The sequence below is a fragment of the Phenylobacterium sp. genome (assembly GCF_036563285.1).
Classification (GTDB): domain Bacteria; phylum Pseudomonadota; class Alphaproteobacteria; order Caulobacterales; family Caulobacteraceae; genus Phenylobacterium.
The window spans coordinates 54,537-108,985 of sequence record NZ_DATCMR010000003.1 but is presented as its reverse complement, the minus strand read 5'-3'; the positions used below and the strand labels follow the sequence as shown (position 1 = coordinate 108,985).

At 69.6% G+C, this 54,449-nt stretch carries 55 protein-coding genes and 1 tRNA gene (2 of these 56 cut by a window edge); 24 read left to right on the top strand and 32 right to left on the bottom strand.

Annotated features, from left to right (window positions below):
* The 3 genes from VIL76_RS02645 to panC all read right to left on the bottom strand — a co-directional run.
* Positions 1-1,695: the 5' portion of a family 16 glycosylhydrolase gene (locus VIL76_RS02645; protein WP_332043438.1), read on the bottom strand. It extends 1,128 nt beyond the left edge of the window; the window shows 1,695 of its 2,823 coding nt (coding positions 1-1,695); it begins with the start codon at positions 1,693-1,695; the stop codon falls past the left edge of the window.
* A 455-nt stretch (positions 1,696-2,150) separates the two neighbouring features.
* The gene (locus VIL76_RS02640; protein ID WP_332043437.1) at positions 2,151-4,385 is read right to left on the bottom strand and encodes a family 16 glycosylhydrolase; all 2,235 of its coding nucleotides are present in this window, start codon (positions 4,383-4,385) and stop codon (positions 2,151-2,153) included.
* Between the two features lie 382 nt (positions 4,386-4,767).
* Entirely contained in the window at positions 4,768-5,622 is an 855-nt protein-coding gene (gene panC, locus VIL76_RS02635) for a pantoate--beta-alanine ligase (RefSeq protein ID WP_332043436.1), read from the bottom strand.
* A 149-nt stretch (positions 5,623-5,771) separates the two neighbouring features.
* On the opposite strand from panC, the gene VIL76_RS02630 reads away from it, so the two are divergent.
* Entirely contained in the window at positions 5,772-6,605 is an 834-nt protein-coding gene (locus tag VIL76_RS02630) for a division plane positioning ATPase MipZ (protein WP_332043435.1), read from the top strand.
* 4 nt (positions 6,606-6,609) lie between these two features.
* On the top strand, positions 6,610-7,041 hold the full coding sequence (locus tag VIL76_RS02625) for a J domain-containing protein (protein WP_332043434.1): 432 nt from the start codon (positions 6,610-6,612) through the stop codon (positions 7,039-7,041).
* Positions 7,042-7,099: 58 nt separating this feature from the next.
* On the opposite strand, the gene VIL76_RS02620 is transcribed toward VIL76_RS02625, so the two are convergent.
* The gene (locus VIL76_RS02620) at positions 7,100-8,371 is read right to left on the bottom strand and encodes a D-alanyl-D-alanine carboxypeptidase (protein WP_332043433.1); all 1,272 of its coding nucleotides are present in this window, start codon (positions 8,369-8,371) and stop codon (positions 7,100-7,102) included.
* A gap of 300 nt (positions 8,372-8,671) precedes the next feature.
* Between VIL76_RS02620 and VIL76_RS02615 the strand changes: the two genes are divergently transcribed.
* From VIL76_RS02615 to VIL76_RS02600, 4 genes are all read left to right on the top strand, one after another.
* Complete coding sequence (locus tag VIL76_RS02615; RefSeq protein WP_332043432.1) at positions 8,672-9,109, top strand: TIGR01841 family phasin; 438 nt, start codon at positions 8,672-8,674, stop codon at positions 9,107-9,109.
* A gap of 121 nt (positions 9,110-9,230) precedes the next feature.
* On the top strand, positions 9,231-9,692 hold the full coding sequence (locus VIL76_RS02610; protein ID WP_332043431.1) for a RidA family protein: 462 nt from the start codon (positions 9,231-9,233) through the stop codon (positions 9,690-9,692).
* Complete coding sequence (locus tag VIL76_RS02605; RefSeq protein ID WP_332043430.1) at positions 9,689-10,435, top strand: glycerophosphodiester phosphodiesterase family protein; 747 nt, start codon at positions 9,689-9,691, stop codon at positions 10,433-10,435. The genes VIL76_RS02610 and VIL76_RS02605 overlap by 4 nt, the downstream gene beginning before the upstream one ends.
* Positions 10,432-11,595: a GNAT family N-acetyltransferase gene (locus VIL76_RS02600; protein WP_332043429.1), complete on the top strand. Its 1,164-nt coding sequence runs from the start codon at positions 10,432-10,434 to the stop codon at positions 11,593-11,595. The genes VIL76_RS02605 and VIL76_RS02600 overlap by 4 nt, the downstream gene beginning before the upstream one ends.
* Here the strand turns inward: VIL76_RS02600 and VIL76_RS02595 are convergent.
* Positions 11,592-12,164: a DUF4287 domain-containing protein gene (locus VIL76_RS02595; RefSeq protein WP_332043428.1), complete on the bottom strand. Its 573-nt coding sequence runs from the start codon at positions 12,162-12,164 to the stop codon at positions 11,592-11,594. The two genes, VIL76_RS02600 and VIL76_RS02595, sit on opposite strands and share 4 nt — an antisense overlap.
* Positions 12,165-12,219: 55 nt before the next feature.
* On the opposite strand from VIL76_RS02595, the gene VIL76_RS02590 reads away from it, so the two are divergent.
* Positions 12,220-12,657: an HIT family protein gene (locus tag VIL76_RS02590; RefSeq protein WP_332043427.1), complete on the top strand. Its 438-nt coding sequence runs from the start codon at positions 12,220-12,222 to the stop codon at positions 12,655-12,657.
* Positions 12,658-12,836: 179 nt separating this feature from the next.
* Here VIL76_RS02590 and clpA read toward each other — a convergent pair whose 3' ends face one another.
* The 5 genes from clpA to VIL76_RS02565 all read right to left on the bottom strand — a co-directional run bounded on the left by clpA (position 12,837) and on the right by VIL76_RS02565 (position 18,468).
* Entirely contained in the window at positions 12,837-15,161 is a 2,325-nt protein-coding gene (gene clpA, locus VIL76_RS02585; RefSeq protein WP_332043426.1) for an ATP-dependent Clp protease ATP-binding subunit ClpA, read from the bottom strand.
* A gap of 6 nt (positions 15,162-15,167) precedes the next feature.
* Positions 15,168-15,497: an ATP-dependent Clp protease adapter ClpS gene (gene clpS, locus VIL76_RS02580; RefSeq protein ID WP_332043425.1), complete on the bottom strand. Its 330-nt coding sequence runs from the start codon at positions 15,495-15,497 to the stop codon at positions 15,168-15,170.
* A 149-nt stretch (positions 15,498-15,646) separates the two neighbouring features.
* The gene (locus VIL76_RS02575; protein WP_332043424.1) at positions 15,647-16,918 is read right to left on the bottom strand and encodes a DNA polymerase IV; all 1,272 of its coding nucleotides are present in this window, start codon (positions 16,916-16,918) and stop codon (positions 15,647-15,649) included.
* Complete coding sequence (locus VIL76_RS02570) at positions 16,915-17,775, bottom strand: ROK family protein (RefSeq protein ID WP_332043423.1); 861 nt, start codon at positions 17,773-17,775, stop codon at positions 16,915-16,917. Before VIL76_RS02570 ends, VIL76_RS02575 begins: the two co-directional genes overlap by 4 nt.
* Before the next feature lie 33 nt (positions 17,776-17,808).
* A complete protein-coding gene (locus VIL76_RS02565; RefSeq protein WP_332043422.1) occupies positions 17,809-18,468 on the bottom strand; it encodes a hypothetical protein in 660 nt (219 codons plus the stop codon).
* 113 nt (positions 18,469-18,581) lie between these two features.
* Here VIL76_RS02565 and VIL76_RS02560 point away from each other — a divergent pair, with 113 nt between their 5' ends.
* Both VIL76_RS02560 and VIL76_RS02555 read left to right on the top strand, forming a co-directional pair.
* Positions 18,582-18,947, top strand: coding sequence for a response regulator (locus tag VIL76_RS02560; protein WP_332043421.1), 366 nt, complete (start codon positions 18,582-18,584; stop codon positions 18,945-18,947).
* Between the two features lie 5 nt (positions 18,948-18,952).
* On the top strand, positions 18,953-20,317 hold the full coding sequence (locus tag VIL76_RS02555) for a PleD family two-component system response regulator (RefSeq protein ID WP_332043420.1): 1,365 nt from the start codon (positions 18,953-18,955) through the stop codon (positions 20,315-20,317).
* On the opposite strand, the gene VIL76_RS02550 is transcribed toward VIL76_RS02555, so the two are convergent.
* From VIL76_RS02550 to VIL76_RS02540, 3 genes are all read right to left on the bottom strand, one after another.
* Positions 20,314-21,114, bottom strand: a complete 801-nt coding sequence (locus tag VIL76_RS02550; RefSeq protein ID WP_332043419.1) for a phytanoyl-CoA dioxygenase family protein — start codon at positions 21,112-21,114, stop codon at positions 20,314-20,316. The two genes, VIL76_RS02555 and VIL76_RS02550, sit on opposite strands and share 4 nt — an antisense overlap.
* A 75-nt stretch (positions 21,115-21,189) precedes the next feature.
* On the bottom strand, positions 21,190-21,357 hold the full coding sequence (gene rpmG / locus VIL76_RS02545) for a 50S ribosomal protein L33 (protein ID WP_332043418.1): 168 nt from the start codon (positions 21,355-21,357) through the stop codon (positions 21,190-21,192).
* Positions 21,358-21,453: 96 nt separating this feature from the next.
* Positions 21,454-22,173 carry an NUDIX hydrolase gene (locus VIL76_RS02540; protein ID WP_332043417.1) on the bottom strand — a complete coding sequence of 240 codons (720 nt, stop codon included), beginning with the start codon at positions 22,171-22,173 and terminating at the stop codon, positions 21,454-21,456.
* A gap of 97 nt (positions 22,174-22,270) precedes the next feature.
* Here VIL76_RS02540 and VIL76_RS02535 point away from each other — a divergent pair, with 97 nt between their 5' ends.
* On the top strand, positions 22,271-22,909 hold the full coding sequence (locus tag VIL76_RS02535; protein ID WP_332043416.1) for a TMEM175 family protein: 639 nt from the start codon (positions 22,271-22,273) through the stop codon (positions 22,907-22,909).
* Here the strand turns inward: VIL76_RS02535 and rnr are convergent.
* From rnr to VIL76_RS02505, 6 genes are all read right to left on the bottom strand, one after another.
* Positions 22,906-25,242, bottom strand: coding sequence for a ribonuclease R (gene rnr, locus VIL76_RS02530; RefSeq protein ID WP_332043415.1), 2,337 nt, complete (start codon positions 25,240-25,242; stop codon positions 22,906-22,908). The genes VIL76_RS02535 and rnr overlap by 4 nt on opposite strands.
* A gap of 60 nt (positions 25,243-25,302) precedes the next feature.
* Positions 25,303-26,100, bottom strand: a complete 798-nt coding sequence (locus tag VIL76_RS02525; RefSeq protein WP_332043414.1) for an alpha/beta hydrolase — start codon at positions 26,098-26,100, stop codon at positions 25,303-25,305.
* The gene (gene topA / locus VIL76_RS02520; protein WP_332043413.1) at positions 26,090-28,747 is read right to left on the bottom strand and encodes a type I DNA topoisomerase; all 2,658 of its coding nucleotides are present in this window, start codon (positions 28,745-28,747) and stop codon (positions 26,090-26,092) included. Before topA ends, VIL76_RS02525 begins: the two co-directional genes overlap by 11 nt.
* A 291-nt stretch (positions 28,748-29,038) precedes the next feature.
* Positions 29,039-30,130, bottom strand: coding sequence for a DNA-processing protein DprA (gene dprA, locus VIL76_RS02515; RefSeq protein WP_332043412.1), 1,092 nt, complete (start codon positions 30,128-30,130; stop codon positions 29,039-29,041).
* Positions 30,130-30,780 (bottom strand): glycerol-3-phosphate 1-O-acyltransferase PlsY, encoded by a 651-nt coding sequence (gene plsY / locus VIL76_RS02510; RefSeq protein ID WP_332043411.1) that lies wholly within the window; start codon positions 30,778-30,780, stop codon positions 30,130-30,132. Before plsY ends, dprA begins: the two co-directional genes overlap by 1 nt.
* 63 nt (positions 30,781-30,843) lie before the next feature.
* The gene (locus VIL76_RS02505) at positions 30,844-31,176 is read right to left on the bottom strand and encodes a GFA family protein (protein WP_332043410.1); all 333 of its coding nucleotides are present in this window, start codon (positions 31,174-31,176) and stop codon (positions 30,844-30,846) included.
* Between the two features lie 78 nt (positions 31,177-31,254).
* Between VIL76_RS02505 and VIL76_RS02500 the strand changes: the two genes are divergently transcribed.
* Positions 31,255-31,626: a cupin domain-containing protein gene (locus VIL76_RS02500; RefSeq protein WP_332043409.1), complete on the top strand. Its 372-nt coding sequence runs from the start codon at positions 31,255-31,257 to the stop codon at positions 31,624-31,626.
* A gap of 147 nt (positions 31,627-31,773) precedes the next feature.
* Here the strand turns inward: VIL76_RS02500 and pyrC are convergent, their stop codons facing one another.
* Complete coding sequence (gene pyrC / locus VIL76_RS02495; protein ID WP_332043408.1) at positions 31,774-33,066, bottom strand: dihydroorotase; 1,293 nt, start codon at positions 33,064-33,066, stop codon at positions 31,774-31,776.
* Positions 33,063-34,040: an aspartate carbamoyltransferase catalytic subunit gene (locus VIL76_RS02490; protein WP_332043407.1), complete on the bottom strand. Its 978-nt coding sequence runs from the start codon at positions 34,038-34,040 to the stop codon at positions 33,063-33,065. Before VIL76_RS02490 ends, pyrC begins: the two co-directional genes overlap by 4 nt.
* A gap of 78 nt (positions 34,041-34,118) precedes the next feature.
* On the opposite strand from VIL76_RS02490, the gene VIL76_RS02485 reads away from it, so the two are divergent.
* The gene (locus VIL76_RS02485; RefSeq protein WP_332043406.1) at positions 34,119-34,625 is read left to right on the top strand and encodes a DUF1993 domain-containing protein; all 507 of its coding nucleotides are present in this window, start codon (positions 34,119-34,121) and stop codon (positions 34,623-34,625) included.
* Here the strand turns inward: VIL76_RS02485 and ruvX are convergent.
* Positions 34,622-35,080 (bottom strand): Holliday junction resolvase RuvX, encoded by a 459-nt coding sequence (gene ruvX / locus VIL76_RS02480; RefSeq protein WP_332043405.1) that lies wholly within the window; start codon positions 35,078-35,080, stop codon positions 34,622-34,624. The two genes, VIL76_RS02485 and ruvX, sit on opposite strands and share 4 nt — an antisense overlap.
* Positions 35,081-35,119: 39 nt before the next feature.
* Between ruvX and VIL76_RS02475 the strand changes: the two genes are divergently transcribed.
* The 4 genes from VIL76_RS02475 (at position 35,120) to gatA (ending at position 37,906) form a co-directional block, all read left to right on the top strand.
* Positions 35,120-35,575, top strand: a complete 456-nt coding sequence (locus tag VIL76_RS02475; protein ID WP_332043404.1) for a hypothetical protein — start codon at positions 35,120-35,122, stop codon at positions 35,573-35,575.
* Between the two features lies 1 nt (position 35,576).
* A complete protein-coding gene (locus tag VIL76_RS02470) occupies positions 35,577-36,083 on the top strand; it encodes a hypothetical protein (protein WP_332043403.1) in 507 nt (168 codons plus the stop codon).
* A gap of 63 nt (positions 36,084-36,146) precedes the next feature.
* Positions 36,147-36,434 (top strand): Asp-tRNA(Asn)/Glu-tRNA(Gln) amidotransferase subunit GatC, encoded by a 288-nt coding sequence (gene gatC, locus VIL76_RS02465; RefSeq protein WP_332043402.1) that lies wholly within the window; start codon positions 36,147-36,149, stop codon positions 36,432-36,434.
* A complete protein-coding gene (gatA, locus tag VIL76_RS02460) occupies positions 36,434-37,906 on the top strand; it encodes an Asp-tRNA(Asn)/Glu-tRNA(Gln) amidotransferase subunit GatA (RefSeq protein WP_332043401.1) in 1,473 nt (490 codons plus the stop codon). Before gatC ends, gatA begins: the two co-directional genes overlap by 1 nt.
* 63 nt (positions 37,907-37,969) lie before the next feature.
* Here the strand turns inward: gatA and VIL76_RS02455 are convergent, their stop codons facing one another.
* Entirely contained in the window at positions 37,970-38,275 is a 306-nt protein-coding gene (locus VIL76_RS02455) for a hypothetical protein (RefSeq protein ID WP_332043400.1), read from the bottom strand.
* Between the two features lie 129 nt (positions 38,276-38,404).
* Here VIL76_RS02455 and gatB point away from each other — a divergent pair, with 129 nt between their 5' ends.
* Positions 38,405-39,865 (top strand): Asp-tRNA(Asn)/Glu-tRNA(Gln) amidotransferase subunit GatB, encoded by a 1,461-nt coding sequence (gene gatB, locus VIL76_RS02450; RefSeq protein WP_332043399.1) that lies wholly within the window; start codon positions 38,405-38,407, stop codon positions 39,863-39,865.
* A gap of 18 nt (positions 39,866-39,883) precedes the next feature.
* On the opposite strand, the gene VIL76_RS02445 is transcribed toward gatB, so the two are convergent.
* Together VIL76_RS02445 and VIL76_RS02440 are read right to left on the bottom strand one after the other, a co-directional pair.
* Positions 39,884-40,342 (bottom strand): RcnB family protein, encoded by a 459-nt coding sequence (locus tag VIL76_RS02445; RefSeq protein ID WP_332043398.1) that lies wholly within the window; start codon positions 40,340-40,342, stop codon positions 39,884-39,886.
* An 89-nt stretch (positions 40,343-40,431) separates the two neighbouring features.
* Positions 40,432-40,785: an RcnB family protein gene (locus VIL76_RS02440; RefSeq protein WP_332043397.1), complete on the bottom strand. Its 354-nt coding sequence runs from the start codon at positions 40,783-40,785 to the stop codon at positions 40,432-40,434.
* Positions 40,786-40,908: 123 nt separating this feature from the next.
* On the opposite strand from VIL76_RS02440, the gene VIL76_RS02435 reads away from it, so the two are divergent.
* Positions 40,909-41,637, top strand: a complete 729-nt coding sequence (locus tag VIL76_RS02435) for a glutathione S-transferase N-terminal domain-containing protein (protein ID WP_332043396.1) — start codon at positions 40,909-40,911, stop codon at positions 41,635-41,637.
* 182 nt (positions 41,638-41,819) lie between these two features.
* Positions 41,820-42,092 (top strand): sel1 repeat family protein, encoded by a 273-nt coding sequence (locus VIL76_RS02430; protein ID WP_332043395.1) that lies wholly within the window; start codon positions 41,820-41,822, stop codon positions 42,090-42,092.
* A gap of 35 nt (positions 42,093-42,127) precedes the next feature.
* Here VIL76_RS02430 and VIL76_RS02425 read toward each other — a convergent pair whose 3' ends face one another.
* Positions 42,128-43,138 carry an AraC family transcriptional regulator gene (locus VIL76_RS02425; RefSeq protein ID WP_332043394.1) on the bottom strand — a complete coding sequence of 337 codons (1,011 nt, stop codon included), beginning with the start codon at positions 43,136-43,138 and terminating at the stop codon, positions 42,128-42,130.
* A gap of 183 nt (positions 43,139-43,321) precedes the next feature.
* Here VIL76_RS02425 and VIL76_RS02420 point away from each other — a divergent pair, with 183 nt between their 5' ends.
* Both VIL76_RS02420 and VIL76_RS02415 read left to right on the top strand, forming a co-directional pair.
* A complete protein-coding gene (locus VIL76_RS02420) occupies positions 43,322-43,924 on the top strand; it encodes a sigma-70 family RNA polymerase sigma factor (protein ID WP_332043393.1) in 603 nt (200 codons plus the stop codon).
* 347 nt (positions 43,925-44,271) lie between these two features.
* Positions 44,272-44,361 (top strand) — tRNA-Ser (locus VIL76_RS02415).
* Between the two features lie 50 nt (positions 44,362-44,411).
* Here the strand turns inward: VIL76_RS02415 and VIL76_RS02410 are convergent.
* From VIL76_RS02410 to kynU, 3 genes are all read right to left on the bottom strand, one after another.
* On the bottom strand, positions 44,412-44,624 hold the full coding sequence (locus tag VIL76_RS02410; RefSeq protein WP_332043392.1) for a hypothetical protein: 213 nt from the start codon (positions 44,622-44,624) through the stop codon (positions 44,412-44,414).
* A gap of 93 nt (positions 44,625-44,717) precedes the next feature.
* On the bottom strand, positions 44,718-46,859 hold the full coding sequence (locus VIL76_RS02405; protein ID WP_332043391.1) for a PQQ-dependent dehydrogenase, methanol/ethanol family: 2,142 nt from the start codon (positions 46,857-46,859) through the stop codon (positions 44,718-44,720).
* Between the two features lie 47 nt (positions 46,860-46,906).
* Positions 46,907-48,133, bottom strand: coding sequence for a kynureninase (kynU, locus tag VIL76_RS02400; RefSeq protein WP_332043390.1), 1,227 nt, complete (start codon positions 48,131-48,133; stop codon positions 46,907-46,909).
* A 116-nt stretch (positions 48,134-48,249) separates the two neighbouring features.
* Here kynU and VIL76_RS02395 point away from each other — a divergent pair, with 116 nt between their 5' ends.
* On the top strand, positions 48,250-49,959 hold the full coding sequence (locus tag VIL76_RS02395; protein WP_332043389.1) for a CocE/NonD family hydrolase: 1,710 nt from the start codon (positions 48,250-48,252) through the stop codon (positions 49,957-49,959).
* Positions 49,960-50,005: 46 nt separating this feature from the next.
* Here VIL76_RS02395 and VIL76_RS02390 read toward each other — a convergent pair whose 3' ends face one another.
* Positions 50,006-51,010, bottom strand: coding sequence for a hypothetical protein (locus tag VIL76_RS02390; protein WP_332043388.1), 1,005 nt, complete (start codon positions 51,008-51,010; stop codon positions 50,006-50,008).
* Positions 51,011-51,178: 168 nt separating this feature from the next.
* On the opposite strand from VIL76_RS02390, the gene VIL76_RS02385 reads away from it, so the two are divergent.
* On the top strand, positions 51,179-51,346 hold the full coding sequence (locus VIL76_RS02385) for a hypothetical protein (RefSeq protein ID WP_332043387.1): 168 nt from the start codon (positions 51,179-51,181) through the stop codon (positions 51,344-51,346).
* On the opposite strand, the gene VIL76_RS02380 is transcribed toward VIL76_RS02385, so the two are convergent.
* Positions 51,343-51,882: a sigma-70 family RNA polymerase sigma factor gene (locus tag VIL76_RS02380; RefSeq protein WP_332043386.1), complete on the bottom strand. Its 540-nt coding sequence runs from the start codon at positions 51,880-51,882 to the stop codon at positions 51,343-51,345. The two genes, VIL76_RS02385 and VIL76_RS02380, sit on opposite strands and share 4 nt — an antisense overlap.
* Positions 51,883-52,098: 216 nt before the next feature.
* Here VIL76_RS02380 and egtB point away from each other — a divergent pair, with 216 nt between their 5' ends.
* Positions 52,099-54,306 (top strand): ergothioneine biosynthesis protein EgtB, encoded by a 2,208-nt coding sequence (gene egtB / locus VIL76_RS02375; protein ID WP_332043385.1) that lies wholly within the window; start codon positions 52,099-52,101, stop codon positions 54,304-54,306.
* Here egtB and VIL76_RS02370 read toward each other — a convergent pair.
* Positions 54,303-54,449: the 3' portion of a general stress protein gene (locus tag VIL76_RS02370; RefSeq protein ID WP_332043384.1), read on the bottom strand. 66 nt of this gene lie beyond the right edge of the window; only the last 147 of its 213 coding nucleotides appear in the window; the start codon falls outside the window, past its right edge; its stop codon occupies positions 54,303-54,305. The genes egtB and VIL76_RS02370 overlap by 4 nt on opposite strands.

Here is a 54,449-nt window from a genome sequence, read left to right as displayed (position 1 = left end):
GACGAAGACATCCGCGCCCTCGCCGCCGGTGAGCACGTCGGCGCCCTGGCTGGCGGTCAGGGTGTCGCCGTAGGCGCCGCCGGTGAGCGTGTCGCCGTTGATCGCCGCGGTGAGCACCAGGCCGGTGGAGCCGGTCCCGCCGCCGCCCGTGCCGCCGCCGGTCGAACCACCGGTACCTCCGCCTGTCGAGCCGCCAGTGGAGCTGCCGGTGGAGCCGCCAGTGGAGCCGCCAGTGGAGCCGCCAGTGGAGCCGCCGGTGGAGCCGCCGGTGGAGCCGCCCGAGCCGGGCAGGGCGTAGGCGCGGATGTAGTCGATCTTGAACTCGGCCGGGAGCTGGCCGTTGGCGATCGCGCCGCCCCAGCCGCCCAGCGCCAGGTTGGCGATCATGAACATTGGCTTGTTCATGTCGGCCGGCGTCGCCATCCGGAAGACTTCGACCCCGTCGATGTACCAGGTGATGGTCTCAGGCGTCCAAAGCGCGCCGTAGGTGTGGAAGCCGTCGCCGCTGTCGGGAACATACGAGAGGCTGCCGTTGGAGAGGTGGTTGGCCTCCGTGCCGTGGTGCTCGGTGGTCCAGGTCGCGTTGTCGTCGACCGTCAACGTCTCCATGATGTCGAGCTCAGGCGGCCAGGAGCCGTCCGTCGGGATCAGCCAGAAGGCGGGCCAGGCGCCGGCCGAGTTCGGCAGGTCCGCCCGCATCTCGAAGTAGCCGTAGGTCTGGGAGTGGCTCTCCTTGGTGGTGATCATCCCCGAGGTGTAGCCGTAGCCGAAGATCTCGGGGTTCGTGGACGGCCGCGCCCAGATGGACAGGGTCCCGTCGGGGTTCACGATGAAGGGGCTCTCGGCGAAATCCCCGTTGTGCCCGCGGAAGTACGGCGAGGTGTAGATCTGCTTCTCGTTGTTGGACATCAGGGTGTAGCTGCCCGTGCCCTGCTCGCCCTGGTAGCCGAAGTCCGGGCGCCAGGTCCCGGTCGGGTTGGACTGGGCGTCCCAGATCGACAGCGGGCCCGAGAACTCGTCGCTGAAGGTGCGGGTCCCCAGGGTCGTGGTGTCGAGCTGCAGCTGGAAGTTCGTGGCCGTGAACTTGTCGACCGTGATGTTGCGGAACATCAGGCCGTGGCCGTCGCCCATGTCGAGCTTCACGTCCGCGCCGACCTGGCTCAGCCGCGCCTTGACCTGGTCGAAGCTGGTGAAGCCGGCTTTCAGGCGGACCTTATCCTCGGCGGCGTTGAAGTCCTGGACGACGTCGTTGCCCTCGCCCTTGTAGACGATGAACACGTCGGCCCCGGCGCCGCCGATCAGCACGTCCTGGCCGGCGCCGCCGTAGAGCTGCTGGGAGCCCGCGCCGCCCTGGATGATGTTGTCGAGGCCGTTGCCGGCGCCGTAGGTGCCGTTGTTCTCGACCCGCACGTTCTCGATGTTCGGGAAGTGCTCGAGGGACAGGGACTGCCAGCCGGCGATCGTGTCGACGCCTTCACCCGGGTTCTCGACGACGGTCAGCTGGTCGCGAAGGCCTTGCAGCCAGTAGATGTCGTTGCCCGACCCGCCGCGCAGCACGTCGCCCGCGCCGCCCCACAACGAATCCGCGCCCGTGCTGCCGGTGGTCGTCTCCGCCACCGCGTCGTTGTTGCCGAAGTAGCCGCTGTCCGGCCCCGTCTCGGCCGCAGGCGCGCCGTCGTACTTCGTGTAGGGCATCTTCGTTTCCCGTCCTGGAGTGGCGGCCCCGACGCCGCCTTCGATCGCTGCGGCCTCACCGCCGCGCGATTGGCCGGACGTTACCGATGCAGGCTGTACGAACCGCTGCCGTAAGATGTCGCACGCCTTGGCCGTACAAGCAGCTTGGCTGTAGCGTGAACCGCCTCGAAGTCGCGTTGAAGTTGCTTAACAAATTTATCGGTCTACAGCCGAGCTTGTCGGTCAAGCTGCTGATCTACTTCCGCGAACGGACCAACAAGCTGTGCCGTAGCGGAGCTTGACTGTAGGAACGACGTTCCGTCATTTCCACCATGCCGGTTGCGCCCGCAGAGCTCGGCTGTGGCGCCATGTCACGGTCAAGGTGTGGCGGGCTGCCGCAGAGCTGCGGACAAAAGAAAACGGCCGGTGCGGGCGCCCGCACCGGCCGTCGCCAACTGGCGTCTTCTAAGGTCGCCCTACGACCCGAAGATCCAGCCGGAACCGAGGCTCGAGAGCTGCGTGTTCTCGAGGATCAGCTGCGCGCCGCCGGTGACGTCGATCACCGTGTCGGCGCCCACCTGGGCGACCGAGTAGGTCGAACCCGGAAGGACAAAGACCTTGTCGCCTTCGGCGAAGTTGAAGTCGGTGACGCGGTCCACGCCCGCCTCGGCGAAGATGTGGAAGGTGTCCGCCCCAGCGCCGCCCGTGAGGGTGTCGGAGCCGCGGTCGCCGGAAAGCCAATCGTTGCCCCCTTGGCCCCAGACGGTGTCGTCGTTCTGGCCGCCGCGGACGATGTCGTCGCCAGCGCCGCCATCGACGAAGTCGTTGCCGATGTTGCCGAGCACCACGTCCGAGCCTTCGTCGCCCGACAGCAGGTCGTTGTCCTTGCCGCCGACCACCCAGTCGTCGCCCATGCCGCCCCAGAGGCGATCGTCGCCCTCGTTGCCGTGCATGTTGTCGAAGTTGTCGCCGCCCCAGATCTTGTCGGCGCCCGCGCCGCCCCACAGCTTGTCCTCGCCGGAGCCGCCGTAGAGCTCGTCGTTGCCCGACAGCCCGGTCAGGGTCTCGCCGCCGTTGCCGGCGCGCAGCACCACGTACGGGTCCGCGCCAACACTGCTGCCGCCGCCGCCGCCGCTGCTGCCGCCGCCGCCCGTCGAAGGGGCCGGGGGCGGGCTCACGACCGGGGGAGGCGGGGGAGTCACCACGGGGGGCGGGACCACGACCGGCGGCGGTGTCACGACCGGGGGTTCCACCGGCGGCGGAGTCACCGGCGGGGGAGTCACCGGCGGGGGGGCCACCGTCGCGCCCGGCAGGTCATAGGCGCGGATGTAGTCGATCTTGAATTCGGCCGGGAGCTGGCCGTTGGTGATCTCGCCGCCCCAGCCGCCAAGGGCCAGGTTGGCGATCATGAACATCGGCTTGTTCATGTCGGCCGGCGTGGCGGTGCGGAACACCTCGACGCCGTCGATGTACCAGATCAGGTTTTGCGGCGTCCAAAGCGCGCCGTAGGTGTGGAAGCCGTCGGACGTGTCCGGGATGTAGGACAGGTTGCCGTTGGAGCTGTGGCCGCCGACCGAGGAGTGCTGCGTCGTCCAGGCGCCGTTGTCGTCGCTGGTGAGCGCTTCCATGACGTCCAGTTCCGGCGGCCAGGAGCCGTCGGTCGGGATCAGCCAGAAGGCGGGCCAGGCGCCGGCGGCGTCTGGGATGTCCGCCCGCATCTCGAAGTAGCCGTAGGTCTGGGAGTGGCTCTCCTTGGTGGTGATCATCCCCGAGGTGTAGCCGTAGCCGAAGATCTCGCCGTTGGTGGACGGCCGCGCCCAGATGGACAGGGTCCCGTCGGCGTTGGTGACGAAGGGGCTCTCCGAGAAGTCGCCGTTGTGCCCGCGGAAGTAGGGCGAGGTGTAGATCTGCTTCTCGTTGTTGGACATCAGGGTGTAGCTGCCCGTGCCCTGCTCGCCCTGGTAACCGAAGTCCGGCCGCCACGTGCCCGTCGGGTTCGACTGGGGATCCCAGATCGACAGCGGGCCGCTGAACTCGTCGGTGAACGTCCGCGCGCCGAGGCTGGAGACGTCGAGCTGCAGCTGGAAGTTCGAAGCGGTGAACTTGTCGACGGTGATGTTGCGGAACATCAGGCCATGGCCGTCGCCCATGTCGAGCTTCACGTCGCCGCCCACCTGGGTGAGCTTGCCCTTCACCTGGTCGAAGCTGGTGAAGCCGGCCTTCAGGCGGACCTTGTCCTCGGCGGCGTTGAAGTCCTGGACGACGTCGTTGCCCTCGCCCTTGTAGACGATGAACACGTCCGCGCCGGCGCCGCCGATCAGGATGTCCTGGCCGCCGCCGCCGTAGAGCTGCTGCGAGCCCGCGCCGCCCTGGATGATGTTGTCGAGGCCGTTGCCGGCGCCATAGGTGCCGTTGTTCTCGACCCGCACGTTCTCGATGTTCGGGAAGTGCTCGAGGGACAGGGACTGCCAGCCGGCGATCGTGTCGACGCCTTCACCCGGGTTCTCGACGACGCCCAGCTGATGGCGGAGCGCCTGCAGCCAGTAGATGTCGTTGCCCGCGCCGCCCTTCAGGACGTCGCCTGCGCCGCCCCACAGGGAGTCTGCGCCGGCGCTGCCGGACACCGTCTCGGCGGCGTCGTTGTTGGAGATGAAGTTGGACTCTGGGCCGGTCTCGGCTGCCAGGGTCCCGTCGTATTTGATGTAGGGCATCAAACTCGTCCGGCTATGTGCGCCGCCCCGCCGCGGCATGGCTCCCGAAGTCGCTGTGTGTGTTGTTCTCAGCTCTTCAGGACGGACGATAAGTAAAACGGGGGTCTGGGAGACGCTCTCCACCAGAATGTCGCACGTTGCTGCGACATTCCGGCCATCTGCATTTACTTTTATGGTCAAGCTTTAGAATGTCGCAGCTGAGCCGTATCGACGCAGGTGCATGAATCTACGGGACTCGTAGCTTCACCATTCCTCCAAGTATAGGCGATTCTGTGTTAACAACCGGACAGGATGTCGCTGCGACAAGAGCTACACTGTGCGACACCCCGCCACGGTGAAGGTGTGACAACCCGCCCTAGCAAAGCTTGTTGGACGACGTTCTTCAGACCGCGAGGTTGTCGATCAGGCGCGTTCGGCCGATGTGCGCCGCGGCCAGGATGCGCGCCGGAGCCTCGATCGGGCCCGGTCCGAGGCGGGCCAGGTCGCCCGCTGCGCGGACCTCCACATAGTCCACCTTGCGGAAACCGGCCTCGGTGAGCGCCCGCACGGCGTCGGCCTCCACGGCGGCCACGGGCTCGCCGGACCGCAGCCGGCCCGCGGCCGTGCGCAGGATCGCGTTGAGCTGACCGGCGACGGGCCGCTCCTGCGCCGACAGGTACGCATTGCGGGAGGACAGCGCGAGGCCGTCCTGCGCGCGGGCGGTGGGGCCGCCCACGATCTCCACCGGGATGTCGAGGTCGCGGACCAGCCGGCGGATCACCTGGAGCTGCTGGTAGTCCTTCTCCCCGAACACCGCGACGTCTGGGCCGCACTGCAGGAGCAGCTTGGTGACGACGGTGGCGACGCCCGTGAAGTGGCCCGGCCGGGCGGCGCCGTCCAGCGGCTCGGTCACGCCGGCGACCGAGACCGTCGTCGAGAAGCCTTCGGGGTACATCTCGGCCGCGCCGGGCGCGAAGACGAGGTGGGCGCCCGCCTGCGCCAGCAGCTCCACGTCGCGCGCCTCCGCGCGGGGATAGGCGTCGAAGTCCTCGTTGGGTCCGAACTGGGTCGGGTTGACGAAGATGCTGACCACCACGCGCTGCGCGCGCTCCAGCGCCAGCCGCACCAGGGACAGGTGGCCCTCGTGCAGGGCGCCCATGGTGGGCACGAAGCCGACGCGCTCGCCGGCGCGCCGCCAGGCCGCGACCTGGGCGCGGAGCTCGGCGACGGTGCGCACGACGGGGAGGGGCGGCGGCATCGGCGGGGCTTATGGCGGAGCCTCGCGCGTGCGTCTATCTGCCTGGCGTCCATCCACAGGCCGCTGGGCGTCGCGCCGTTGACCCGAATCTCGCCGGCGGGCTCCTTATCGCCGGTTCACTGGCCGCACTGCGGCCGACGGAGTTCAGCATGTCGCAAGCCAGCGTCATCGTGATCGGCAACGAGAAGGGCGGGGCGGGCAAGTCCACCATCGCCATCCACATCGCCGTCGCCCTGCTGCACGGCGGGGCCAAGGTGGCGGTGCTGGACCTCGACCTGCGCCAGCAGACCATGGGCCACTTCTTCTCCAATCGCCGCCAGTGGCTCGCCGCCAACGGCGCCGAGGCGCCCATGCCCCTCGAGCATCCGATGAGCTCCCAGGGCGACGGGCTCGCCAAGTCCGCCGAGGCCGACCAGGTGGCGCGCTTCGAGGCGGCGTTCGCCGAGCTCGCGGGCCAGGCCGACTTCCTGCTGATCGACACCCCCGGCAGCGACACCGCCATCAGCCGCGCGGCGCACCGCCGGGCCGACCTGATCGTCACCCCCATGAACGACAGCTTCGTGGACTTCGACATGCTGGGCGTGGTCGATCCCGTCACCTTGGACCTGAAGCGCCACAGCCTCTATTCCGAGACCGTCTGGACCTGCCGCAAGGAGCGCGCGACGCTCGAGCGCAAGCAGATCGACTGGGTGGTGCTGCGCAACCGCCTGGCGCCAACCGAGGCGCGCAACCGCAAGCGCCTGGACGAGCGGGTGAACGCGCTCTCGCGCAAGGTCGGCTTCCGCGTCGGGCCGGGGCTGCGCGACCGGGTGATCTACCGCGAGCTCTTCCCCTTTGGCCTGACCATCGCCGACCTGTCGCCGGTGATCCGGCCCGTGGCGATGAGCCTGCAGCATGTCGCCGCCCGCCAGGAGCTGCGCGCCCTGATGAGCGCGCTGGGCTTCACGGGGCTGGACGAGAGCGAGAGGATCGCGGCGGAATAGCCGCATGCTCTACCTCGCCCTCGGGGCCGCCGCGCTCGCCGTCTTCCTGTTCCTAGGGCGCGGCAAGCCGGTCCTGAAGCGGCGCGAGTGGCGGATCGCGGCGGGCATGTTCGCCCTCGTGGCCTTCGCGGCTGCGGCCTACACCGGCATCCGCGGCCAGTGGATGGTCACCATCGTCCTGGTCATTTTTGGCCTGTGGCTGTCGTCCTCGGCCCGCACCACCGGCATGGGCCCGGGCGCCGTCCGCGCGCCCGCGAAGGGCCGCATGAGCCTGGACGAGGCCCGCTCGATCCTGGGGGTCGACGCCGACGCGACGCCGGAGGAGATCAAGGAGGCCTACACGCGCCTGATGCGCATGGCCCACCCCGACAAGGGCGGCACCTCGGGGCTGGCGTCCCAGCTCAACGCCGCGAGGGATCGGCTTCTCAGGGGCTGACAAGGAAAAACCCCGGAGGTCGCCCTCCGGGGTCTTCCGTCAGACTGGATCAGCCGGCTCAGCCCTGCGGCGAGGCGACCGCGCAGGCCATCTTCTTGGCCTTGATCGCCTTGCAGGCCTGCCTGGCCTCGTACTCGCTCATGCCCACGAAGCGCGAGCGGTAGCGGCCGCCGGCCTTGTCGACGGTAGGCCTGGCGCCGTCCACCTTGGCGCCGAAGCGCTTCTCGATCAGGTCGATCTGCTCCTTGGCGTCGGCGCGCGACTTGAAGGCGCCCACCTGGACGGACCAGGAGTCCTTCTTCTTCGGCTCGACGATCTTCACCTGGCTGGCGCGCGGGGCAGGCGTGGCGGCGGCGAGCTTGATGCGGTCGCCCACGTCGTCCTCGTCGCCCTGGGCGGTGCGGCCCTGGACGATCGGCCCGACCAGGTCGGACTCGAAGAAGTTCTGCGCCACGGTGATGTTCTCGCCGCGGGCGCGGCGGTTCATTACGTCGAAGCCGGTGAGCAGCAGGCCCTCGGCGGCCTTGTCGCGCGAAACCCGCGTCGGGCCGCCCAGCACCACGACGATCAGCCGGCGGCCTTCACGCACGCCCGAGATGGCGATGTTGAAGCCCGAGGCGTTGGTGAAGCCCGTCTTCAGGCCGTCCACCCCCGGCACGCCGGTCAGCAGGTGGTTGTGGTTGCGGTAGTTGCGGCCGCGGAAATTGAAATTGGTCTGGGTGAAGTAGCGATAGTACTGCGGGTAGTCCCGCATCACCGCGCGCGACAGGATCGCCAGGTCGCGGGCCGTGGAGATGTTGCGGCTGTCGGGCAGGCCGTTGGCGTTGGCGAAGTTGGTGTTCGACATGCCGAGCTCCTTGGCCCGGAGCGTCATCAGCGCCGTGAACCGGCCCTCGGTCCCGCCCAGCTTCTCGGCCATGGCGACCGCGGTGTCGTTGGCCGACAGGGTGGTCAGCGACTGGATGGCTTCGTGCACCGTGATCGAGCCGCCGGCGCGCACGCCGAGCTTGGTCGGCGACTGGGCCGCCGCCCGCGGCGAGAACGGCACCGGGTCGTCCAGCTGGATCTTGCCGGCCGCCAGCGCCTCGAAGGTGAGGTAGAGCGTCATCACCTTGGTGATCGACGCCGGATAGCGCGGGCTGTCCGCGCGCTTGGCGTAGAGCACCTCGCCGCTCTTCGCGTCGACAACGATCGCGGCGTACTTCGACTGCGTCGACGGCAGAAGCTGCAGGTAGGGGGTCTGCGCCTGAGCGGTGGTCGCCATGGGAGCCACGGCGGTCGCCAGGGCGACACCGAACGCAACGAACAGGCGGCGGGCGTGCTTCAACATGCTTCGTCCGTCGAATCAAAGGGTTGAGGCGGCCCCCCGCCGCCGTGAATCTCACCTACCATGACACCCTTACCCTTGCTCTAGAGTAAACAGCTCTTGAACGGGCGGAAATGTCGCGCCGGTCTGGGACGGCCTGCAGGACGGGCGCCAATCTCATTGTGCAGTGCACAAATCGCCCTTGACTGCTGCAGTGCAACATGAGACAACGGCCGTGAGCTGGGGACATTACGTTCCCCCTTCGAGATTTTGCACCGCGGCAGTAACGCCGCAGAAGCTTCGCCGTTCTCCCAGGAGTGCCTGATGTCTGAATCCGTCGAAAACGTGAAGACCACCGTCGAGCAAGTGACCGCCGCCTCCACCGTCGCCTTCAAGGACGGCGTGGAGAAGACCCTGGCCGCCCTGAACGAGGCCAACACGGTCTCCAAGCAGAACCTGGAAGCCGTGGTCGCCTCCGTGACCGCCGCCACCAAGGGCGCCGAAGCGATCGGCGCGCAGGCGATGGCCTATTCCAAGGCCGCCTTCGACAACCAGGTGACCGCCGCCAAGGCGCTCGCCGGCGCCAAGAGCGTCCAGGAAGTCCTCGAGCTGCAGACCGCCTTCGCGAAGTCGGCGCTCGAGACCTACATGGCCGAGGTCGCCAGGATGTCCGAGACCGTCACCGCCTCGATGAAGGACTCGGTGAAGCCGCTGAACGAGCGCGTGACCGCCGTGGTCGAGCGCCTGCAGGCCGCTCGCTAAACATCAAGAGACGCGGCTCCCTGCGGGGAGCTGTTGGGGCTGGAGGCCCGGGTCGCAAGGCCCGGGCCTTTTCTCATGGGCCGGCCTTTTCTCAGGGGGGAGCCGGCGGTAGACCGTTCCCATGTCCGAGGTCGAAGCCCGCCTGTCGGGGCTGGGGATCACCCTTCCCAGGCCCAATCCCCCCGTCGCCAACTACGTGCCCTTCGTGCGTGCGGGCGACCTGCTCCACATCTCCGGCCAGGTCTCGGTGGACGCCTCGGGCGGCATCAAGGGGGTGGTGGGCGAGGATGTGGACGCCGAGCGGGCCCGCGAGGCGGCCCGCCTGTGCGGGATCAACCTGATCGCCCAGATGAAGGCTGCCTGCGACGGCGACCTCGGCCGCGTCGTCCGGGTGGTGAAGCTGAACGGCTTCGTGCAGGCCGGCCCCGGCTTCTTCGACATCCCGCAGGTGGTCAACGGCTGCTCCGACCTGATGGTCGAGGCCTTCGGCGACGCCGGCCGGCACGCGCGCTCGGCGGTAGGGGTCTACCGCTTGCCGCTCAACTTCGCCGTCGAGGTCGACGCGGTGGTGCAGCTGAAGTGAACGCGCGCTTCGGCGAGGCCTGGGACCTTCTCTTCGCGCCGCCGGTCGCCCACCGCGGGCTCTGGAGCCCGGGCGGGGCGCCGGAGAACTCGCTGGCCGCCTTCCAGGCCGCCTGCGCCGCCGGCTACGGCATCGAGCTGGACGTCCAGCTCTCGGCCGACGGCGAGGCCATGGTCTTCCACGACGAGGACCTGCAGCGGATGACCGGCGCCCAGGGCCGCATCGCCGACCGAACGGCCGCGGAGCTCGCCGAGCTGCGGCTCGCCGGCACGGACGAGGGGATCCCGACGCTGCGCGAGACCCTGCAGCTGGTCGGCCGCCGCGCCCTCATCCACATCGAGCTCAAGACGCCCTACGGCCACGTCGGCCCTCTGGAGCAGCGAGTGCACGAGGTCATCATCGACCACTCGGGCCCCGTCTGTGTGATCGGCTTCAACCCCTACAGCCACGCCTGGTTCGCCGAGCGTTTCCCCGGCGTGCTGCGCGGCCTCGACAGCTACTCCTACAAGCGCGCGCCGCACCTCGCGGAAGAGCAGCGCCAAGCCTTCGCCCGGCTGGAGCACGTGGCGGTCGCCAAGCCGCACTTCCTGGCGCTGGGGCTCGACATGCTGCCCAGCCCGCTCGCCGACGAGCACCGGGCGCGCGGACTCCCGGTCGTCGCCTGGACAGTGCGCCAGCCCGAGCAGTGGGAGGCGGTCCGGGCGCATTGCGACAACCTCATCTTCGAGGGCTTCCAGGCGTGACGCTGGTCCCGGCGGTGAAGGTGAGCCGCCGCATCGCAGAGATCGGGCGCGAGGCCTGGGACGCCTGCGCCGGCAATCCGGCCTACCTGGGCAATCCGTTCGTCCGCTTCGACTTCCTCGACGCCGTCGAACAGGCGAACTGCGCCGTCGAGCGCACCGGCTGGGGGCCGCAGCACCTGGTTGTCGAGGACGAGGAGGGCAGGGCCGCGGCGGTGATGCCGCTCTACCTGAAGTCCCACAGCCAGGGGGAGTACATCTTCGACCATGCCTGGGCCGACGCCTACGAGCGGGCGGGCGGGCAGTACTATCCGAAGCTGCTCTGCGCGGCCCCGTTCACGCCGGCCAGCGGGCCGCGGCTGCTGGTGCGGCCCGACGTCGACCCCGAGGAAGCCTGGGCCCTGCTGCTGGGCGGCGCGCTGGGCGTGTGCGAGCGCTACGGCGCCTCGTCGCTGCACGTGAACTTCCCCACGCAAGACGAGTGGCGCTGGATGGGCGGCCACGGCCTGGCGCTCCGCGAGGGCCAGCAGTACCACTGGGAGAACCGCGGCTACGGCTCCTTCGATGACTTCCTGGGCGCGCTGTCGTCCGGCCGGCGCAAGACCATCCGCCGCGAGCGACGCGAGGCCCAGGCCGGGCTCGAGATCTGCTGCGTCACAGGCGCGGACCTCACCGAAGAGCACTGGGACGCCTTCTTCGAGTTCTACATGGACACCGGCTCGCGCAAATGGGGCCGGCCCTACCTGAACCGCCGGTTCTTCTCCCTGCTGGGCGAGCGGATGGCCGACCGGGTGCTGCTGATCATGGCCAGGCGCGACGGCCGATGGATCGCCGGCGCGCTCAACCTGATCGGGGACGATTGCCTGTTCGGCCGCAACTGGGGGAGTGTGGAGGAGGTCCCGTTCCTCCACTTCGAGCTCTGCTATTACCAGGCCATCGACTGGGCGATCGGCCGCGGGCTGCCGCGGGTGGAGGCCGGCGCCCAGGGCCAGCACAAGATCGCCCGCGGCTACCTGCCGAAGCCAGTCTACTCCGCCCACTACATCGCCGACCCCGCCCTGCGCGCGCCGGTCGAGGCCTTCGTCCGCCGAGAGCGCGCCGGGGTCGAGGCCGACATGGAGTGGCTCGCCGAGGAGTATTCGCCGTTCCGCAAGGACGGCTAGGAGCGCTCCCAGGCCTGCTTCAGCAGGGTCTCGAGCGAAGCGTCGACCTGGTCCGGCGAGGTGACCAGGAGCTTGGCCCTCAGCCGGTCGCCCCAGCTCTCGTTCCCCCGCGGCTGCAGGCGAGGGTCGGCGTCGGGCGCAATGGCCAGGCCCAGCATGGCGTGGCCGCCCTTCACCGGTCGCGCCGCCGCCATCTGCACCTTCCGCGAAAAGGCCGTGAAGCTCTTCCGCTGCCCGACCACCGTCTCCGGCAGCCTGGCGACCGCCGCCTCCAGTTCCGCGAGGATGGCCTCCGACGCAGGGTCCTTCCACAGCGCCGCGCGCAGCCCCTCGGCGTCGTCCCAGTTCATCGCCGACGGAAATGCGACCGACAGCACATGGGCCGCCCGGTTGACGCCCAGCCCGTAGTGCTCACGCAGCCAGTCCGCGCGTGCCCTGGGCTTCTCGTGCGGACAGGCCTTCGCGATCGCGACCCACTCGTCGATGGTCTTGCCGGTGTCGCGCTCCAGGCTCGCCTGCACCGAGGCGAACCATTTCTGCTGCCGTTCGGTGAGGCCCTGCTCGGCCATTTCCGCCCTCCGCCGGGATTTGCTACGACCCTCGGAAGGGCAGGAGCACTTGGCCATGAGCTTGGACGGGACCTACGACGGCGGCAACATCTTCGCCAAGATCCTGCGGGGCGAGATGCCCGCGGCGCGCGTCTTCGAGGACGAGCACGTGTTCGCCTTCATGGACGTCTTCCCGCAGTCCAAGGGCCACACCCTGGTGATTCCCAAGCAGTCGACCGCCCGCAACCTGCTGGAGGAGGAGCCGCAGAACCTCGAGCACCTGATCCTGGGCGTCCAGCGGGTGGCCAAGGCGGTCCGCGCCGCGCTGAACCCGGACGGCATCGTCGTAACCCAGTTCAACGGCGCGCCGGCGGGGCAGACGATCTACCACCTGCACTTCCATGTCATTCCCCGCTGGGAGGACGCGCCGATTGGCCGGCACGCCTCGGGCGGCATGGCCGACCCCGAGGAGCTGAAGGCGCTCGCCGCGCAGATCGCCGCGAAGATCGCCTGACGAGAGCCGAGCTGCTCGTCCAGCTGACCAAGGTGACGGGCGACGAGCACCGCTTCAGCTCCCTGATGGGCGAGTGGAAGGCTATCCCGTTCGGTCAGGCCATGACCCTGCGCTTCCCGCTCTGACGAAAAAGCCCCGGGGGTGGCCCGGGGCTTCTCGTTTCGCTTTCTCGACCGCGGTCAGACGACCGTCTCGCCCTCGGCGGTCTCGGCCGGGTCCTCGATGATCGGGGCGCCGCGCTCGCGCTCGTCCCCCTCGATCTCGAACGCCAGCTTGCCGTCCTTCAGCACCACTTGGACGTGGCCGCCCTTGGCCAGCTTGCCGAACAGGATCTCGTCGGCGAGCGGCTTCTTGATGTGCTCCTGGATGACCCGGGCCAGCGGCCGGGCGCCGTAGAGCTCGTCGAAGCCGTTCTTGGCCAGCCAGTCGGCAGCCTCCTCCGAGGTCTCGATGGTGACGTGACGGTCCGCCAGCTGGGCTTCCAGCTGCATGACGAACTTCTGAACCACCTGGCGGATGATCTCCGGCGTCAGCGCGTGGAAGTGCACGATGGCGTCCAGGCGGTTCCTGAACTCCGGCGTGAACTGCCGCTTCAGCGCCTCTTCCACCTCGTCGTCGGCCTTGCCGCGGCCGAAACCGATGGAGTTGCGCTGGGCGTCCGCGGCGCCCGCGTTGGTCGTCATGATCAGGACGACGTTCCGGAAGTCGATCTTCTTGCCGTTGGAGTCGGTCAGCTGACCGTGGTCCATGACCTGCAGGAGGATGTTGTAGACGTCCGGGTGCGCCTTCTCGATCTCGTCGAGCAGGACGACCGCGTGCGGATGCTGGTCGACGGCGTCGGTGAGCAGGCCGCCCTGGTCGAACCCGACGTAGCCCGGAGGGGCCCCGATCAGGCGCGAGACCGTGTGGCGCTCCATGTACTCCGACATGTCAAACCGCAGCAGCTCGATGCCGAGGGTGCCGGCCAGCTGGCGGGCGGTCTCGGTCTTGCCGGTGCCGGTCGGGCCTGTGAACAGGTAGCAGCCGATGGGCTTGTTGGCGTCACGCAGGCCGGCGCGCGCCATCTTCATGGCCGCCGACAGCTGCTCGATGGCCTCTTCCTGGCCGTAGACCGCGCGCTTCAGGTCGCTTTCCAGCTGCTTCAGCGCCTCGGTGTCGGACTTCGACACCGACTTCGGCGGGATGCGGGCGATCTTGGCGACGACCGCCTCGATCTCCTTCAGGCCGATGGTCTTCTTCCGCTTGGCCTCGGTCAGCAGCATCTGCGAGGCGCCGGCCTCGTCGATGATGTCGATCGCCTTGTCCGGCAACTTGCGGTCGGTGATGTATTTCGCCGACAGCTCCACCGCCGCCTTGATGGCGTCGTTGGTGTACCGGAGCTTGTGGAAGTCCTCGTAGTAGGTCTTCAGGCCCTTCAGGATCTTCACGGTGTCGTCGATCGTGGGCTCGTTCACGTCGATCTTCTGGAAGCGCCGGACGAGCGCCCGGTCCTTCTCGAAGTGCTGGCGGAACTCCTTGTAGGTCGTCGAGCCCATGCAGCGCAGCGTGCCCGAGGCCAGGGCCGGCTTCAGCAGGTTCGAGGCGTCCATCGCCCCGCCCGAGGTGGCGCCGGCGCCGATCACCGTGTGGATCTCGTCGATGAAGAGGATCGCGTCTGGGTGGTTCTCCAGCTCCTTGACGACCTGCTTCACGCGCTCCTCGAAGTCGCCGCGGTAGCGGGTGCCGGCCAGCAGCGCGCCCATGTCGAGCGAGAAGATGGTGGCGCCGGCCAGGACTTCGGGGACCTGCTTGTTGATGATCTTGCGGGCCAGGCCTTCGGCGATGGCCGTCTTGCCGACGCCCGGGTCGCCCACCAGCAGCGGGTTGTTCTTGGTCCGCCGGCAGAGGATCTGAATGCAGCGCTCGACCTCGGCCATCCGCCCGATCAGCGGGTCGACCTTGCCCTGCTTGGCCTTCTCGTTGAGGTTGATGCAGTAGGCCTCGAGCGCCTCGCCGCCGGTCTTCACCGTCGGCTTCTCGTCGTCCTCGGACGCGCCCTTCACCGCCTTCGATTCACTGGCGCCGGCCTTCTTGGCGATGCCGTGGGCGATGTAGTTGACCGCGTCGTAGCGGGTCATGTCCTGCTCTTGCAGGAAGTAGGCGGCGTGGCTCTCGCGCTCGGAGAAGATCGCGACCAGCACATTGGCGCCGGTGACCTCCTCGCGGCCCGAGGACTGCACGTGGATGACCGCGCGCTGGATCACGCGCTGGAAGCCGGCCGTCGGCTTGGCGTCTTCCCCGTCGTCCACGACCAGCGAGCGCAGCTCGTTGTCGACATAGTTGGTGAGGGTGGTGCGAAGGGCGGCGAGATCGACGTCGCAGGCGCGCATCACGCCCGCCGCATCCTCGTCGTCGACGAGGGAAAGCAGCAGGTGCTCTAGCGTAGCGTATTCATGCTTGCGCTGGTTGGCGTAGGCGACGGCGCGATGAAGCGACTCTTCGAGCTGGCGCGAAAATGAAGGCAAGAGCCTCTAATCCTTTTCCATTGTGCACTGCAGCGGGTGCTGGTGCCGACGTGCCGTATCAACGACCTGGGCCACTTTTGTTTCCGCCACTTCGTATGTGAACACGCCACACACGCCCACGCCGTGTTGGTGAACATGGAGCATGATCCGAGTCGCGTCTTCGCGCGACTTATTGAAGAACTGCTCAAGCACATAGACGACAAACTCCATGGGAGTGTAGTCGTCGTTCAGCAAAAGCACCCTGTACATCGAGGGCTTCTGCGTTTTCGGCTTGGTCTGCGTGATGACGCCTGAGCGAACGCCGGTGTCTTGATCACCCTGTTTTCGCTCAGCCATCGCTCGGATCTCCTGGCGAGGTCTGCGCCCCACTTCTCGATGATTAGATATGGAAAACATTCCCATTTGGAAGGGCCGAATCGTCACGGGCGGGTTGTTAAGGGCGCGACGCCTGAAAACTGCCCACGCCCAAGGCCGGGTTCCTCCGATCAATCCTCCTTGAGCGACGCCTTGGCGCGCAGGATCCGGCCTGAGGTGACCGCGTCGGCGCCGAACTTGGCGCGCAGCCCGTCCAGGGTCTTCTCGCTCTTCAGCGCCCGGCGCTCGTCGGAGAAAAAGTCCGTGGGCGCCGAGGCCTCTTCGACGAGATCGGCCATGCCGATGCCGATCAGCCGGAACGGGCGGCCGTCGGCTTCCCGCTTGAGCAGCTCGCGGCCGACCTGGAACAGGGTCTTGGCCGTCTGGGTGGGCGCCGGGATGGTCCGCCGCCGGGTGTGGATCTTGAAGTCGGTGGTCCTGAGCTTCAGCGTCACTACGCGGCCGGCGATGCCGTCCTTGCGCGCATGGCGGGCGACCTTCTCGCAGAGCTCGGCCAGCACGTCCTCCAGGTCGCCGAGCTTCGTCAGGTCCTCATTGAAGGTGGTCTCCGCGCTGATCCCTTTGCGCGCCTCGTTGGGGTTCACCGCCCGGTAGTCGCGGCCGTGGCTGAGCTCGTGCAGGCGCAGGCCGTGGGCGCCCCAGCGGGAGGCCAGGTCCTTCACGTCGGCGCGGGCGAGGTGGCCGACGGTGCGGTAGCCGGCCTTCTCCAGCGAGGCGACCATCGCGGGCCCCACGCCCGGCAGGATGCCCACCGGCCGGGTGCTGAGGAAGCTCTCCGCCTCGGCCGCCCCGATCACCGAGAACCCGCGCGGCTTGTCGAGGTCCGAGGCCACCTTGGCCAGGAACTTGTTGGCGGCCAGGCCGATGGAGACGGTCAGGCCGGTCTCCGCCTCAATCCGGGCCTGCAGCCTCGCCAGCGTCAGCGCCGGCGCGGCCCCGTGCAGGCGCTCGGTCCCGGACAGGTCCATCCACGCCTCGTCCAGGGACAGGTTCTGGATCAGCGGCGTCAGCTCCGCCGCCATGCCGAGGATCCGCTGGCTCTCGAACCGGTACTTGGAGAAGTCCGGCTTGATGACCACCGCCTCGGGGCAGAGCTGCAGCGCCTTGAACATCGGCATGGCGGAGCGCACGCCCTTGATGCGGGCGATGTAGCAGCAGGTCGTCACCACCCCGCGCTTGCCGCCGCCGACGATCACCGCATGGTCGCGCAGCTCCGGCCGGTCGCGCTTCTCGACGGATGCGTAGAAGGCGTCGCAGTCCATATGGGCGATGGAGAGGCCGGCCAGCTCCTCGTGCGCCACGATCCGCGGCGAGCTGCACGCGGGGCAGCGGCGGACCGCCTGCTCGGCGCTCCAGAAGCAGTCGCGGCAGAAGGCCCTCATGGCCCGCCCCACAGCCATGCCGCGCCGCGGACGCCGGAGGAGTCGCCGTGGGCTGCCCTGCGGATCGGCGTCTGGAAGACATCGGAGAAGACGTGAGGGGCGATCGCCGAGGGAAGCCTGTCGTAAAGCGCCTCCACGTTAGACATGCCGCCGCCCAGCACGATCACGTCGGGGTCGAGCACGTCGCAGATCACTGCCAGCCCGCGACCCAGCCGGTCGACGTAGCGGTCGAGCTCGGCGGGGTCCTTCACGGCCTCCTCTGCGGGCCGGCCGGCGGCGCGCGCCAGGCCCGAGCCGCTGATCCACAGCTCCAGGCAGTTGCGCCGGCCGCACCAGCAACTGGGGCCGGGAAGCTCGTCGGTCATCGGCCAGGGGAGGGGGGTGTGCCCCCATTCGCCCGCGATGGCGTTCGCGCCCACGATCGGCCGGCCGCGGATCGCGAGCCCGCCGCCGCAGCCGGTGCCCAGGATGGCGGCGAAGACAACCTCGGCGCCCGCCGCCGCGCCATCGGTCGCTTCCGACAGCGCCAGGCAGTTGGCGTCGTTGGCGTAGCGGATCTCGCGGGTCAGAGCCCGGGAGAGGTCGGCGGCGAAGGGCCGCCCGTTCAGCTCGGTGGAGTTGGAGTTCCGCAGCAGCCCCGTGTTCGGCGAGATCGACCCTGGGCCGCCCACGCCGACCGGCGCCCAGCGCACCTGCGCCTGCTTCTGCGCCTCGGCGACGATGTCGCGCACCGCCTCGACCTTGGCGTCGTAGCCCACCGGCGTCGGCCAGCGGACGCGCGAGAGGATGCGGCCGTCCGGATGCATAGCCGCGGCCTCGATCTTGGTGCCCCCGAAATCCACGCCGATGCGGATCATCGCCCCGTCATAGCCGATTTGGGCGCCGCCGGATCAGCGACCAAGCACCGCCGCCTCGATGGCGTCCGCCAGCTGCCGCCAGTCGTCGATCCGCGGATGCCGTTCGGAGCGGGGCGCCAGCGGCCGCAGGCGCTCGTCGGCCACGTGCTGGAAGGTCGCCACCCTGGGCGCGTGCTCGGCGACGGAGTCCAGGTTCGGCAGGAGGTCGTCGACGAAGGCCGCGGGCGCCGGCGTCTGAGCCACTAGGTGGGCGGTGACAGGCCCCTTCGGCCCGGTGTTGAGGATCAGCGGGTGGGGCAGGCCGTGCTTCTGCAGCCAGTCCGCCCGCAGCCGCTCGGCGTCGGCCGGCGCATTGGACAGGATCAGGAGCTCCGCGCGCTTCCCCAGCCGGTTCAGCGCCTCGACGGCCCCGGGGGCCGGCTCGATCTCCCCGCAGTGGGTGCGGAAGAAGTCCTCGAAGTGCCGGCGGCCCTCCTCCACGGGCAGGTGCTCGCCCGCGCCCGGCCGGTAGATGTTCTGGAAAAGCGCGAACCGGTCGATCCGGAACTCCAGCCCCCTCGATTCGAGGAAGCCGCCGAAGCCCTTCATGAACAGCCCAAGCACCTCGTCCACGTCGACGATCACCAGCGGCCTATCCAGGGAAATCCCCAGAGTTTTCAACGAGTGGACGGCGGTCGGCGAGGGCTCGGCCAAGGTCGCTCCGGTCGCGGCTAACGAAGTTTAAGGATATCCGTGGGATGTAGGTCGTGAAGGTGGGACGGCCACGTACCTGGCCATCCTCAACAGAGAACAACATCGGGTCCGGAATGGCCAAGAAGGTCCTCATCGTCGAGGATAACGAGCTGAACATGAAGCTCTTTCATGATCTGCTCGAAGCCCAGGGCTACGAGACCCTGCAGACGCGCGAGGGGCTGCAGGCCCTTTCGCTTGCGCGCGAGCACCGCCCTGACCTGATCCTGATGGACATCCAGCTGCCCGAGATCTCCGGCCTCGAAGTCACCAAGTGGCTGAAGGAGGACGAGGAGCTCGCCGGCATCCCGGTGGTCGCGGTGACCGCCTTCGCCATGAAGGGCGACGAGGAGCGCATCCGCGAGGGCGGGTGCGAGGCCTACATCTCCAAGCCGATCTCGGTGTCGCACTTCCTCGACACCATCAAGCGTCTGCTGGGCTAGAGCGCATGTCCGCCCGCATCCTCGTCGTCGACGACATCGAGGCCAATGTCCGCCTCCTCGAGGCCAAGCTGTCGGCCGAGTACTACGAGGTGCTGACCGCGTCCGACGGTCCCACGGCGCTGGCCATGGCCGCCTCGGAGAAGCCCGACATCATCCTGCTCGACGTGATGATGCCCGGGATGGACGGCTTCCAGGTCTGCCGCCGGCTGAAGGACGACCCCGAGACCCGCCACGTGCCGGTGCTGCTGGTCACCGCGCTGGACGGACGCTCCGACCGGGTCGCCGGGCTCGAGGCCGGCGCCGACGAGTTCCTGACCAAGCCCATCGACGACGTCATGCTGTTCGCCCGCGTGCGCAGCCTGACGCGGCTGAAGACCGTGATCGACGAGCTGCGCGAGCGCGAGGCCTCGGGCCGGCGCATCGGCCTGATCGGCGGCGCGGCCGGACGCATGGGGGGCACGGGCGGCCGCATCCTCATCGTCGACGACCAGGAGCGTCAGGCGCGCCGCCTGTCCGTCGAGCTCGCCATCGAGCACCGCCCGGTGATCGAGAGCGATCCCGAGAAGGCCCTGATGACCGCCCGCGGCCCGGTCGACCTGATCATCGTCAACACCGGCGCCAAGACCTTCGACGGCCTGCGCTTCTGCGCCCAGGTCAGATCGGACGAGGCCACCCGGAACCTGCCTGTGCTGGCCATCGTCGACTTCGACGAGCGGGAGCGGCTGGTGAAAGCCCTGGAGATCGGGGTCAACGACGTGCTGGCCAAGCCGGTCGATCCCGGCGAGCTGGCCGCCCGCGCCAAGACCCAGATCCGCCGCAAGCGCTACACCGACTACCTGCGCAACAACCTCGACCACTCGCTGGAGCTGGCGGTCACCGACCAGCTCACCGGCCTGCACAACCGCCGCTACATGACCGGCCAGCTCGAGGCTCTGATGGCGCGCGCGGCCCATGGCGGCGACCCGGTGGCCCTGCTGGTCATCGACATCGACCACTTCAAGAAGATCAACGACAGCTTCGGCCACGACGTCGGCGACGAGGTGCTGCGCGAGTTCGCGGTGCGGCTGGCCTCCAATGTGCGCGCCATCGACCTTCCGGTCCGCTACGGCGGCGAGGAGTTCGTCATCGTGATGCCGGACACCGATCTCACCGCGGCCCGCCGCATCGCCGAGCGCATCCGCCTGCACGTCGCCGGCTCGCCGTTCCGGGTGATGAACGGCCGCGAGCTGCTGAACGTGACCATCTCCATCGGCGTGGCGGCCAGCCTGCCCGCCGAGGACCGGCCCTACACCCTGCTGAAGCGGGCCGACGAGGCCGTCTACGAGGCCAAGTCCACCGGCCGCAACAAGGTCATCGCCCACGCCGCCTAGGCGAAGTAAGCCTTCGGATTGACGAACTGGGTGAGCACGAGCCGCGGCTCGTCGCCCGTGTTCGGGGCGCCGGCGTGTAGCGCGGCCGGGTGCATCAGGAAGACGTCCCCCGGCTCCCCGGTCATCTCCTCGACCTGGATCGGCACGCCCTGGATCAGGGTGGGCGCGCCCATGAAACGCTCGCTCCGGTCGAAGTCCCGCGTCGGGGCCATCAGCTCGGCGAACCAGCGGTGCTGCGACTTCAGATGCCTGCGCATGACCGCCGACGAGAGCTCGACGTCCGCCTGGTCCGAGAGCGCCTCGATGAGCCGGTGCGAACCGGTGGCCACCAGCGTGCCGCCGCCCTGGGCCCTCAGCGGCGCGACCAGCATGAAGAGCCGCCCGATCAGCAGCCGGAAGCGCTCGGGGTGGGCGGGTAGGTCCAGATGCCAGTGCTGGTGCGGCACGTCCCAGCGCCCCCGCGGCGTGGGGAAGCAGACCAGCGGCTGGCCCCAGGCGTCCGGCTCCACCCACTGGCCGCGGCCCAGCAGGTCATCGAGCACCGCCCGCACCTCCGGGGTCGCCATGGCGCGGAAGGCGTCCGTCTGGCGCAGCTGCTTGAAGTCTGAGGGGCGCTCGATCCGCCATGTGGCGCGGTCGCGTCGCTGGATGCGGTGGCGCCGGGCGAGGTCTTGCCACAGGATATCGGCCATCTGCTCGGCCGTCCGGCGGGCGACAAGCCCTTCGAGCTTCACCAGGCCGTGCTCGTCGAAGCGCTGGCGGGACTGTCTCGAAAGACCCTTGAGGAGGGTGGTCATAAGGCTGCTCCGAAACGGAAAACGCCCGGCCTGAGGCCGGGCGTTTTCGTCAGGAAAACAGCCGGTTAGGCCTGATTACTTGATCTTGCCTTCCTTGAACTCGACGTGCTTGCGCGCGATCGGGTCGTACTTCTTCATGACCAGCTTGTCGGTCTTGGTGCGGGCGTTCTTCTTCGTCACGTAGAAGAAGCCGGTGTCGGCCGAGGAATTCAGGCGGATCTTGATGGAGGCGGGCTTCGCCATGGGAATTCCTTATGGGCGGGGCCAAGCGGGATCGCCCGCCGGCGGGTGTTCGAAAGAGCGGCGGAAAATACGAACCCGCGCCGGGAAGTCAATGGACTAGAGGTAAGCCGGCCGCATGGCGCCTGCCTTGAAGCGCATGAAGGGCTTCGGGCGCGCCGGATCCTCCATCCGCGCCACCGCCTCCTTGATCATCATCCGGGTGACCGAGGGCAGGGGGAGCGCCTGCGCCTCGTCGAAGTCCACCCAGGCGATCTCGTCGAGCTCCCCGCAGTCGCCCTGCCGCTCCAGGCTGAGCAGCCGCTCGGCGTCGGCCAGCAGGAACCAGGTGTCGAACCGCTTGCCGACCATCGGCGGGGTGATGGCGCGCGCGATCACGTCCAGCGCCTCCAGGTCGGCCAGCGCGCCCTGCTCGACGAACGGCCGCCAGGGGCCCGCGGCGGGGCGTGTTGGCGCGGGCCTGGCCAGCAGCAGGCCGGCCTCCTCCCAGGTCTCCCGCACCGCCGCCAGGGCCAGCGCCCGGCCGCGGCCGGGCTTCAGATAGGCGTCGAAGGTGGCCTGCACGTCGGGCCGCAGGTCCGTGGCGAAAGGGGCGCGATGATCCGCCCGGTCGATCCGCCCGCCCGGGAACACCCAGCGGTCGGGCATGAAGCTGTGCCCGCCGTGCCGGCGGCCCATCAGCACCCGCGGCTTGGGCCCGTCGCGCCGGATGATCATCACCGTGGCCGCCGCCTTCGGCCGCACCGCCGGGGCGCCGGGGACGCGCGGCGGGCCCTCGGGCTTGCGCGAGGCGGGCTGGATCTCGTCGGCTTCGGACATCCGAACAACTGTATGGCTGCCCCTCACGTGAAGGGAAGCCTCTCCTTGCGGAACGCCCGGCGGGCGGCACTATGGCGGCGGGAATCGGGAGGACGGCATGGCGGCGAAGGCGGGCCACGACGAGTTGGACGACCGGCTGCAGCACCGCATGCTGTTCTTCACGGACGCGGTGTTCGCCATCGTGCTCACGATCCTGGTGCTGGAGCTGAAGCCGCCGGAGTCCTGGCCCGAAGCCACGCCCGAGACCCTGCTGCACGCCGCCCCGCACATCGGCGCCTTCATCTTCAGCTTCTTTATCGGCGCGGTCTTCTGGGCCGCGCACATGAACATCACCCGCGGGCTGCTGCGGTTCGACTGGCTCACCGCCATCGCCAACCTGGGCGCGCTGCTGCCGGTGTGCCTGCTGCCCTACGCCACCGCCTGGATCGGCGCGGACCTCGGCGGCGCCTTCGCCTGGAGCATCTACTGCTGGGTGATGGTGGCGATCTCCATCGGCAACCTCGGCCTGGTGCTGGTCGCCTATCGCGGCGGCGGGCGGCTGATCCAGGGCGGGGCGCCGAAGGGCGAGCTCGCCTACCGCCTGGCGCGGGCCGCCGCGCCGGGGATCGCCTTCGGCGTCGGGCTCATCCTGCTCGCCAGCGGTCTGGTGACCCTGGCGCACTTCTGCGCCCTCCTGATCCCGCTGGTGTTCCTCGCCGCCGGTCGCTTCCTGAGGCCGAAGCCCGCGGCCCCCTAGCGGCGCTTGCCCATCTTCTTCTTGCGGGTGTTCTTGACGCCTGGCGGGCGTCCGCCCTGCGGCCGGCCGCCGCGTGGGCCGCCCCCCGACCCGCCACGAGGCCCGCCCGGCGCGCGGTCGCCCCGGCTGCGCATCCCCAGCCGCGCGCGCGGCGCATTGGGGTCCGCCGCCATCGGCTCGCTCAGCATGTGGAACAGCAGCCCGCCGGTGATCGGCGTGGCCTCCTCCAGCCGCACGGTGACGCTCATCCCCAGCGGCCAGCGCGCGCCCGAGCGCTCGCCGACCAGGGCGTGGGCCTTGTCGTCGTGCACGAAGTACTCGTCGCCCAGCTTCGAGACGGGCACGAGCCCGTCGGCCCCGGTCTCTGCCAGCCGCACGAACAGGCCAAAGCGCGTCACCCCGGTGATCTTGCCCTCGAACTCTGCCCCGATCCGGTCGGACAGGAAGGCGGCGATATAGCGGTCGGTGGCGTCGCGCTCGGCGGCCATCGCGCGGCGCTCGGCGAAGGTGATCCGCTCGGCGGTGTCCTTCATCTGGCTGATGTCGCGGTCGGTCAGCCCGTCGTCGCCGAGCTTCAGCGCGCTCACCAGCGCGCGGTGGACGATCAGGTCGGCGTAACGGCGGATCGGCGAGGTGAAGTGGGCGTAGCGGGCCAGGTTCAGCCCGTAGTGCCCGATGTTCTCGGTGGAGTAGATCGCCTGCATCTGGCTCCTCAGCACCACCTCGTTGACGATCTCGGCGTGCGGCGTCTCTCGGGTCTGCTCCAGCAGGCGGTTGAACCGCTCGGTGCGCGGCGCCTCGCCCTTGGTCCAGGGGATGTCGAGCGTCTGCAGGAAGTCCACCAGGGCCTGCAGCTTCTCCTGGGAAGGCGCGTCGTGGATCCGGTACACCAGCGGCGTCTTCTTCTGCTCCAGGGTCTCGGCGGCCGAGACGTTGGCCTGGATCATCATCTCCTCGATCAGCCGGTGGGCCTCCAGCGAGGCGCGCGGCGTGATCTGGGTGACCTCGCCCTCGCGGTTGATGCTGATCTTCCGCTCCAGGCTCTCGATGGCCAGCGGCGAGCGCGCGTTGCGGCCCTTCAGCATCACGCCGTAGGCGGTCCACAGCGGCCGGATGATGCTGTCGACGATCGGCTGCGCCTTCTCGTCCGGCTCGCCGTCGGCGGCGGCCTGCGCCTGTTCGTAGGACAGCTTGGCCGCCGAGCGCATCAGCCCCCGCACGAACCGGTGCGAGCGCTTCTTGCCCGCGGCGTCGAACACCATCCGCACCGCCAGGCAGGCGCGGTTCTCGCCCTCGCGCAGGCTGCACAGCCCGTTGGACAGCCGCTCCGGCAGCATCGGCTCCACCCGGTCGGGGAAGTAGACGCTGTTGCCCTTGTCGCGCGCCTCGCGGTCCAGGGCCGAGCCCGGCCGCACGTAGGCCGCAACGTCAGCAATGGCCACCCAGACCACCCAGCCGCCGGGGTTCTTCTCGTCGGTGTCCGGCTCGGCATAGACCGCGTCGTCGTGGTCGCGGGCGTCGGCGGGGTCGATGGTGATGAAGGGGACCTGCCGCAGGTCCTCGCGGCCGGCGAGGGTGGGGGGCTCGGCGGCCTCGGCTTCAGCCTCCGCGGCCTGCGAGAAGCCGGTCGGGATGCCGTGGCTGTGGATCGCAATCAGCGAGGCGGCGCGCGGCTCATCCTCGCGGCCCACCACCTCCAGCAGCTTGCCGCGCTTGGGCCCATAGCGGCCGGCGGAGCCTTCGATCTGGGCCACCACCAGGTCGCCGTCGCGCACGTCCTCGCCCTCGGGAAGGACCAGGGTCTCCTTGGAGCGGCGGTCCACCGGCTCCACGCGGACCTCGCGGCGGGCCTTCCTCACCACGCCCAGGATGCGATGCGCGCTCTGGCCCAGCTTCTTGATCAGCCGCGCCTCGTAGCCGCCGCCCTCCAGCGCGGCGAAGCGCACCAGCAGCCGGTCGCCCAGCCCCGGCGCCTGCCCGGCCTCGGCCTTGCGGTCGGGCGCGAGCGGCACGAGCGGGGCGTCCTCGCCCTTGGTGAGCTTCACCAGCAGGTCGCCGTCCGGGTCGCGCTCGACCACGTCGACCACGCCGACCTCGGGCAGGGCGCCATGCTCGGCGAAGCCCTTGCGCCCGCGCCGGGCCAGCGTCCCGGACGACTCCAGCTCCTTGAGCATGTCCCGAAGCGCTCGGCGGTCGGCGCCCTTGAGCCCGAACGCGCGGGCGATGGCGGCGCGGTCGGCCTCGCCGGTCTCGCGCAGGTAGTTCATCAGGGTCTCCCGGTCGGGGAGCCCCTGGGCGAAACGGGTGGCTTTCGGGATGCGGGGTCGGGCCATGGCGCTGATTAGCACCCTGAACGCCGTTCCGCGCTTTCCTTTCCCGCGTCGCGGGACGGCCTATTCCAGCAGGAACGCCGCCATGGCCGGGACGGCGGTGCGGTCCTGGATCATGAACAGGTGGCCGCCTTCGAAGAATTGCAGCCGCGCGCCGGGGATGCGCCCCGCCATCCGTTCCTGCGTCTCCGGCAGGGCGATGCCGTCGTACCTGCCGGCCGCGATCATCACCGGGCAGGCGATCTGGGGGAGCCGGTCCCACGCGTCGTGCTGCGCCCGCGCCTCCAGCTGCCGGTGCGCGCCCGCGGCGCGGCCAGGCTCGCCGGCGAACGGGTCTGCGGAGGAGAGCTCCACCAGCTTCGCGTAGGCCTCGGGATGCTCGCGCGCCCACTGGTCCGTGCGCCGCACGTCGCTGATCGGGATCAGGTAGCGGGCGCGGGCCTCGCCCTTCAGGCGCTCGATCTCGTGGAACGGGAAGGACGATCCGCCTTGCCCGCCCGGCGACGTGCAGGCGAGCACCAGCTTCTTCACTCGCCGGGGGTGCCGCAACACCAGCTCCTGGGCCACCATCCCGCCGAACGAGACGCCCATGACGAAGGCCTCGTCCCAGCCGAGCTCGGCCATCAGCGCCGCGGCGTCGTCGGCATAGTCGGCCATGGAGTAGGCGACGTCCGGCTTCTCCGACCGGCCGAGCCCGCGCTGGTCGTAGGAGACCATGTCGAAGGATCGCGGCAGCGGTCCGTCGAACTGGTTGGGCCTGTTGCGCAGGTCGCCGCCGGTGCCGGAGATGAAGAGCAGGGGCGGGCCCGAGCCCGCCCGCTCGTAGTAGAGCTCGACGCCGTTGACCCGGCTAGTCGGCATCGTCCCAGGGCGCCGGACCATCCGCCGCCGCTACGGCCGCGGCGGGCGCCTTGGCCTTCTTCTTCGGCGCCGCCTTCTTCTTGGCCGGGGCCTTCTCGGCCTTGGCCTTGGGCTCGGCCTTGGCCTTCGCCGCCCGGGCCGGCTTCTTCTTGCCCCCGCCCTTGGCCTCGCGCTCGGCCAGCAGTTTCACCGCCTCCTCGAGCGTCACCGCCGTGGGGTCCGCGCCGCGCGGGACGTTGGCGTTGGTGGAGCCGTGCTTGATGTAGGGGCCGTAGCGGCCAGAAAGCACCCGCACCGGCTGGCCGTCGGCCGGGTGCGCGCCTAGCTCCTTCAGCGCCGCGGCCTCGCCGCGTCCCGGCCGCCCGCCGGCCCGCTTCTGGGCGAGCAGGTCGACGGCGCGGTTGATCCCCACCTCGAACACCTCGTCGACGCCCGACAGGTTCGCGTAGGTGCCGTTGTGCTGCACGAAGGGGCCGTAGCGGCCGATGCCGGCCAGGATCATGCCGCCGTCCTCGGGGTGGTTTCCCACCTCGCGCGGCAGCCGCAGCAGGCGCAGGGCCTTCTCCAGGTCCATGGCGGCGGCCGACCAGCCCTTCGGCAGGCTGGACCGCTTCGGCTTCTCGCCCTCGCCCAGCTGCACATAGGGCCCGAACCGGCCGTTCTTCAGCCAGACGGTCTCGCCGGTCGCGGGATCGACCCCCAGCTCGCGGTCGCCGTTCTCCCCGGCCTCGCCCTCTTCCGGCACGGCCAGGGGGCGGGTGTGGCGGCATTCCGGATAGTTGGAGCAGCCGATGAACGGCCCGAACCGGCTGGACTTCAGCCCCATCCGCCCGGTGCCGCACACCGAGCAGGCGCGCGGGTCCGCGCCGTCCGGCTTCGGCGGGAACAGGTGGTCGCCCAGCGCAAGGTCGAGGGCGTCGAGCACCTCGCTGATGCGCAGCTCGCTGGTCTGGCCCACCTGGGCGATGAAGTCCGTCCAGAACTCCCGCAGCAGGACCTTCCAGTCGAGCTCGCCGGCCGAGACCAGGTCGAGCTTCTCCTCCAGGTCGGCGGTGAAGTCGTACTCGACGTACTTCTTGAAGTACTCCTCGAGGAAGGCGGTCAGCAGCCGGCCCTTGTCCTCGGGGATGAAGCGGTTCTTCTCCATCCGGACGTAGGCGCGGTCGCGCAGCACGGTCAGGATCGAGGCGTAGGTCGAGGGCCGGCCGATGCCGAGCTCCTCCATCTTCTTCACCAGGGACGCTTCGGAGTAGCGCGGCGGCGGCTCGGTGAAGTGCTGGTCGGCCTTGGCGGAGCGCACCTGGGCGGCCGCGCCCTCGTTCACCTGCGGCAGGCGGCCGCCTTCCTCGTCGTCCGGGTCGTCGCGGCCTTCCTCGTAGACCGCAAGGTAGCCGTCGAAGAGCACCACTTGGCCGGTGGCGCGCAGGCCGGTGCGGCCGTCGGCGCTCTCCAGGTCGATGGTCGTGCGCTCGATCCGGGCGGACTCCATCTGCGAGGCGATCATCCGCTTCCAGATCAGCTCGTAGAGCCGGCCGAGGTCGCCCTCCAGGCGCAGGCGCCCGGGGTTGCGGGCCAGGCTGGTCGGGCGGATCGCCTCGTGGGCCTCCTGGGCGTTCTTCGCCTTGGAGGAATAGATGCGCGGCTTCTCCGGCACGTACTGCCGGCCGTAGATCCCGCCGATCACCTCGCGCGCCTCGTCCAGCGCCTCGGGCGCGGTCTGCACGCCGTCGGTCCGCATGTAGGTGATCAGGCCGACGGTCTCGCCGCCGATGTCGATGCCCTCGTAGAGCTTCTGGGCGGCCTGCATGGTGCGCTGCGCCGAGAAGCCGAGCTTGCGCGACGCCTCCTGCTGCAGGGTCGAGGTGGTGAAGGGCGGCGGCGGCGAGCGCCGGGCCGGCTTCTTCTCGACCGCGGCGACCTTGAAGGTCGCGGCCTTGACCGCGTCGCGGGCGGCGAAGGCCAGGCCCTCGGCGCCCAGGTCGAACTTGGTGAGCCGCTTGCCCTCGTGCTTCACGAGGCGCGCGGTGAAGGGGTCGGCGCCGGCGGAGACCTCGGCGTCCACGGTCCAGTATTCCTGGGTGCGGAACTTCTCGATCTCGATCTCGCGATCGACGATCAGCCGCAGGGCCACCGACTGCACGCGGCCGGCCGAGCGCGAGCCCGGCAGCTTGCGCCACAGCACCGGCGACAGCGTGAAGCCCACCAGATAGTCCAGCGCGCGGCGCGCCAGGTAGGCGTCCACCAGCTCCATGTCGATGTCGCGAGGCTGCTTCATGGCCTCGGTGACGGCGGTCTTGGTGATGGCGTTGAACACCACCCGCTGCACGGTCGCGTCCTTGATGGCGCGCTTCTTCTGCAGCACCTCCAGCACGTGCCAGGAGATCGCCTCGCCCTCGCGGTCGGGGTCGGTGGCCAGGATGATGCTGTCGGCCCCCTTGGCGGCGTCGGCGATGTCGTTGAGGCGCTTGGCGGCCTTCGCGTCCACCTCCCACGACATGGCGAAGTCTTCGTCGGGACGCACCGAACCGTCCTTGGCCGGAAGGTCGCGCACGTGGCCGTAGCTGGCCAGCACGGTGTACCCCGAGCCCAGGTACTTGTTGATGGTCTTGGCCTTTGCGGGGCTCTCGACGACGACGACAGCGTTCATTCGGGGGAGATTCTGGGTCCGGACCGGGGGAAAAAGAGCGCGGAAGGTGGGGGTGCGTCACGGCCCCTGTCAACGGTCGCTGGCGGCGCACGCCACGCTCCCCCTAAAGGGGGAGAGATCGTGCAGGCTCCTCTCCCGAGAGCGGCAGCGAACCGGAGAGGGTAGGGTGAGGGCCGGCTGGGCCGGCTCCGGATGACCGTCCGAGGCCGTCGGTCCGGCATCCGGCACGATGCGGTCGCACGAGCCGGCCCTCACCTCACCCTCTTCCAAGCCTTGGCTTGGGAGAGGGCTCTATCCCACCGCCACCATCCCGCCCGGCAGCAGCTCGGCGCGGCCGGCGAGCGACAGCTCCACCAGGGCGGCGAACACCTGCGCGGCCGGGGCGGCCGCGGCGCGGACCAGCTCGTCACGGCTCACCGGGGTGGGGGAGAGAAGGTCGGCGATCCGCTCGCGCAGTGCATCGTCCACCTCGGCGGGCTCACCCGTCGCATAGCGCTCGCCCGGTTCGCGGAAGCCGCGCAGGCCTTCCAGCGCGCGCAGCACGTCCTCGGCGCCCTCGCAGATCGCCGCGCCCTGGCGCAGCAGGTCGTTGGTCCCTTTCGCCCGCGGGTCCAGCGGCGAGCCCGGCACGGCGAGCACCTCGCGGCCCTGCTCGGCCGCCAGCCGGGCGGTGATTAGCGAGCCGGAGCGCAGCTCGGCCTCCACCACCACGACGGCGCGCGAAAGGCCGGAGATGATCCGGTTGCGGCGGGGGAAATCGCGGGCCGTCGCCGTGCGGCCGGGCTCGCTCTCCGACACCACGCAACCGGTCGCGGCGATCTGGCCGTAGAGGCGGGCGTTGTCCGGCGGATAGACGTCGTCCACCCCGCCGCCCAGCACCGCGACGGTGCCGGTGGGCAGCGCGCCTTCGTGCGCCGCCGCGTCGATCCCGCGCGCCAGCCCGGAGACCACCACCTGGCCGGCCTGGCCGAGCTCGGCGGCAAGCCCGCGGGCGAACCGCTGGCCGGCGGCCGAGGCCACCCGCGCCCCCACGATGGCCACGCTGGGCCGGTCCAGCAGCTCCACCCGGCCGCGGCACCACAGCAGCGGGGGCGGCGGGTCGAGCGCCGCGAGCGCCTGCGGGAACTCCGGCTCGCAGGCGGCGATCAGCCGGGCGCCAAGCACGGCGCCGGCCGCCAGTTCGGCCTCGGCCTCCGCGGGCGAGGGGATCTTGATCCCGCCCATGCGTCCGCCGCGCCGCGCCAGGTCGGGGAGGGCGGCTAAGGCCTTGCCAGCCTCGCCGTAGCGGCCGATCAGCTGGTCGAAGGTGACGGGGCCGACGTTCTCCGCGCGCGCCAGCCGCAGCCAGTCGACGCGCTGGGCGTTGGTGAGCCTGCGCAGCACTAGGCCTCGGTCTCCGCGGCCTTCTTGGCGCCGCCGATCCTGGGCTCTTCGCCCTTCAGCAGTCGCCGGATATTGGGCAGGTGCCGGACGTAGATCAGGATCGCCATGAACAGCGCCAGCAGCGCGATCGGCTCCGGCCGGTCCAGCAGGAAGACGAAGACCGGCGCCAGCGCCGCCGCCGCAAGCCCGGCGAGCGCCGAGATCCGGAACAGCAGCGCCATGAGGATCCAAGTCGCCCCGGCCGCCACGCCGACCGGCCAGGCGGCCGCAAGCAGGGTCCCGAAGAAGGTGGCCACGCCCTTGCCGCCCCGGAACCGCAGCCACACCGGGAACAGGTGCCCCACGAAGGCCGCCCCGCCCGCCAGGGAGGTCAGCACCGCCTGCGCCTCAAGCGACTGGTCGCGGGTCGCCAGCCACGCGATCAGGACGGCCACCGCGCCCTTGCCGCCGTCGCCCAGCAGGGTGATCGCCGCAAGGTCCTTGCGGCCGGTGCGCAGGACGTTGGTCGCCCCGATGTTGCCCGAGCCGATCTTGGTGACGTCCCCGGCGCCGCCCAGCCGCGTGGCGATCACCCCGAACGGGATCGATCCCAGCAGGTATCCGCCCACGAGGGCGGCGGCGATGAGCACCGGACCGAGTTCGTTCAGCATGGCGTCCCCTTCAAGCGCGGCAGTGGTAGCGCCTCCGGAACGTTCGGGGAACGCCGAAATTCGTCAGAGCGAGGCCCCGTCGAACGGCTGCACATTGAGCGCCTGGATGTCGACGCCGTGCAGGGCGCGCGCGTTCACCGCCACCGTGCCCGGCCCCTGCACGAACGGGGCGACGCCGCAGGTCTTGCAGAAGCGGTGGATCAGCTTGTGGCTCTTGAAGGTGAAGGCGCCCATCGCCGCGTCGTCGGTCTTCAGCCGGAACGCCGCCTCGGGGACGAACCAGTGGAGGTAGCCCTTCGGCCGGCAAATGGAGCAGTTGCAGTCGATGACCTTCTCGATCTCGCCGTCGGCCTCGAACGCCACCGCCCCGCACTTGCAGCCGCCTTCATGGGTCATGGTCCGCTCCAGCATTTCTGATGAGAGGGATATCCTCGTTCGGCTAGGCTGCGCGCACAAGCCGCGAGGAGCCCCGCCATGACCGACGCCGCCGCCTACGACATCGAGACCGAGGTGCTCTTCGAGCCCGGCGAGCACATCGACGTGGCTGCCATCGCCGCGGCCCAGGCGCCGTGGTGGAACCGCACCCTGTGCGCGGTGAACGGGTCGGTGGTGCGCCTCGGCGTCCTGGAAGGCGACTTCCACTGGCACAAGCACGACGACGAGGACGAGTTCTTCCTGGTGCTGGAAGGACAGCTCGACATCAACCTGGAGGGCGGCCGCACGGTGGTGCTGAAGCCCGGCCAGGCCGTCACCGTGCCCAGGGGCATGCTGCACTTCCCCCACGCCCGCGGCCGCACGGTGGTGGTGATGGTCGAGAGCGCCGGCGTCGTGCCCACCGGCGACTAGATCGCCGCACTCATTCTTTGGCGCTGGAGCGGCCTGCGGATACGCTGTCGGAGAGGATCTTTGACAAGTAAATCCAGAGACTTACGCGATCACGAGAGTTGTCGCGCTGACTCGCTCAACTAGGCCTGACACGGCGTGTAACACGCCTCAGGCGCTGTAGACGGTCCGCCCGTCCACCAGGGTCCTGAGCACCTTGCCCTGCAGCCTGCGCCCGTCGAACGGAGAGTTCTTCGACTTCGAGATCAGCTTGTCGGCGTCGACGATGACGGGGGCGTTGGGGTCCACCAGCACCAGGTCCGCCCGCGCGCCCTTCGCCAGCCGCCCGGCCGGCAGCCCCAGCAGGTCGGCGGGCGCGGACGTGACCGTGCGGATCAGGTCGATCAGCTTGACGTGCCCCTCGTGGTGCAGGGTCAGCAGGGCCGGCAGCAGGGTCTGCAGCCCCACCGCCCCAGGCGCCGCCTCGTCGTAGGGCAGCCGCTTGTCCTCGGCCGGCGCGGGGGCGTGGGCGGAGACGATGACGTCGATCAGCCCGGACGCGACGGCCTCGATCACCGCCAGCCGGTCGTCCTCGCTCCGGAGCGGCGGGTCCAGCTTGCAGAAGGTGCGGTAGTCGCCGATGTCGATCTCGTTGAACGACAGGTGGTTGATGGAGGTGGTGGCCTTCACGTCGAGGCCCTTGTCCTTCGCCCGCTTCAGGCTCTCCAGCGCCGCGGCCGTGGTCACCTGGTCGACGATCAGCCGCGCCCGCGTCAGCTCCGCCAGCGCCAGGTCGCGCTCCAGCCCGATCTTCTCGGCGATGACCGGCACGCTCGGCAGCCCCATCCGCGAGGCGAACTCGCCCGCCGTGGCCGCGGCGCCCGCCGACAGCCAGGGGTCCGCCGGCCGGTGCGCCACCGGCACCCCGAAGCTGCGGGCATAGGCCAGCACCCGCTGGAAGACCTTGGAGTCGACGATCGGCCGGTCGGCGTCGGTGACATAGAGGCAGCCGGCGTCGCGCATCAGCCCGATCTCGGCCATCCGCTTGCCCTCGCAGCCCTTGGTCGCCGCCCCGGCCGGGTAGACGTTGACCAGCTCGATGTCGCGGGCCCGGCGCAGGATGAAGTCCACCACCGAGGGATCGTCCGCCACCGGCAGGGTGTCGGGCTGCACCACCATCGAGGTGACCCCGCCGGCCGCCGCGGCCCGCGCGGCGGACTTCAGGGTCTCCTTCGGCTCCGCGCCTGGCTCCCCGGTCTTCACCCGGATGTCGATCAGGCCGGGAATCAGGAGCTTGCCCTGGCCGTCGATCACCTCGATGTCCGCCGAGAGCTTGCCGGGGCCGGCGCCTCGCACGACGTCGGCGATCACGCCCTCGGTGACGATCACCGCGCCGGGGCCGTCGTAGCCGCTGGCCGGGTCCAGCAGGCGGACGTTGGCGAAGGCGAGGGGCCGCGCGTTCATTGGTTGTCCAGCCGCTCGGCCAGCGCGGTCAGCACCGCCATCCGCGCGGCGACGCCCATCTCCACCTGGTCCTGGATCAGGGAGACGGCCAAGTCGTCGGCCACCTCGGAGTCGATCTCCACACCCCGGTTCATCGGCCCCGGGTGCATGACCCGCACGCCCTCGGCCGCATGGGCCAGCTTCTCCCGGTCGAGGCCGAAATAGCGGAAGTACTCACGCTGCGACGGCGCCATGACCCCGTCCATCCGCTCCAGCTGCAGCCGGAGCATCATGACGACGTCGCAGCCGGCGATGCCCTTCCTCATGTCGTGGAAGATCTCGACGTTCCAGCGGTCGGCGGCGGTGGGCATCAGCGTCGGCGGCCCCACCAGCCGCACGTGCGCGCCCAGCATCTGCAGCAGCGCGATGTTCGAGCGCGCCACGCGGCTGTGCAGGATGTCGCCGCAGATCGCCACCTTCAGCCCGGCGATCCGCCCGAAGGCGCGGCGCATGGAGAGCGCGTCCAGCAGCGCCTGGGTCGGGTGCTCGTGCTGGCCGTCGCCGGCGTTGATCACCGAGCAGGTGACCTTCTGCGAGAGCAGGGACGCGGCCCCCGACGAGGAGTGGCGCACCACCAGCAGGTCCGGCTGCATGGCGTTCAGGGTCACGGCCGTGTCGATCAGGGTCTCGCCCTTGGCGATCGACGACTGGCGGGGGCTCATGTTGACCACGTCGGCGCCCAGCCGCTTGCCGGCGAGCTCGAAGGAGCTCTGGGTCCGGGTGGAGTTCTCGAAGAACAGGTTCATCAGCGTGCGACCCTTGAGCAGGTCGAGCTTCTTCGAGGTCTGGCGGTTGAGGCTTACGAACCCGTCGGCGAGGTCGAGGAGGTTGGCCACCTCCACCTCGTTCAGGTCGAGGACGGAAAGGAAATGCCGCTGCGGAAACGGAAAGGTCCTTCCCAGGACCTCGGCCAGACCAGGCGGCGCGTCTTTCATCAAAGCGCCGTCTTAGGCGCCTTTTCCGGCGCCGCCAAGCGCCCTATGTCCAGCCAAGCTTAACGACGGGGGACGAAAATGGCGGTCAGCCTCAACACCTATGTGGACGGCTATCTGAAAGGGCTCACGACCTTGGAGCACCTGCTGGAGCGTGGGCTCGCCTTCGCGAAGGAGCAGGGCGTCTCGGAAGCCGAGATGCTGGAATGGCGCCTGGCGCCGGACATGTTCAACCTGCGCCAGCAGGTGATGACGGTGGCCAGCTTCACCAACCAGTGGGTGGCCCGCGCCATGGGCGACCCCGATCCCGCCCCGTTCGAGGGTGAGCCCGGCCTGGCCGAGCTGCGCGCGCGGATCGCCCAGACCCGCGCCTTCCTGCAGGGCCTGGAGCCCGGCAAGCTCGACGCCCGCGCCGACGAGCCCCTGACCGCCGACCTCGGCGTGGTCTCGCCGACGCTCCCCGTCGCCCAGTGGGTGACCGGCTTCCTCACCACCAACTTCTATTTCCACCTGTCGATGGCCTACGCGATCCTCAGGAACCGGGGCGTGCCGCTCGGCAAGCGCGACCTGTTCGCCGGCGGGCTCTAGGGCTCGCGGCGGCGGTCCAGGGCGCCCTGCAGGATCCAGGCGGCCGCGGCCTTGTCGACCACGTCGGCGCGCCGCGCCCGCGTCATGTCGGCCTCCGAGATCAGCATCCGGTTGACGGCCATCGAGCTCATGCGCTCGTCCCAGAAGGCGATGGCCAGATCGTCGCGTAGCCTGAGCAGGTTCCGCCCAAAGGCCCGCGCCGACTGGCAGCGGGGGCCTTCGGAGCCGTCCATGTTCACCGGCAGGCCGATGACGATGCCCGCGGCCCGCCGGGTCTCCATCAGCTTGAAGAGCGCCTTGGCGTCGTCGGTGAACTTGGTCTTGCGGATCAGGTCGAGGGGGCTGGCGATGCTCTGGGTGGCGTCGGAGACAGCGACCCCGATGGTCTTCTCGCCGAGGTCGAGGCCCACAAGGGGGGCGCTTTTCGGAAGGTCGGCGAGCTCGACGATGGCCATGGCGCGGGCTGTGGCATAGTCGGCCCCGGGGGGGAAGCTTTGGACCTGCTGAAGGCGATCCAGGACAGCGGCTTGGGCGTGTGGATCCGCGAGTCCTCGTGGGCGCTGTTCGCCGCACTCATCGTGCACACCATCAGCATGGGCTTCGTGGTGGGCACGGGGCTGGCGATCGACGCGCGGCTGCTTGGGGTGGCGCGCGGCGTGCCGCTGGCGGCGCTCAGGCGGCTGCTGGCGGTGGCAGGCTGGGCGCTGCCGTTCGTGGTGCTCTCCGGACTGGTGCTGGTGATCGGCTATCCGGCCAAGGCGCTGACCAACCCGCTATTCTACGCCAAGCTCGCCGCGCTTGCCGTGGCGCTGGCGCTGACCTGGCGCATGGTGCGCGAGCCGCCGAGCTGGGCCCGTCTGGGGGCGCTCCTGTCGATGCCGCTCTGGGTCCTGGGCGTCGCGGGCGGGAGGTTCCTCGCCTACACCCACAAGATCCTGCTGGTGTACTGAGATGGACGTCGAGGCCATCGCCGCCTTCGGACGCGACAGCGGCATCCACGGCTTCATGAACACCAAGTGGGGCTGGCCCACGATCGAGTCCGTGCACTTCATCGCGCTGTCGGTGCTGCTGGGCTCGGTGGGGCTGTTCGACCTGCGGGCGCTGGGCTTCGCCAAGGCGATCCCGATGCCCGCCCTGCACCGGCTGGTCCCGTTCGGGGTAGCGGCGTTCGCGGTGAACGTCGTCACCGGGGCGATGTTCTTCGTGAGCGCCCCAGACCAGTACATGTTCAACCCAGCTTTCCGGCTGAAGTTCGCCTGCATGGCCGTGGCCGGATTGAACGTGATCGTCTTCTACTCGGCCTTCGCCAAAGGCATGCGGGGCGGCGAGGGGGTCTCGGCGAGCCTGCCGGTGAAGATCGTGGCCGCCGTCTCGCTGGGCGCCTGGATAGGCGTCATGATGTTCGGCCGGCTGATCACCTACTTCCGCCCGCCGTACCATTGGTGCTTCGCCTGCTGAGCAGCCTTGCATTTTGGCGCCCGCGGCGGCTAACCCACGCCCCTGAGTTTTGAGGAGGGGCATATGGCCATCGACGCGGCGACCGTGCGCAAGGTCGCCAGGCTCGCGAGGATCGCCGAGCCCGAGGAGAAGCTGGAGCCGCTGGCGAAGGAGCTCTCGGGCATCCTGAACTGGATCGAGCAGCTGAACGAGGTCGACACCGACGGCGTGGAGCCGATGACCACGGCGGTGCACGCCACCCTGCCGATGCGCGAGGACGTGGTCACCGACGGGGGCGACCCGGCCCGCGTGCTGGCCAACGCGCCGAAGGCCAACAAGGGCTTCTTCGTCGTGCCGAAGGTGGTCGAGTAATGGCCGAGCTCACCTCGCTGACGCTGAAGGCCGCGCTCGACGGCCTCGCGGACAAGTCGTTCTCCTCGGTTGAGCTCACCCGGGCGCACGTCGAGGCGGTGGAGGCTGCGCGATCGCTGAACGCCTACGTCCTGGAAACCCCGGACAAGGCGCTGGATATGGCCAAGGCGTCGGACGCGCGTCGCGCGCGGGGCGAGGCCGGCGCGCTGGACGGCGCGCCGCTGGGCATCAAGGACCTGTTCTGCACCGAAGGCGTCCGCTCGACCGCCGGCTCGAAGATCATCGGCGAGTTCACGCCGACGTACGAGAGCACCGTCACCGCCAACCTATGGCGCGACGGGGCGGTAATGCTGGGCAAGCTCAACATGGACGAGTTCGCGATGGGCTCGTCCAACGAGACCTCGGCCTGGGGCCCGGTCGTGAACCCCTGGCGGGCGAGGGGCGGCAACGCCCAGCTGACGCCTGGCGGCTCTTCCGGAGGCTCGGCCGCGGCGGTGGCCGCCGAGCTGTGCCTGGGCGCCACGGCGACGGACACCGGCGGCTCGATCCGCCAGCCGGCGGCCTTCACCGGCACGGTGGGGATCAAGCCGACCTACGGCCGCTGCTCGCGGTGGGGCGTCGTGGCCTTCGCCTCGTCGCTGGACCAGGCCGGCCCCATGGCGCGGACGGTCGAGGACGCCGCCATCCTGCTGCGCTCGATGGCCGGGCACGACCCGAAGGACTCCACCAGCCTGCCGGTGGAGACGCCGGACTTCGCCAGCTTCTGCGGCAAGTCGGTGAAGGGCCTGCGGGTCGGCGTGCCGAAGGAATACCGGGTGGACAACATGCCGCCCGAGATCGACGCGCTCTGGGAGCAGGGGATCGCCTGGCTGAGGGAGGCCGGCTGCGAGATCGTCGACGTCAGCCTGCCGCACACCAAGTACGCGCTGCCAGCCTACTACATCGTGGCCCCGGCCGAGGCCTCCTCGAACCTCGCTCGCTACGACGGCATGCGCTACGGCCTGCGGGTGGAGGGCGCCAACCTCACCGAGACCTACGAGCGCTCGCGCGCCGAGGGGTTCGGGGCGGAGGTGAAGCGCCGGATCCTGATCGGCACCTATGTGCTCTCGGCCGGCTATTACGACGCCTACTACCTGAAGGCCCTGAAGGTGCGCCGGCGCATCGCCGACGACTTCGACCAGGCCTGGCAGACCTGCGACGCCCTGCTCACGCCCACCGCGCCGTCGGCCGCCTTCCAGCTCGGCGACAAGTCCGACGATCCGGTCGCCATGTACCTGAACGACATCTTCACGGTGACGGTGAACCTGGCCGGCCTGCCCGGCATGAGCGTTCCCGCCGGCCTCGACGCCAATGGACTGCCGCTCGGCCTGCAGCTGATCGGGAAGGCGCTGGACGAGGGGACGCTGTTCTCCCTTGGCTCGGCGCTGGAGAAGGCCGCCGACTTCAAGGCCCGACCCCAGAAGTGGTGGTGACATAGAAAAAGGGCCCGTCCAGCGGACGGGCCCTTTCGCCGTGCTCCCATGAGGAGCGGCGTCTTACTTGATCTTGTCGAACTCGGCCTGCAGGGCCTTCAGCTTGGCGTCGTCGAGCGCGCCCTGGCTCATCGGAGCCACCTGGGCCAGCGTCATTTCGCCGATCTGGTCGTAGAACTGGGTGATTTCCGGCAGGGCCTTCTCAAGGGCGGCCTTGGCTTGCGCGTTCTTGATCAGGTCGGAGATCTTGGTCGTCTCGACGGAGATCTTGGCCGAAGCGGACGCGGCGGCCGGGGCCTGTTGGGCGATGGCGGGCGCAGCGGCCAGCGTCGCGAGGGCGGCGAGCGCCGCAGCGGTAACGAGTTTCATAGGTAGTTCCTTCCCCGACGGGTCAGTTGTGATCTGGACGGCGTAAACTTGAGCCCTTTTTCCGCTTCGCGCGCAAGTGAACTTGTCGCCATGCTTCCCTCTGGCGCAGGCGCGCACTAGTAGGGGCGCATGAGCGAAACCAAGCTGATCCAGGGCCGCACCGGCCCGTGGGAAATCGTCCTGGGCCTCGAGGTCCACGCCCAGGTGGCTTCCAACGCCAAGCTGTTCTCCGGCGCGGCCGTGGGCTTCGGCGCGGGGCCCAACGAGCAGGTCAGCCTGGTGGACGCAGCCATGCCCGGCATGCTGCCGGTGATCAACCGCCGCTGTGTGGAGCAGGCGGTGCGGACCGGCCTCGGCCTCAAGGCGCAGATCAACCTGAAGAGCCACTTCGACCGGAAGAACTACTTCTATCCGGACCTGCCTCAGGGCTACCAGATCAGCCAGTACAAGGACCCCATCGTCGGCGAGGGCGAGGTCATCGTCGAGCTCGACGACGGGACCAGCTTCACGGTGGGCATAGAGAGACTCCATCTGGAGCAGGACGCGGGCAAGAGCCTGCACGACCAGGACCCGGGCGCGACCTACGTCGACCTCAACCGGGCGGGCACGGCGCTGATGGAGATCGTCTCGCGACCGGACATGAGAAGCGCCGAAGAAGCAGCGGCTTACGTCAAAAAGCTGAGGACGATCCTGATCTACCTCGGCACCTGCGACGGGGACATGGAGAAGGGCAACCTGCGGGCCGACGTGAACGTCTCGGTGCGCCGGCCGGGCGGCGAGCTCGGCACGCGGTGCGAGATCAAGAACGTCAACTCGTTCCGCTTCATGCAGCAGGCCATCGAGTACGAGGCGCGCCGGCAGATCGAGATCCTCGAGGACGGCGGCAAGATCGACCAGGAGACCCGGCTGTTCGACCCCGGCAAGGGCGAGACGCGGTCCATGCGGTCCAAGGAGGAGGCCCACGACTACCGCTACTTCCCCGACCCCGACCTGCTGCCGCTGGAGCTGGACCCCGCCTGGGTGAAGGAGATCGAGGCGAGCCTTCCGGAGCTGCCGGACGCCAAGAAGGCCCGGCTGCAGTCGCAGTACGGCCTGTCGGCCTACGACGCCGGCGTGCTGATCACCGAGCAGGCCCGCGCGGAATTCTTCGAGACGGCGGCCAAGGGGCGCGACGCCAAGCTGACCGCCAACTGGGTGACCAACGACCTGGCCGCGCGACTGACGGCCGCAGGGCTGGAGATCACCGAAAGCCCGATCAAGCCGGACGCCATCGGGGAGCTGGTGCAGCTCATCGAGGAAGGGGTGATCTCCTCGAAGATCGCCAAGGACGTCTTCGAGCGCATGTGGGCGGGCGAGGGCCGGGCCGGCGAGATCGTCGAGAAGCAGGGCCTGCGCCAGGTGTCCGACACCGGCGAGCTGGAGAAGATCATCGACGACCTGATCGCCGCCAACCCCGGCCAGGCAGCCGCGGTGAAGGACAAGCCGCAGGCGATCGGCTGGTTCGTGGGGCAGGTCATGAAGGCCACCGGCGGCAAGGCCAATCCGGGGGCGGTGAACCAGCTCCTCAGGAGCAAGCTCGGCCTGGCCTAATCTTGGGGGGCTTGAGCCCTAGCGGGCCGGGACCATGTCGAAGATCTGGCCCGTGCGCTCGTTGACGAGGGCGTAGCCGCCCGGCACGCGCACCCAGTTGTAGCCGCTGGGCGGGGGACGCAGCCGCAGACGAGAGGGCTCCTGGATCGGCCGGCCTTCGGCTTGCGGCGGCAGGTAGCCGCCGCGCCGGACGCCATAGGCGCCGCGCGGCCGCTGCGGGCCGTCGTCAGGTCCGCCGGGCGGACGTTCCCAGCGCTGGCCGCCGCGGTCGCCGCCGCGTCCGCGGCCCGGGTTGTCGCCCACGTCGCGCCAGCGGCCGCCGCCGCGTTCCATGTCGTTGCCGCCGCCGCGGTTTCCACCGCCGCCGCCGCGCTGCTCCCAACCGCCGCCCCGGCCGTTCTGTGCGATCGCCTCGCTGGAGGCCAGCGGGGCCGCGACGGCGAAAGCGGCGGCGAGCGTCAGGATCAGGCGTCTCATCGCCGGGGTCCTCAAGAAACGACTCTTCGCCAGGTTCGAGGCCATCCTCGCCCCGTGAGCGTGAACTGGGGCTGAACGCGGGCCGCAGCCTAGCGCAGCAGCGCCGAAATCACCTGGCTGATCAAGCCCGTCTGCGTCTGCGCCAGGTAGTACTGGTCGCCGACGCGCACCCACCGCTGGCCATAGGGCGCGGGCGGCAGGGAATATCGGGAGGGCTCGGCGACGTAGTACTGGCTCGAGAGATAGGTGGGCGGCAGGCGTTCGCCCTGACCCCACATCTTCTTCGCCTGGCCGGGCGGCATGCCGTGGGGCTTCTTGGCCAGGCCCGGCGGCGTGGCGCTGGAATGGGCGCCGTGCCCCTTGCCGGGGTTGTCCTTGGCGGTGGCGGCGACAGGCGCGGCGACGGCGAATGCTGCTGCGGCGGCCACGATGATAACCTTCATGGTGCGTTCTCCTCGTGGTCCCTCGTGGATACAGAACGTCCCGTGGAGCGGAAGGGTCCGCTCTGCCCTTGTGCCGAGCTGCGCCCTGGCCATCTATCCCAGGACAAGCGAAGGAGACGCCCCATGCCGCAGCCGATCGAGTTGCACTACTGGCCCACGCCGAACGGCCACAAGGTGACGATCGCGCTGGAGGAGATGGGGCTGCCCTACGAGATCAAGCCGGTGAACATCGGCCGTGGCGACCAGTTCAAGCCCGAGTTCCTGGCCATCAGCCCCAACAACCGCATGCCCGCCATCGTCGACCCCGAGGGGCCGGACGGGCAGCCGATCTCGGTCTTCGAGAGCGGGGCGATCCTGCAGTACCTCGGCCGCAAGACCGGGCAGTTCTACGGGACTGACGAGCGCAGCCGCGTGGCGGTCGAGGAGTGGATGTACTGGCAGATGGCCAACCTCGGCCCGGTCAGCGGCCACGGCAACCACTTCCGCAACTACGCGCCCTCGATGACGTCCGACCAGCGGCACCTGGCCTATGGGGCCATCCGCTTCACCAACGAGGCGCACCGGCTCTACGGGGTGATGAACAAGCAGCTGGAGGGCCGCGAGGGCCTCGCCGGCGACTATTCCCTGGCCGACATGATCACCTGGCCCTGGGTGGGCGCCTGGAAGATCCTCGGCATCCACATGGACGAGTTCCCCAACGTGAAGGCCTGGCACGCCCGCATCGGCGAGCGCGAGGCGGTGAAGCGGGCGATGGCCAAGGCCGAGGAGATCCGCCGCGGCCCGGGCCTTGCGGCCTCCGGCAAGGAGGCCGAGGAGGCCCGCAAGATCCTGTTCGGCCAGCGGGCGCGCTGAGCGGCGGGCAAGTTATTCCGCCAGTCGAAGGCGCGAATTCTTTGGCGCGGTTCTGATCCTGTCGTTTTGACAACAGACGGCTTAACCATGTGTTCAGGCTAACAAGCGTTTTCTATGTCCCGTAATGGCCGGATAGGGCTCCAGAACCGGAGCTTTCCGGCCCTTCGAAAGGGACAAGTGTCATGCCGTCGAGCATGGAAGTTGCGACCGAAGGCCTACCGCTTCCGACCCCGGATGCGACCGGCGACGAGCTCTTCCGCCTGGGCCTGCTCTATTCGACGGGGCAGGGCGGCGCGCCGTTGGACTACGTGTCGGCCCACATGCTGTTCAACCTGGCCGCCATGCGCGGCTCGGTGGAAGCCAAGGTCTACCGCAAGGAACTGGCCGACGAGATGGCCTCCGACGAGGTCGCCGAGGCCCAGCGCCAGGCGCGCGAGTGGCTCGCCCAGGGCTGAGCCGCCCGCCACTCCCGCTCGCGGGCCAGACCCGCTCAGGCGGTGAGTACCGACGACGGGCGCGTCGGCGCTGACCGGCTGATCTGCTGCCGCGCCCATTGGGGTGGGGAGGCATCCTCGAACGCCGCCTCCCGCGCGCGGTATCCGGTCGGATCGACACCGTAGGCGCCCCGGAACGCGCGCGAGAACTGGCTTCGACTCGCATAACCTACGGTGGCGGCAATGACCTTCACGGGCAGGACGCCGACTTTCAACAGGTGCGCGGCGGTTCGCAGCCGGACGGCTTGCACGAACTCGGCCGGCGTACTGGCGTAGTGGTCGCGAAACGCGCTTGCGAACGCCGACCTGCTCATGCCCGCGGTTTTGGCCAGCGACGACACGGTGTGCGCCGCGCCGGGCTGCTCCAGGACGGCCGTCACCGCGCGCGTCAAGCGGACATCGCCGAAAGCCGACAACAGCCCCGCGCTCACGTCGGCCCGGGCCATCTGCTGCCGCAGCAGCAGCACCAATGCCTGCTTCATGAGGCACTCGGTCACCACTCGCGTTCCGGGGCGCGGGGCGGAGAGCTCGGACAACATGAAGTCCATGATGGCCTGCAGGGGCTCAGTCGGGTCCAGGCTCGCGACCAGCGGCTCCTTGAGGTGATCGAACAGGCCTGGGCCCACATCCCCGGGAGCGGTCAGCACACCGCAGGCAAGCACTACGTCCGCTGAGCCCGCCATCGCATTGAAGCTCACCATCCCGTCCGTGAACATTCCACAGGATTGTCCGGCGACCACTTCGCGAATTTCCCGGCCTGGCACGACGATGCTCTTCTCGACGTCGCGGGGAACGATGATGATGTCGTGCTGTCGGAACGCCGCCCGCCGACCGCCGCAGTCGAGCGCCCCTTCGCCCTTCAACACCAGATGCAGAAGAACCCGCGGCACCGCGGGGACCACCAGCCGCCATCCCTTGCCGACCTGGCAAATGGCGAAACTGTCGAGCCCGACCTCGAAGCCCTGCATCAGGCGGTCGAGGGCGAGGGGTGACGGGTAGCTGGCCACAGTCACGTCCTCATCACCGGTCCTAAGCAGACCCTGGACGCTCCAGCACCTTGGCTGGCGTCGAGGGCACCTGCGCCACCTAACGCCCGGACAGCTCGCGCGTTCATGATGTCGATCAGCCGGTCGGGCCGCAGTCTCGCGCGGCGCTCGTCCAGCTTAGGTGAGGACGGGAGTCAGGTACGGATGTCGGACCCGCTGCTAGCGGAGATGGTGCAGCTGCTGCCCAAGCTGCGCGCCTACGCGCTGGTCCTCACGCGGTGCGTCTCCGCGGCTGACGATCTCGTACAGGACGCGCTGCTCCGAGGGTGGCGGTTTCGCGAGGGCTACACGCCGGGCACCAATCTCAAGGCTTGGCTGTTCCGCATCCTGCGCAACGAGTTCCTGAGCCAGGCGCAGACCCGGCGTCTGCTGGTCGAAGATCCCGACGGCCGACTGGCGGCGGGCCTTGCGACGGAGCCCTGCCAGGAGTTCAACCTCCGCTACAAGGAGCTTTTGGCGGGCCTGGAGTTGCTCTCGGCCGACACCAGGGACGCTGTGGTTCTCACACTGGCGGCCGGCTTCACCTATGCGGAAGTCGCCGAACTGTGCGGTTGCCGCATCGGAACCGTCAAAAGCCGCGTCAACCGCGGCCGGGAGTTGTTGATCCGTCACCTCGAGCCGGCCACTCCGATACGCGCCGCTGGCAAGCAGAGAGCACCAGACCCGACTCGTCGCAGTTCCCGCGGTCCCGGCCGGAAAGCCGAGAACCAATGGGCAAGCTACCGCCAGGTGGAGGGGAGCGGCTGATGGCCAGATATACGCTCCGCGTCTACGAGCCTGACGGTTCGTTCGCCTTCGGCGCCACGCTCAACTGCCGTGACGATGCCGCAGCGATGCGGAAGTTCGGGTCTATGCCTTTCGACGGCCGGCGGGCGGAACTCACGTCCGGGAAGCGTCTCCTGGCGGTCCACGTGGGCGCAGCCGCGCCCGTGGAGTCGATCTTCGAGGCCGCTCGGCCGCTCAAGCGCAGGCCGTTGCCCACGACCGTCTCTTTCGGTAAGGAAGGCGTCCCCCTGGAACGCCTTGCGCACGGTCGCACTCAATCGGCTCCAAGCGGCCAACGGGGCGGGTGAAAACCCGAACGAAAACAATCTGGTGACGTGGCCGAGTGGCTGAAGGCAACGGTTTGCTAAATCGTCATACGTGAAAGCGTATCGAGGGTTCGAATCCCTCCGTCACCGCCACTTTCTCTTCCGTAAAACAGCTTCAACGCGACCGCCGGGCCGAGCCCGCGTCAGCGCCGCGCGCGCCGCTTGGGCCGTTCCGTCGTGTCGCAGGGCAGTTCGGCGACGCGCTCGGCCCCCCGCCAGAGCTCCACGGTGGGCGTTCCGGCGTCGCACATGGCATGGGCGAGCTTTTCCGCCTCCGCCTGGTCGGCGGCTTCGATCCATTCGCCCCACCGGATCTTGCCGGCAGGGTCGAGGAGGTAGGCGCGGTAGGTGGGCACGGTTTCACGCGAGGTGGGGGAGGGGCGCGGGATATAGCCCCGCGCCCCTGCCGCTTGAAGGCCGTGCGACCGCATGACGCTTGGCCGTAGCGGTCAGCGCCGCCGGGCGGCTTCTTCCGCCGCCTTGCCCTTGTTCGCCTCCGAGATGACGTAGTGGAAGATGTTCTCGGACTCGCCGGCCGCGAGGATCCCCTTGAACGAGGGCATGCCCTTCGGCGCGCGCGCGCCGCCGATCACGATGGCGTCCCATTCGGCGAAGCTGCGCAGCGTCGGCGAGTAGCGCAGGTCGGGGATCGACTTGTCCGCGATGGCCGCCGCGCCATGGCAGCCGGCGCAGACCCGGGCGTAGGAGCCCTGGCCGTCGATCACCTGCTCGTTGGTGCCGCTCATCAGCGGCGGGTCCAGCGTCCGCCCACCCGTGGCGACGGCCTGCACCGGCTGGCTCGGCAGCTGCCCCTTCGCGCCCAGCTTGAAGACCAGGATGCGAGAGTTGTTGGCCGACAGCGGGTTGGTGCGCGCCACGCCGGTCGGCAGCCCGCGGGCGCCCACCAGGATCGCCACATATTGCTCGCCGCCGATCATGTAGGTGGAGGGCGCGGCCACGACCTTGGCCTGCACAGGCGCGCTCCAGAGCTTCTCGCCGGTCCTGGCGTTGTAGGCCGAGAAGAAGCCGGTGTGGTCGCCGGAGAACACCAGGTCCGAGGCGGTCACCATGGTCCCCGAGGCGCCGTAGTCCTTGTTCGCCGCCCGCCAGACTTCCTTCTGCTTCACCGGATCCCAGGCCTGCAGGTAGCTGCGGACGTTGCCGCGCTGAGGCGCGCCCGGCTGTGCGTAGAGCCTGGTGATGCCCTCGGAGGCGCCGATGGTGCCGGTGTTGTAGGTGCGCGGGTTGATCTTGAACTTGTCGGCCGGGAGCTGCTCCCATCCGGAGTTGTTCTCGGTCACCGGGATGTAGACGAGACCCGTGCGCGGGCTGAACGACATCGGGTGCCAGTTGTGGGCGCCCAGCGGCGCCGGCCAGACGATGGCGGGCTTGTTCACGCCATAGCGCGCGGCGGGGTTCTCCACCGGCAGCCCGGTCTTCATGTCGATGCGGAAGGCCCAGTTGGCGGGCGCGAACTTCTCGGCCGACAGCAGCTTCCCGGTCTTGGCGTCCCACACATAGAAGAAGGCCGTCTTCGGCGCCTGCATCAGCACGTGGCGCACCTTGCCGCCGATCTTCAGGTCGGCGGTCATCAGCGGGTTGGTGACGTCGTAGTCCCACTCCTCGCCCGGCGCGTGCTGGTAGTGCCAGACGTACTTGCCGGTGTCGGCGTTCACCGCGATCACCGAGGAGACGTAGAGGTTGGCGCCGCCGCCGGGGCTGCGCAGCTCGCGCGACCAGGACAGTCCGTTGCCGGTGCCGAAATAGACGAGGTTGGTCTTGGGGTCGTAGAGGATGGTGTCCCAGGCGGTGCCGCCGCCGCCCAGCTTCCAGAACTCCCCGTTCCAGGTCTTGCGCGCCCGCTCCAGCTCCGGCGTGGTCGGGTCGCCCGGCTTGCCCGGGACGGTGTAGAAGCGCCACTTCCGCTTGCCGGTCTCGGCGTCGTAGGCGGAGACGTAGCCGCGGACGTTGTACTCGGCGCCGCCGTTGCCGACGATCACCATGCCCTTCACCAGGCGGGGCACCTGGGTGATGGTGTAGGAGCCGCCGGTCTCGCCCGTCTGCACGCTCCAGACCTCGCGGCCGGTCTTGGCGTCGAGCGCGATCAGCCGGCCGTCGAGGGCGCCCAGGTAGACCTTGCCCTTCCAGACGCCGACGCCGCGGTTGACGACGTCGCAGCAGGCGATCTGGCCGACCGCCGGATCGACCTTGGGATTGTAGTCCCAGAGCTTCTGGCCGGTCCTGGCGTCATAGGCCTTCACGTGGCTCCAGGCGGTGGTGATGTAGAGCACGCCGTCGACCACTACCGGGGTGGCTTCCTGCCCGCGCTCGGTGTCCACGTCGCCGTACCAGGCGAGGCCCAGGTTCTTGACGTTGGCGGCGTTGATCTGGGTGAGCGGGCTGTAGCGCTGCTCGTCGTAGGTGCGGCCCGCGGACATCCAGGTCCCGGGCTCCTTGTCGGCCGCGAGCTGGCGGGCGAAATCGACGGCCGCCGCCCCGCGCGGGGCTGGGCCGTTCTGCGCATTGGCGATCAGCGCGCCGCCCAGCACGAGCGACAGGGCGAGGCCCGCCGCGACCACCGATTTACGCATGATGTTCTTCCCCGACTTCGTTCTTCTTGGCGGCGAGCCGAATCCCGTCAGGTCACCGCCGCGCGCTGGCGGAACTCTGGCCGGTCGTAGGCCCGCGTGGCAAGCACCTCGCGCAGGATCGCGGCCGCGTCAAACACCTCGGCGTGGCTGAGGATCAGCGGCGAGAAGCCGAACCGCAGCACGTCGGGGGCCCGGAAGTCGCCCACCACGCCGCGGGCGATCAGCGCCTGGACGATGGCGTAGCCGTCGGGATGGGTGAGCGAGACGTGCAGCCCGCGGGCCTGCGGATCGCGCGGGGTGGCCAGGGTCAGCTCGCGGCAATGCTCCGACACCAGGTCGATGAACAGCTGGGAGAGCTGCAGCCCCTTGGCCTCGACCGCCGCGGGGTCGGCCTGGACCTGCAGGTCGAGGGCGGCCTCCAAGGCCGCGATGCCGAGGATGGCGGGCGTGCCGCAGAGCTGGGCCCGGATATCTCCGGCCGGACGATAGGCATCTTCGAAGGCGAAGGGCTCGGCGTGGCCCATCCAGCCGGAGAGCGGCGAGCGGATCTGCGCCTGATGCCGCTCGGCGACATAGAGCCAGGCCGGCGCCCCCGGTCCGCCGTTCAGATATTTGTAGCCGCAGCCGACGGCGAGATCGGCGCCGCTGGCGTTCAGGCCTGCGGCCAGGGCGCCGGCGGTGTGGGAGAGATCCCAAAGGACGAGCGCGCCCTTGGCGTGCGCCGCGGCGTTGACCGCCGCCATGTCCCAGCGCCGGCTGGTCCGGTAGTGGACGTGGGTGAGGACGACCACGGCGGTGTCCTCGTCGATGGCGTCCAGCAGGGCGTCCGGGGCGACGGTCTTCAGCTGCGCGCCGGAGAGACCCGCCAGCCCCTCCAGCACGTAGAGGTCGGTGGGGAATTCGCCGGCGGTGGACAGGATCGTGCGCCGGCCGGGGCGCAGCGAGAGCGCTCCGGCGGCCAGCTTGAAGAGGTTCACGGAGGTGGAGTCCGCCACCGCCACCTCGTCGGGCTTGGCGCCCACCAGCCGGGCGAGCTTGGCGCCGGCCCGGAGCGGCGCGTCCATCCAGCCGTTGACGTTCCAGCTGGCGATCAGGTCGAAGCCCCACTCGCGCGAGGCCACATCCGCCAGCCGCGCGTGCGCCGCCTTGGGCGGCGGGCCCAGCGAGTTGCCGTCCAGGTAGATCAGCCCCTGCGGCAGCCCGAAGGCGTCGCGGAACGGCGCCAGCGGGTCGGCGGCGTCGAGGGCCAGGGCGTCGTCCCGCGTGATCGGCATGAGCGCTCTTTAGGGCCGCCGAAAAAGCCTGACCAGCGCGCGCGAGGCTGTGCTTAGATGATCGCCGCTATGCCGCGCGGGCGCCAAGACCCGCAGGGCAGGGGGAGAACCAGACCATGATGTCCATGAAGTCCGTCGCGCTCGCTTCCGCGCTCGCCATCTCGTTCGCACTCGGGGCGCCAGCCGTCGCGCAGCAGGCCCGCGCGCCCGCCGCCGCCCAGGCGCAGCCCGCCTGGCCGGGCCTCCCGCCGGGCGCGGTGGAGGAATACGCCGTGATGCGCGACGGCACGCGGCTAGCCGCCAACGTCTTCAAGCCGCAGGGCGCGGGACCGTGGCCGGTGGTGCTCTCGCGGACTCCCTATCTCAAAGATGGCCGCGGCAGCGGCCCGCAGCTCGCCGCCCAGGCCAAGCGCTACACCGACGCCGGCTACGTCTTCGTGCTGCAGGACGTTCGCGGCAAGGGGAGGAGCCAGGGCTTCTACTCGGCCTTCGAGAACGACATCGAGGACGGCTACGACAGCGTCGAGTGGGCCGCCGCCCAGCCGTGGAGCAACGGCAAGGTCGGCATGACCGGCGGCTCGGCGCTCGGCATCACCGCCAACCTGGCCGCCACCTCGGCGCCGCCGCATCTGGTGGCCAACTATGTGGTGGTCGCCCCCTCGGACCGGCTGCCCTACAGCTATCCGGGCGGCGTGATGAAGGAGAAGGACACCATCGGCTGGCTCTCCGGCCAGGGCGTGTCCCAGGCGGTGCTGGACCGCACCCGCACCCGGGCGGTCGACGACGTGACCTGGCAGCGGGTCTCCATGGTGCAGAACCGCAGGTACATCCGCATCCCGACGTTCCACGTGGGCGGCTGGTACGACATCTTCAACGGCGGGACCGTCGAGAACTTCCAGTGGCTGCAGAACCACGGCTCGAAAGGCGCGCGCGGCAACCAGAAGCTGATGATGGGGCCGTTCGGCCACGGCAACCTGTCCGGCGACCTGGCCTACCCCGGCAATGACCGCCTGGCGCTGGGCGGCGACCAGGAGATCCGCTGGTTCGACTACTGGCTGAAGGGCGTCGACAACGGCATCATGGACGAGCCGCCGGTGAGCTACTTCATGATGGCCTCGGCCAAGAAGGGCGCGTTCTCGCCGAAGAACCGGCAGCTCACCTCGGCCAACTGGCCGCCCGCCAACCGCGAGGTGCGCTACTACCTGACGCCGTCGAAGGTGCTGACCACCAAGGCGCCGACCCGGGACGAGGCGAAGGCCAGCTACCGGTTCGATCCCGCCAAGCCCGTGCCAACCTTCGGCGGGGCCAACCTCACGTTCGAGCGCGGGCCGATGGACCAGCGCGCGGTGGGCGAGCGCCAGGACTACCTGCGCTTCCAGACCCCGCCGCTGGAAAAGGACGTGGCCATCGCCGGGCCGGTGAAGGTGGAGCTCTATGCGGCGACCGACGGGCCGGACACCGACTTCGTCGCCAAGCTGGTGGACGTCTATCCGGACGGCTACGAGGCGCTGGTCCTCGACGCCCCGATCCGCGCCAGCTTCCGCAAGGGCCGCACCCGCGACGACATCATGCCGATGACGCCGAACGCGCCGGAGAAGCTGGAGATCGACCTCTGGCCCACCGCCATCACCTTCGAGAAGGGCCACCGGATCGCGGTGCACATCTCCTCGTCGAACTCGCCCAGGTTCGAGGTGAACCCGAACACCGGCGAGCCGCCGGGCCAGCGCAAGGCCAAGCCGCGGGTGGCCGTCAACACCGTCTACATGGACGAGAGCCGGCCCTCGGCCATCGTGCTGCCGGTGGTCTATCCGCTCGACGTGAAGTGAAACGCGCCCCTCTCCCCCGCGGCGCGGGGGAGAGGAGGCTGGCTAGCTAGTGCCGGTTGGGGTCCGTGCGGCCCTCGTCGCCCGCGCCGTTCGCATCAGGGCGACGGCCGTCCGAACCATCCGTGACGGCCTGGACCTGGGTGGGCTCGCGACCGAACTCGGAGCCCCCGGAGGCGGCGTGGCCGGTCTGTCCGGACTGGCCGGCGCCCGAATGGCCCCCGGATGAACCCCCAGTCCCACCCTGCTGCAGGGCGGGACTGGACGTCATCGCCGCCGGGCTCTCCAGGCTGCCGGACGGCCGGTCGTCGCCCTGGCCGAAGCCGTGCGCCTGGCGGCGCGCATAGTCGCCGGTCTCCGCGGTGATGTGCTGCTGGGTCATGCCGCCGGAGGTGTTCCGCTGCGAGCGCCACTCGTGGAAGTTCTTCCCGAAGGTGTCGCGCCGCTCGGTGCGGAATTTCGTGTACTCCTCGTCGTACTGCTGGTGCTGGTGGCGCCGCCACTCCTGGTAGTCGCGGTCGTGGGCCTTCAGCTGTTCCTCGCGCCAGTGCACGTAGTCGTGGTCGAACTCGTGGCCCTGCGGCGGGTGGTAGGCGTAGTCGTGCGGCGCGCCGAACTCCTCGACGCCGCTGGCGCGGGCGTTGAACTCCAGGTCGCCGTAGGGCGCGGCGCCCTGCGGCCGCCAGGTCTCCCGCTCGTTCCCACCCTGGCTGCGGCCGTGCTGGCCCTGGCCGGACTGGCGGTGGCCGCCTTCGACGCCATACTCCTGGCCGCCGTAGCCGCCGCCCTGGCCGCGGCCGTAGCCGCCGCTCTGGCGGTCGTAGCCGGAGCCATACCCCGTGCGGTCCTGGTCGAAGCGGGCGCCGTAGCGGTCACGCCGCCAGGGCTCGCCCTCGCCGCCGCGGGCGCCGCCGCCATACCGGGCCTGGTCGGAATTGAAGCGGCCTTCGTCGCCGAAGCTACGGCCCTCGCGGCCGCGGTTGTCGCCCGGTTGCCGGTTTTCCGGGCGCCAGCGGTCGCCGCCGAACCCTCGATGATCGTCGCGGTTGGCCATCACCTGATCTCCTGATGAGCTTGTGGGCGGCTAACCGGCGAGCCTCTCGCGCTGTTCCTCCGGGCGGTGCGGAGTGTCGCAGGTCACGCAGCCACGCTTGCGGACGTTGTTTACTTGCCGGACATCAGAAACGGGTATCCAGTTATGGCCCAGCTTGGAGCGGCATTGATGGTCCGCAAGACGCCCGTGCAGAAGAAGGCCGACGCCGTCGACAAGGCGCTGCGGGGGATGTTCCGGCGGCTGGAAGCCAAGCCCGTGCCCGACCACATCGCCACGATCGTCGACCAGCTCGAGGCCGCCGAAAACCAACCGCTGAAGAAGAGCTCGGGCGGCTAGGCGCGCCCGGCGACGGCCATGGTGTCGAGCGCCATCACGTCGGTGGCGTCGTCGGCGTCCATGATCTTGAGCAGCCGGGAGCGCGCGCGGTTCACACGGCTCTTGATGGTGCCCAGGGCGCAGCCGCAGATCTCGGCCGCCTCCTCGTAGGAGAGCCCCGCCGCGCCCACCAGGATCAGGGCCTCCCGGTGCTCGTCGGGCAGCTGCTGCAGGGCCGACTGCAGGGAGCGCATAGCCACGCTCCACTCCTGGGTCGGCGAGGCCTTCAGGGTGCCGGCGTAGGCGCCGTCCTCGTCGCGCACTTCGCGGCGGCGGCGCAGGACGTTGGTGTAGTAGGTGTTGCGCAGGATCGTGAACAGCCAGGCGCGCAGGTTGGTGCCCGGCTCGAACTTATCGCGGTTGGTCCACGCCTTGATGAGGGTGTCCTGCACCAGGTCGTCCGCGTCGGAGCCATTGTGACTAAGGGACCAGGCAAAGGCCCGCAGAGCCGGTATCAAGGCTACGACATCGTCCCGCCAACTGGACGTCGTGGTCATTGCGCCCTCTGCTTCGCCCGCCGCGGGCTCTACCCAGTACCTGTTTCGGCGCCCCAAGAACGCGAGCCCTGGGTATCCGTTCCGGCCGAGTTTCGGCCGCAATACCTCGCGGTTTCCGGAACTTGTCACCGAAGGCGACGTTGGCGGCCGCTCGTGGCGCCTTCACAATTGTGTATCGAGCCCTATCTGTGAGGCTGGACGAGGGGCGCGGGCAGGATGTCGAACTCCGAAGACGACGCCCCGGTTCGCGCGCTCAGCCGCAGCGGTCCGACAGCTCTCGAGCGCTACCGGGCCGTGCGCCAGGCGAGCCTCGCGCTCACCCGAAGCCTGACGCCTGAGGACCAGCTCGCGCAGTCGATGGCCGACGCCAGCCCCACCAAGTGGCACCTGGCGCACACCACATGGTTCTTCGAGACCTTCCTGCTGACCCCGCGGCTAAAGGGCTACAAGGCCTTCGATCCGCGCTTCGGCTATCTCTTCAATTCCTACTACGAGGCGCTGGGGGCGCGGCAGCCGCGGCCGGCGCGCGGGCTGCTGACGCGGCCGTCGCTGGACGACGTGATCGCCTACCGCGCCCGCGTCGACGAAGGCATGGTCCGGCTGCTGGAGGGTCCGGCGGAGGGGTACGCGGACCTCATCGAGCTGGGGCTGGCGCACGAGGAGCAGCATCAGGAGCTGATCCTGATGGACATCCTTCACCTGTTCGCGACCTCGCCGCTGAAGCCCGCCTACGCGCCGCCGAAGGCCGCGCCGGCGAGGCTCGCGCCCGCGCCGCTGGGCTGGGCCGACTTCGAGGGCGGCCTGGTGGAGGTCGGCCACGGCGCCGAGGGCTTCGCCTTCGACAACGAGACGCCGCGGCACAGGGTGTGGCTGGAGCCTTTCCGGCTGGCCGACCGGCTGGTCACCAACGGCGAGTGGCTGGCCTTCATGGAGGCCGGCGGCTACGCGCGTCCCGAGCTCTGGCTCTCCGAGGGCTGGGCGCTGGTCCTGGCCGAGGGCTGGCGCAGCCCGCTCTACTGGGAAGAGGCCGAGGGCGGCTGGCAGGCCATGACGCTGCACGGCCTGCGCCCCGTCGATCCCGCCGCGCCGGTCGCCCACGTGAGCTTCTATGAGGCCGAGGCCTACGCCGCCTGGGCCGGTGCGCGCCTGCCCACCGAGGCCGAGTGGGAGCACGCGGTGCAGGGGCTTCCCGTCCAGGGCAACTTCACAGCCTCTGGCCGGCTCGGACCGACGCGCGCCGAGGCGGGCTCTGGCCTGAAGCAGATGTTCGGCGATCTTTGGGAATGGACCCGGAGCGCCTACTCCCCCTATCCCGGCTTCAAGCCCGCGCCCGGCGCGGTCGGCGAGTACAACGGCAAGTTCATGGCGGGCCAGTTCGTGCTGCGCGGCGGGTGCTGCGCCACGCCCGAGGGCCACGTGCGCGCCAGCTACCGCAACTTCTTCTATCCCCATCAGCGCTGGATGTTCTCCGGCGTGCGGCTGGCCAAGGACGGCTGCCGGGCGCGGACGGCCAGCTTCGCTGAGGACGTGGCGCAGGGGCTGGCGAGGCCGCAGAAGGCGATCCCACCGAAGTACTTCTACGACGCCGAAGGCTCGCGCCTGTTCGAGGCGATCTGCGAGCTTCCGGAGTACTACCCGACGCGGACCGAGATCGGCCTGCTGCGCGGCGCCGCCCACGAGATCGCGAGCCACATCCCCGCCGGCGCCGCGCTCGTGGAGTTCGGATCGGGCGCCAGCGTCAAGACGCGCATCCTGCTGGATGCGGCCCCGCAGGTGGCGGTCTACGCGCCCCTCGACATCAGCGTGGAGGCGCTCGACCAGGCCGCCGGCGCGATCGGCCGCGACTATCCGAAGCTCGCCGTCGCACCGCTCGCCGAAGACTTCACGACCGCGCTCGAGCTGCCGGCGGCGGCGGCGGGGCGGCCGGTGGTGGGCTTCTTCCCCGGCTCGACGATCGGCAACTTCACGCCGCACGAGGCGGGCGAGTTCCTACGCTCCGCGCGGCGGCTGCTGGGGGAGGGGGCCGCCTTCCTGGTCGGCATCGACCTGGTGAAGTCACGAGAGGTGCTGGTCGCGGCCTACGACGATGCGCTCGGCGTCACCGCGGCGTTCAACAAGAACCTGCTGGTGCGCATCAACCGCGAGCTCGGCGGCGACTTCGACCTGGATGCATTCGCCCACCGGGCGCTGTGGAACGCCCGCGACAGCCGGATGGAGATGCATCTGGTGAGCCTAGTCCGACAGACGGTGACCGTCGCGGGAGAGGCCTACGCCTTCGAGCCGGGGGAGAGCCTCCACACGGAGAACTCCTACAAGTTCACACTCGAGGGGTTCGGGCGGCTGGCCGAAGAGGCCGGCTGGAAACAAGAACGGGAGTGGACATCGTCCACTCCCGCCTTCGCAGTCGTTCTGCTGCGGTCTTAGGATTCGCGACCGCGGGTGCGGCCACCGCCACGGCTGGCTTCACCGCCCTTGCGGCCGGCGGAAGCCGCGAGGTCGCGGTCCTTGGCGAACGAACGCTTCTCGCCGGGCACGGAGGCCCCGCCCTTGCGGGCGATCTCACGACG

Coding starts and splice junctions, on each gene's coding strand:
- VIL76_RS02640 (WP_332043437.1), bottom strand. CDS start 4,385: ATGCCCTACATCAAATACGACGGGACCCTGGCAGCCGAGACCGGCCCA.
- panC (WP_332043436.1), bottom strand. CDS start 5,622: ATGCCGCCGCCCCTCCCCGTCGTGCGCACCGTCGCCGAGCTCCGCGCC.
- VIL76_RS02630 (WP_332043435.1), top strand. CDS start 5,772: ATGTCGCAAGCCAGCGTCATCGTGATCGGCAACGAGAAGGGCGGGGCG.
- VIL76_RS02625 (WP_332043434.1), top strand. CDS start 6,610: ATGCTCTACCTCGCCCTCGGGGCCGCCGCGCTCGCCGTCTTCCTGTTC.
- VIL76_RS02620 (WP_332043433.1), bottom strand. CDS start 8,371: ATGTTGAAGCACGCCCGCCGCCTGTTCGTTGCGTTCGGTGTCGCCCTG.
- VIL76_RS02615 (WP_332043432.1), top strand. CDS start 8,672: ATGTCTGAATCCGTCGAAAACGTGAAGACCACCGTCGAGCAAGTGACC.
- VIL76_RS02610 (WP_332043431.1), top strand. CDS start 9,231: ATGTCCGAGGTCGAAGCCCGCCTGTCGGGGCTGGGGATCACCCTTCCC.
- VIL76_RS02595 (WP_332043428.1), bottom strand. CDS start 12,164: ATGGCCGAGCAGGGCCTCACCGAACGGCAGCAGAAATGGTTCGCCTCG.
- VIL76_RS02590 (WP_332043427.1), top strand. CDS start 12,220: ATGAGCTTGGACGGGACCTACGACGGCGGCAACATCTTCGCCAAGATC.
- clpS (WP_332043425.1), bottom strand. CDS start 15,497: ATGGCTGAGCGAAAACAGGGTGATCAAGACACCGGCGTTCGCTCAGGC.
- VIL76_RS02575 (WP_332043424.1), bottom strand. CDS start 16,918: ATGAGGGCCTTCTGCCGCGACTGCTTCTGGAGCGCCGAGCAGGCGGTC.
- VIL76_RS02570 (WP_332043423.1), bottom strand. CDS start 17,775: ATGATCCGCATCGGCGTGGATTTCGGGGGCACCAAGATCGAGGCCGCG.
- VIL76_RS02560 (WP_332043421.1), top strand. CDS start 18,582: ATGGCCAAGAAGGTCCTCATCGTCGAGGATAACGAGCTGAACATGAAG.
- VIL76_RS02555 (WP_332043420.1), top strand. CDS start 18,953: ATGTCCGCCCGCATCCTCGTCGTCGACGACATCGAGGCCAATGTCCGC.
- VIL76_RS02550 (WP_332043419.1), bottom strand. CDS start 21,114: ATGACCACCCTCCTCAAGGGTCTTTCGAGACAGTCCCGCCAGCGCTTC.
- rpmG (WP_332043418.1), bottom strand. CDS start 21,357: ATGGCGAAGCCCGCCTCCATCAAGATCCGCCTGAATTCCTCGGCCGAC.
- VIL76_RS02540 (WP_332043417.1), bottom strand. CDS start 22,173: ATGTCCGAAGCCGACGAGATCCAGCCCGCCTCGCGCAAGCCCGAGGGC.
- VIL76_RS02535 (WP_332043416.1), top strand. CDS start 22,271: ATGGCGGCGAAGGCGGGCCACGACGAGTTGGACGACCGGCTGCAGCAC.
- rnr (WP_332043415.1), bottom strand. CDS start 25,242: ATGGCCCGACCCCGCATCCCGAAAGCCACCCGTTTCGCCCAGGGGCTC.
- VIL76_RS02525 (WP_332043414.1), bottom strand. CDS start 26,100: ATGCCGACTAGCCGGGTCAACGGCGTCGAGCTCTACTACGAGCGGGCG.
- topA (WP_332043413.1), bottom strand. CDS start 28,747: ATGAACGCTGTCGTCGTCGTCGAGAGCCCCGCAAAGGCCAAGACCATC.
- plsY (WP_332043411.1), bottom strand. CDS start 30,780: ATGCTGAACGAACTCGGTCCGGTGCTCATCGCCGCCGCCCTCGTGGGC.
- VIL76_RS02505 (WP_332043410.1), bottom strand. CDS start 31,176: ATGACCCATGAAGGCGGCTGCAAGTGCGGGGCGGTGGCGTTCGAGGCC.
- VIL76_RS02500 (WP_332043409.1), top strand. CDS start 31,255: ATGACCGACGCCGCCGCCTACGACATCGAGACCGAGGTGCTCTTCGAG.
- pyrC (WP_332043408.1), bottom strand. CDS start 33,066: ATGAACGCGCGGCCCCTCGCCTTCGCCAACGTCCGCCTGCTGGACCCG.
- VIL76_RS02490 (WP_332043407.1), bottom strand. CDS start 34,040: ATGAAAGACGCGCCGCCTGGTCTGGCCGAGGTCCTGGGAAGGACCTTT.
- VIL76_RS02485 (WP_332043406.1), top strand. CDS start 34,119: ATGGCGGTCAGCCTCAACACCTATGTGGACGGCTATCTGAAAGGGCTC.
- ruvX (WP_332043405.1), bottom strand. CDS start 35,080: ATGGCCATCGTCGAGCTCGCCGACCTTCCGAAAAGCGCCCCCCTTGTG.
- VIL76_RS02470 (WP_332043403.1), top strand. CDS start 35,577: ATGGACGTCGAGGCCATCGCCGCCTTCGGACGCGACAGCGGCATCCAC.
- gatC (WP_332043402.1), top strand. CDS start 36,147: ATGGCCATCGACGCGGCGACCGTGCGCAAGGTCGCCAGGCTCGCGAGG.
- gatA (WP_332043401.1), top strand. CDS start 36,434: ATGGCCGAGCTCACCTCGCTGACGCTGAAGGCCGCGCTCGACGGCCTC.
- VIL76_RS02455 (WP_332043400.1), bottom strand. CDS start 38,275: ATGAAACTCGTTACCGCTGCGGCGCTCGCCGCCCTCGCGACGCTGGCC.
- gatB (WP_332043399.1), top strand. CDS start 38,405: ATGAGCGAAACCAAGCTGATCCAGGGCCGCACCGGCCCGTGGGAAATC.
- VIL76_RS02445 (WP_332043398.1), bottom strand. CDS start 40,342: ATGAGACGCCTGATCCTGACGCTCGCCGCCGCTTTCGCCGTCGCGGCC.
- VIL76_RS02440 (WP_332043397.1), bottom strand. CDS start 40,785: ATGAAGGTTATCATCGTGGCCGCCGCAGCAGCATTCGCCGTCGCCGCG.
- VIL76_RS02435 (WP_332043396.1), top strand. CDS start 40,909: ATGCCGCAGCCGATCGAGTTGCACTACTGGCCCACGCCGAACGGCCAC.
- VIL76_RS02430 (WP_332043395.1), top strand. CDS start 41,820: ATGCCGTCGAGCATGGAAGTTGCGACCGAAGGCCTACCGCTTCCGACC.
- VIL76_RS02420 (WP_332043393.1), top strand. CDS start 43,322: ATGTCGGACCCGCTGCTAGCGGAGATGGTGCAGCTGCTGCCCAAGCTG.
- VIL76_RS02405 (WP_332043391.1), bottom strand. CDS start 46,859: ATGCGTAAATCGGTGGTCGCGGCGGGCCTCGCCCTGTCGCTCGTGCTG.
- kynU (WP_332043390.1), bottom strand. CDS start 48,133: ATGCCGATCACGCGGGACGACGCCCTGGCCCTCGACGCCGCCGACCCG.
- VIL76_RS02395 (WP_332043389.1), top strand. CDS start 48,250: ATGATGTCCATGAAGTCCGTCGCGCTCGCTTCCGCGCTCGCCATCTCG.
- VIL76_RS02390 (WP_332043388.1), bottom strand. CDS start 51,010: ATGGCCAACCGCGACGATCATCGAGGGTTCGGCGGCGACCGCTGGCGC.
- VIL76_RS02385 (WP_332043387.1), top strand. CDS start 51,179: ATGGTCCGCAAGACGCCCGTGCAGAAGAAGGCCGACGCCGTCGACAAG.
- VIL76_RS02380 (WP_332043386.1), bottom strand. CDS start 51,882: ATGACCACGACGTCCAGTTGGCGGGACGATGTCGTAGCCTTGATACCG.
- egtB (WP_332043385.1), top strand. CDS start 52,099: ATGTCGAACTCCGAAGACGACGCCCCGGTTCGCGCGCTCAGCCGCAGC.